48 protein-coding genes, 1 other RNA gene and 1 pseudogene (2 of these 50 cut by a window edge) are annotated in these 57,671 nt (G+C 34.1%); 25 read left to right on the top strand and 25 right to left on the bottom strand.

Features of this window, described 5'->3' with window-relative positions:
* Nucleotides 1–1,372 carry the 3' portion of a thioredoxin family protein gene (locus tag PUH65_RS03695; RefSeq protein ID WP_305520308.1) on the top strand. Its footprint begins 698 nt before the window's first position, so 1,372 of the gene's 2,070 nt are visible here — the last part of the coding sequence; its start codon lies off the left edge, out of view; it ends in the stop codon at nt 1,370–1,372.
* Nucleotides 1,373–1,542: 170 nt separating this feature from the next.
* Here the strand turns inward: PUH65_RS03695 and PUH65_RS03690 are convergent, their stop codons facing one another.
* The 3 genes from PUH65_RS03690 to PUH65_RS03680 all read right to left on the bottom strand — a co-directional run bounded on the left by PUH65_RS03690 (nt 1,543) and on the right by PUH65_RS03680 (nt 3,749).
* The gene (locus tag PUH65_RS03690) at nt 1,543–2,268 is read right to left on the bottom strand and encodes an AAA family ATPase (RefSeq protein ID WP_305520309.1); all 726 of its coding nucleotides are present in this window, start codon (nt 2,266–2,268) and stop codon (nt 1,543–1,545) included.
* Between the two features lie 334 nt (nt 2,269–2,602).
* Nucleotides 2,603–3,109: a hypothetical protein gene (locus PUH65_RS03685; protein ID WP_305552539.1), complete on the bottom strand. Its 507-nt coding sequence runs from the start codon at nt 3,107–3,109 to the stop codon at nt 2,603–2,605.
* 112 nt (nt 3,110–3,221) lie between these two features.
* Nucleotides 3,222–3,749 (bottom strand): hypothetical protein, encoded by a 528-nt coding sequence (locus PUH65_RS03680; RefSeq protein ID WP_305520311.1) that lies wholly within the window; start codon nt 3,747–3,749, stop codon nt 3,222–3,224.
* Between the two features lie 186 nt (nt 3,750–3,935).
* Here PUH65_RS03680 and PUH65_RS03675 point away from each other — a divergent pair, with 186 nt between their 5' ends.
* Both PUH65_RS03675 and PUH65_RS03670 read left to right on the top strand, forming a co-directional pair.
* Nucleotides 3,936–4,157, top strand: a complete 222-nt coding sequence (locus tag PUH65_RS03675; RefSeq protein WP_305520312.1) for a PspC family transcriptional regulator — start codon at nt 3,936–3,938, stop codon at nt 4,155–4,157.
* A gap of 98 nt (nt 4,158–4,255) precedes the next feature.
* Nucleotides 4,256–4,768, top strand: coding sequence for a GNAT family N-acetyltransferase (locus PUH65_RS03670; RefSeq protein ID WP_305520313.1), 513 nt, complete (start codon nt 4,256–4,258; stop codon nt 4,766–4,768).
* A 32-nt stretch (nt 4,769–4,800) separates the two neighbouring features.
* Here PUH65_RS03670 and PUH65_RS03665 read toward each other — a convergent pair whose 3' ends face one another.
* The 3 genes from PUH65_RS03665 to PUH65_RS03655 form a co-directional block, all read right to left on the bottom strand.
* Nucleotides 4,801–5,532, bottom strand: a complete 732-nt coding sequence (locus PUH65_RS03665; protein WP_305520314.1) for an SIMPL domain-containing protein — start codon at nt 5,530–5,532, stop codon at nt 4,801–4,803.
* A 162-nt stretch (nt 5,533–5,694) separates the two neighbouring features.
* Entirely contained in the window at nt 5,695–6,456 is a 762-nt protein-coding gene (locus PUH65_RS03660; RefSeq protein WP_305520315.1) for a carboxypeptidase-like regulatory domain-containing protein, read from the bottom strand.
* Nucleotides 6,456–7,277, bottom strand: a complete 822-nt coding sequence (locus PUH65_RS03655) for a hypothetical protein (protein WP_305520316.1) — start codon at nt 7,275–7,277, stop codon at nt 6,456–6,458. The genes PUH65_RS03660 and PUH65_RS03655 overlap by 1 nt, the downstream gene beginning before the upstream one ends.
* Nucleotides 7,278–7,618: 341 nt before the next feature.
* Between PUH65_RS03655 and ssrA the strand changes: the two genes are divergently transcribed.
* Nucleotides 7,619–8,017: a transfer-messenger RNA gene (ssrA, locus tag PUH65_RS03650) on the top strand.
* Between the two features lie 680 nt (nt 8,018–8,697).
* On the opposite strand, the gene pckA is transcribed toward ssrA, so the two are convergent.
* The 14 genes from pckA to rimP form a co-directional block, all read right to left on the bottom strand.
* Nucleotides 8,698–10,302: a phosphoenolpyruvate carboxykinase (ATP) gene (gene pckA, locus PUH65_RS03645; RefSeq protein ID WP_305520317.1), complete on the bottom strand. Its 1,605-nt coding sequence runs from the start codon at nt 10,300–10,302 to the stop codon at nt 8,698–8,700.
* 128 nt (nt 10,303–10,430) lie between these two features.
* The gene (locus PUH65_RS03640) at nt 10,431–11,327 is read right to left on the bottom strand and encodes a GYDIA family GHMP kinase (RefSeq protein WP_305520318.1); all 897 of its coding nucleotides are present in this window, start codon (nt 11,325–11,327) and stop codon (nt 10,431–10,433) included.
* A gap of 12 nt (nt 11,328–11,339) precedes the next feature.
* A complete protein-coding gene (gene fabD, locus PUH65_RS03635; RefSeq protein WP_305520319.1) occupies nt 11,340–12,218 on the bottom strand; it encodes an ACP S-malonyltransferase in 879 nt (292 codons plus the stop codon).
* A 52-nt stretch (nt 12,219–12,270) separates the two neighbouring features.
* Complete coding sequence (locus PUH65_RS03630; RefSeq protein WP_305520320.1) at nt 12,271–14,202, bottom strand: LysM peptidoglycan-binding domain-containing protein; 1,932 nt, start codon at nt 14,200–14,202, stop codon at nt 12,271–12,273.
* A 37-nt stretch (nt 14,203–14,239) separates the two neighbouring features.
* The gene (gene bshC / locus PUH65_RS03625) at nt 14,240–15,826 is read right to left on the bottom strand and encodes a bacillithiol biosynthesis cysteine-adding enzyme BshC (protein WP_305520321.1); all 1,587 of its coding nucleotides are present in this window, start codon (nt 15,824–15,826) and stop codon (nt 14,240–14,242) included.
* Between the two features lie 109 nt (nt 15,827–15,935).
* Nucleotides 15,936–17,864, bottom strand: a complete 1,929-nt coding sequence (locus tag PUH65_RS03620; protein ID WP_305520322.1) for a putative porin — start codon at nt 17,862–17,864, stop codon at nt 15,936–15,938.
* Between the two features lie 97 nt (nt 17,865–17,961).
* The gene (locus PUH65_RS03615) at nt 17,962–19,518 is read right to left on the bottom strand and encodes a RagB/SusD family nutrient uptake outer membrane protein (RefSeq protein WP_305520323.1); all 1,557 of its coding nucleotides are present in this window, start codon (nt 19,516–19,518) and stop codon (nt 17,962–17,964) included.
* A 17-nt stretch (nt 19,519–19,535) separates the two neighbouring features.
* Nucleotides 19,536–22,508, bottom strand: coding sequence for a SusC/RagA family TonB-linked outer membrane protein (locus PUH65_RS03610; protein WP_305520324.1), 2,973 nt, complete (start codon nt 22,506–22,508; stop codon nt 19,536–19,538).
* Nucleotides 22,509–22,846: 338 nt separating this feature from the next.
* The gene (locus PUH65_RS03605; protein WP_305520325.1) at nt 22,847–23,218 is read right to left on the bottom strand and encodes a hypothetical protein; all 372 of its coding nucleotides are present in this window, start codon (nt 23,216–23,218) and stop codon (nt 22,847–22,849) included.
* Nucleotides 23,219–23,376: 158 nt separating this feature from the next.
* Entirely contained in the window at nt 23,377–24,564 is a 1,188-nt protein-coding gene (locus PUH65_RS03600; RefSeq protein ID WP_305520326.1) for a RagB/SusD family nutrient uptake outer membrane protein, read from the bottom strand.
* 10 nt (nt 24,565–24,574) lie between these two features.
* Complete coding sequence (locus tag PUH65_RS03595; RefSeq protein WP_305520327.1) at nt 24,575–27,445, bottom strand: SusC/RagA family TonB-linked outer membrane protein; 2,871 nt, start codon at nt 27,443–27,445, stop codon at nt 24,575–24,577.
* A gap of 1,086 nt (nt 27,446–28,531) precedes the next feature.
* Nucleotides 28,532–31,417, bottom strand: coding sequence for a translation initiation factor IF-2 (gene infB, locus PUH65_RS03590; RefSeq protein WP_305520328.1), 2,886 nt, complete (start codon nt 31,415–31,417; stop codon nt 28,532–28,534).
* Nucleotides 31,418–31,492: 75 nt separating this feature from the next.
* The gene (nusA, locus tag PUH65_RS03585; RefSeq protein WP_305520329.1) at nt 31,493–32,740 is read right to left on the bottom strand and encodes a transcription termination factor NusA; all 1,248 of its coding nucleotides are present in this window, start codon (nt 32,738–32,740) and stop codon (nt 31,493–31,495) included.
* A gap of 108 nt (nt 32,741–32,848) precedes the next feature.
* On the bottom strand, nt 32,849–33,316 hold the full coding sequence (rimP, locus tag PUH65_RS03580) for a ribosome assembly cofactor RimP (protein WP_305520330.1): 468 nt from the start codon (nt 33,314–33,316) through the stop codon (nt 32,849–32,851).
* 187 nt (nt 33,317–33,503) lie between these two features.
* Here rimP and PUH65_RS03575 point away from each other — a divergent pair, with 187 nt between their 5' ends.
* The 10 genes from PUH65_RS03575 (at nt 33,504) to PUH65_RS03530 (ending at nt 43,665) form a co-directional block, all read left to right on the top strand.
* The gene (locus tag PUH65_RS03575; protein ID WP_305520331.1) at nt 33,504–34,814 is read left to right on the top strand and encodes a UDP-glucose/GDP-mannose dehydrogenase family protein; all 1,311 of its coding nucleotides are present in this window, start codon (nt 33,504–33,506) and stop codon (nt 34,812–34,814) included.
* 31 nt (nt 34,815–34,845) lie between these two features.
* Entirely contained in the window at nt 34,846–35,823 is a 978-nt protein-coding gene (locus PUH65_RS03570; protein ID WP_305520332.1) for a hypothetical protein, read from the top strand.
* Nucleotides 35,824–35,857: 34 nt separating this feature from the next.
* Nucleotides 35,858–36,706, top strand: coding sequence for an ABC transporter permease (locus tag PUH65_RS03565; RefSeq protein WP_305520333.1), 849 nt, complete (start codon nt 35,858–35,860; stop codon nt 36,704–36,706).
* Nucleotides 36,707–36,775: 69 nt separating this feature from the next.
* A complete protein-coding gene (locus PUH65_RS03560) occupies nt 36,776–38,008 on the top strand; it encodes a polysaccharide ABC transporter ATP-binding protein (protein WP_305520334.1) in 1,233 nt (410 codons plus the stop codon).
* Nucleotides 38,005–38,847, top strand: a complete 843-nt coding sequence (locus tag PUH65_RS03555; RefSeq protein WP_305520335.1) for an FkbM family methyltransferase — start codon at nt 38,005–38,007, stop codon at nt 38,845–38,847. Before PUH65_RS03560 ends, PUH65_RS03555 begins: the two co-directional genes overlap by 4 nt.
* 56 nt (nt 38,848–38,903) lie before the next feature.
* Nucleotides 38,904–39,770, top strand: coding sequence for a glycosyltransferase (locus tag PUH65_RS03550; RefSeq protein WP_305520336.1), 867 nt, complete (start codon nt 38,904–38,906; stop codon nt 39,768–39,770).
* Nucleotides 39,767–40,675 (top strand): glycosyltransferase family A protein, encoded by a 909-nt coding sequence (locus tag PUH65_RS03545; RefSeq protein ID WP_305520337.1) that lies wholly within the window; start codon nt 39,767–39,769, stop codon nt 40,673–40,675. Before PUH65_RS03550 ends, PUH65_RS03545 begins: the two co-directional genes overlap by 4 nt.
* Nucleotides 40,676–40,708: 33 nt before the next feature.
* Nucleotides 40,709–41,587: a hypothetical protein gene (locus tag PUH65_RS03540; RefSeq protein WP_305520338.1), complete on the top strand. Its 879-nt coding sequence runs from the start codon at nt 40,709–40,711 to the stop codon at nt 41,585–41,587.
* A 15-nt stretch (nt 41,588–41,602) separates the two neighbouring features.
* On the top strand, nt 41,603–42,487 hold the full coding sequence (locus PUH65_RS03535; protein WP_305520339.1) for a glycosyltransferase: 885 nt from the start codon (nt 41,603–41,605) through the stop codon (nt 42,485–42,487).
* Between the two features lie 26 nt (nt 42,488–42,513).
* On the top strand, nt 42,514–43,665 hold the full coding sequence (locus tag PUH65_RS03530) for a glycosyltransferase family 4 protein (RefSeq protein WP_305520340.1): 1,152 nt from the start codon (nt 42,514–42,516) through the stop codon (nt 43,663–43,665).
* Here PUH65_RS03530 and PUH65_RS03525 read toward each other — a convergent pair.
* Entirely contained in the window at nt 43,655–44,506 is an 852-nt protein-coding gene (locus PUH65_RS03525) for a glycosyltransferase family A protein (RefSeq protein ID WP_305520341.1), read from the bottom strand. The genes PUH65_RS03530 and PUH65_RS03525 overlap by 11 nt on opposite strands.
* A 114-nt stretch (nt 44,507–44,620) precedes the next feature.
* Here PUH65_RS03525 and PUH65_RS03520 point away from each other — a divergent pair, with 114 nt between their 5' ends.
* Complete coding sequence (locus tag PUH65_RS03520; RefSeq protein ID WP_305520342.1) at nt 44,621–45,739, top strand: glycosyltransferase; 1,119 nt, start codon at nt 44,621–44,623, stop codon at nt 45,737–45,739.
* A 17-nt stretch (nt 45,740–45,756) separates the two neighbouring features.
* Nucleotides 45,757–46,782, top strand: coding sequence for a glycosyltransferase family 2 protein (locus PUH65_RS03515; protein WP_305520343.1), 1,026 nt, complete (start codon nt 45,757–45,759; stop codon nt 46,780–46,782).
* Here PUH65_RS03515 and PUH65_RS03510 read toward each other — a convergent pair whose 3' ends face one another.
* Entirely contained in the window at nt 46,783–47,778 is a 996-nt protein-coding gene (locus tag PUH65_RS03510) for a glycosyltransferase (protein ID WP_305520344.1), read from the bottom strand.
* A 75-nt stretch (nt 47,779–47,853) separates the two neighbouring features.
* Here PUH65_RS03510 and PUH65_RS03505 point away from each other — a divergent pair, with 75 nt between their 5' ends.
* From PUH65_RS03505 to PUH65_RS03495, 3 genes are read left to right on the top strand one after another with little or no spacing between them, the layout of a single operon-like run.
* Complete coding sequence (locus tag PUH65_RS03505) at nt 47,854–48,420, top strand: DapH/DapD/GlmU-related protein (RefSeq protein WP_305520345.1); 567 nt, start codon at nt 47,854–47,856, stop codon at nt 48,418–48,420.
* A gap of 39 nt (nt 48,421–48,459) precedes the next feature.
* A complete protein-coding gene (locus tag PUH65_RS03500) occupies nt 48,460–49,401 on the top strand; it encodes a glycosyltransferase (protein ID WP_305532462.1) in 942 nt (313 codons plus the stop codon).
* A 35-nt stretch (nt 49,402–49,436) separates the two neighbouring features.
* Nucleotides 49,437–50,597 carry a glycosyltransferase gene (locus PUH65_RS03495; protein ID WP_305520347.1) on the top strand — a complete coding sequence of 387 codons (1,161 nt, stop codon included), beginning with the start codon at nt 49,437–49,439 and terminating at the stop codon, nt 50,595–50,597.
* Nucleotides 50,598–50,681: 84 nt separating this feature from the next.
* Here PUH65_RS03495 and PUH65_RS03490 read toward each other — a convergent pair whose 3' ends face one another.
* Nucleotides 50,682–51,512 (bottom strand): carbohydrate deacetylase, encoded by an 831-nt coding sequence (locus PUH65_RS03490; protein WP_305520348.1) that lies wholly within the window; start codon nt 51,510–51,512, stop codon nt 50,682–50,684.
* Nucleotides 51,513–51,849: 337 nt separating this feature from the next.
* On the opposite strand from PUH65_RS03490, the pseudogene PUH65_RS03485 reads away from it, so the two are divergent.
* The 4 genes and pseudogenes from PUH65_RS03485 to PUH65_RS03470 all read left to right on the top strand — a co-directional run.
* Nucleotides 51,850–52,016: pseudogene (locus PUH65_RS03485) on the top strand (DapH/DapD/GlmU-related protein); the annotation flags it as partial.
* A 1-nt stretch (nt 52,017) separates the two neighbouring features.
* Nucleotides 52,018–52,854 carry a glycosyltransferase gene (locus tag PUH65_RS03480; RefSeq protein ID WP_305520349.1) on the top strand — a complete coding sequence of 279 codons (837 nt, stop codon included), beginning with the start codon at nt 52,018–52,020 and terminating at the stop codon, nt 52,852–52,854.
* Nucleotide 52,855: 1 nt separating this feature from the next.
* A complete protein-coding gene (locus tag PUH65_RS03475) occupies nt 52,856–54,025 on the top strand; it encodes a glycosyltransferase (protein ID WP_305520350.1) in 1,170 nt (389 codons plus the stop codon).
* Nucleotides 54,022–54,582, top strand: a complete 561-nt coding sequence (locus PUH65_RS03470) for a DapH/DapD/GlmU-related protein (RefSeq protein ID WP_305520351.1) — start codon at nt 54,022–54,024, stop codon at nt 54,580–54,582. The genes PUH65_RS03475 and PUH65_RS03470 overlap by 4 nt, the downstream gene beginning before the upstream one ends.
* A 47-nt stretch (nt 54,583–54,629) precedes the next feature.
* Here PUH65_RS03470 and PUH65_RS03465 read toward each other — a convergent pair whose 3' ends face one another.
* The gene (locus tag PUH65_RS03465) at nt 54,630–54,932 is read right to left on the bottom strand and encodes a DUF4298 domain-containing protein (RefSeq protein WP_305520352.1); all 303 of its coding nucleotides are present in this window, start codon (nt 54,930–54,932) and stop codon (nt 54,630–54,632) included.
* Between the two features lie 80 nt (nt 54,933–55,012).
* Between PUH65_RS03465 and PUH65_RS03460 the strand changes: the two genes are divergently transcribed.
* Complete coding sequence (locus PUH65_RS03460; protein WP_305520353.1) at nt 55,013–56,170, top strand: glycosyltransferase; 1,158 nt, start codon at nt 55,013–55,015, stop codon at nt 56,168–56,170.
* A gap of 19 nt (nt 56,171–56,189) precedes the next feature.
* Nucleotides 56,190–56,744, top strand: a complete 555-nt coding sequence (locus tag PUH65_RS03455) for a serine acetyltransferase (RefSeq protein WP_305520354.1) — start codon at nt 56,190–56,192, stop codon at nt 56,742–56,744.
* On the opposite strand, the gene PUH65_RS03450 is transcribed toward PUH65_RS03455, so the two are convergent.
* Nucleotides 56,741–57,671, bottom strand: the 3' portion of a protein-coding gene (locus tag PUH65_RS03450) for a Pnap_2097 family protein (protein ID WP_305520355.1). Its footprint extends 170 nt past the window's final position; only the last 931 of its 1,101 coding nucleotides appear in the window; its start codon lies beyond the right edge, outside the window; it ends in the stop codon at nt 56,741–56,743. The two genes, PUH65_RS03455 and PUH65_RS03450, sit on opposite strands and share 4 nt — an antisense overlap.

Here is a 57,671-nt window from a genome sequence, read left to right as displayed (position 1 = left end):
TTTCGGTGGCTTAATCGCTTTGCTCACGCCATGCGTTTTCCCGATGATTCCGTTAACGGTTTCCTTTTTTACCAAAGGAGCAAAAGACAAAGCAAAAGGAAAAAGAGACGCTTTTATTTATGGCTTCTTTATTTTACTCATCTTCGTATTACTAAGTGTTCCTTTTCATATTATTGATGGAATTGCAGGAAACATTTTCAATCAAATTTCAACATCAGTTTGGTTGAATGTTACGTTCTTTATCATTTTTATATTTTTCGCTGGAAGTTTCTTCGGATACTACGATATTACTTTGCCGAGTTCAATCGCCAACAAATCTTCAAAAGCAGAAGATGCCGGTGGAATTATCGGAATTTTCTTTATGGCTTTAACATTGGTCATTGTTTCATTCTCCTGTACCGGACCAATCCTGGGAAGTTTATTAGGAAGTGCAGTTACAGGTTCTTCAAACGTTCCAATGTTATTGACTTATGCTTTGGCTGGATTTGGATTCTCTTGGGCAATCGTTTTCGGATTACTGGCTTTTTTTCCTCAAGCATTGCAAAGTCTACCAAAATCAGGTGGTTGGATGAATACCGTGAAAGTGGTCTTAGGATTTGTTGAATTAGGTTTGGCTTTAAAATTCTTATCAAAAGCAGATTTAGTTTCAAAAACATTCTTCCTAAAAAGAGAATTATTTATTGTAATCTGGATTCTTATTTCTATTGGATTAGTCCTTTATTTATTCGGAAAAATCAGATTTCCACACGATGATAAGAATGCTAAAATTTCAATAACCAGAAAAATTATTGGTGTTTTAGGAATTGGTTTTGTAATTTATTTAATTCAAGGTTTATTCCCAGCAGAAAGACCGAGACTTCAACATTTGAGTGGAATTCTTCCTCCGATTAATGTGAGCTATTTGCATAAAGAAGGTGATGGAATTCTTGGAATGCATCCCGAACATGATTATTTCAAAGCACTTGAAATTGCGAAGAAAGAAAACAAACCAATATTGGTTGACTTCACCGGTTACGGTTGTGAAAACTGTCGTAAAATGGAAGAATTCGTTTGGAGCGAACCCGATATTTTGCCAACGCTTCAGAACGAAGTTATTCTTGTGTCTTTATATGTTGATGACAAAGAAGCGTTGCCTGAAAACGAGCAAACCTCCATTGATATGGGGAACGGCCAGAAGAAAAAAATTAAAACGATTGGTGACAAATGGAGTTTATTCCAACAAATTAACTTTAATAATAATTCGCAACCGCATTATGTTTTGATTTCCCCAGATGGAAAAGTAATTAATACTCCCGTTTCCGGTTATATGCCGAAAGAGGATTTCAAAGCGTTCTTGGATTGTGGAATTGCGTTTTTCAAGAAAGGAAAATAAATTTCAGACTAATAGATAATAGAAAAAAGATTATAGACTTTTGAATTTTGATAAAAAAATAACCGGCAGTGATTGTCGGTTATTTTTTTATTAAACCATTAAGGTTAGAAAGATTTTATTATAGCGTTACATGAAATAAACCTCTGGTAAATCTCATGATTGAATTTTTTCTAACTTGATTTGAGATTTTTCTCTTCTCGTTCTAATTTCCCGATGAGTGCAGATTTGATTTTGGTAAATGCATAATCTTTGGCTTCGGCAAAAGAGATGTTATAATTTCGTTCGAAATTCTGCATATCTGTCGGAAATGGTTTTAAAATTTTATCGTAATAAGTATCTAAAACTTCTGCATTGGGCATTTCGAAATTGATGCGCAATTGAAAACGCCGCAATAAAGCAAGGTCGATAATTTCTGCATGATTGGTTGCTGCGATCAGTAAAGCGTTTGCAGGATAATAATCGATGAGTTGAATAATCGTGTTGACCAATCTTCGCATTTCGCCAACATCTTTGTCATCACTTCCTCTTTCTTTTCCGATCTGGTCGAATTCATCGAGGAAAAGAACGGCTTTTTCACGGGCTGCTTTATCGAAAACTTGTTTAATGTTTTGGGAAGTTTCACCAATTCTGGAACAAACGATATTGCTTAAGTTTAGAATTAAAATAGGTTTCCCAAGTGCATTTGCGATCGCTTTCGCAGTCGTCGTTTTTCCGCAACCGGAATTTCCCTGCAAGAGAATTTTATTATTGACTGGCAACCCGTATTTAGTTAATTCTTCAACATATCTGTATTCTTTGATGAGTTGCTGAATATTTTGGAGATTGTATTTATTCAGAAAAACATCTTCTAAAGAAACTACTTCTTTGTCATTGATAATAAGGTCGAATACATTCATGAGTAGAAATTTCTAAGTACAAATTTAGCGAAGAATTTTGAGATCGGGTTGCGGTGGGAAATCATAAATATTATGCGCACGGATTGCACAGATTTGCACAGATGAATGCTTTCTTAATGTTCTGTGAAAAAATCCGTGGAAATCTGTGTTCAAAAAAAATAACCAACAATAAATGCTGGTTATTTTCAAAAGTATATATGAATGTTATTCTAGCCCGGATGGAAGTGGAAATCCTTTTTTTGGCTCGTTGTAAAACGAGTTAAAAAAGATTGCAACGGACAGCCGGACTGAAATTGCTAAGAAGCGAAAATTTTGTTGCTTCTAAAAAAATAAATTAATTCGTAATTGGAAGGCTGCTAAATCCGATTGAAGTTTTCACAGATATATCGGAAGTTGGAGATTGTTTCAGCAAGTAAACCAATCTTTGCTGTACGCTACCCGCTTTCATCATCTTGTCTAAAACCTGGTTGGAGTTGATATCTAAAGCGAGTGAATTCCCAACATTGTCTGGAATATCTTCTCTGGAAGCGACCAAAACTTCATTGCTGCCGTTATTCGAAAGATAGACTTTTACTGATTTGAAAAGTCCAACACTGGTATTTGAATTCACAGAAATCGTGGCATTTGAAACGCGAATATCTTTAACATTTGCCCCAGAACCTGTGAGTTGATTAATACTTTGAGCGGCAGAAACATTGGATAAAATGGTATTCGCAGGCGACCCTGAAGTTACCAAAACCGTAGCGTTATAAGGAAAAGTATTTTGTAAAATCGAAGAAACCGTGGAACAACTTGCAAGAGTCGCCGTAGCAACGATTGCGGATAAAAACATATTTTTCATAATAATAGTAATTTATATTAATTGTTTCTATTCAGAAATTGTACCAATTGTTTTTTTACCTCATCCTAACTTTTTTCAAATAGAAAATATTTTCTTAAAAATGATCTTACTGTTATTCTAAGGTTACAGTAAATTTTCCTATTACGTCACTCGAAGCCATATTGCTTTTACCGATGAGGAGCCATATTTCGCCGTTTTGATTAATATCGTACTTGATATCTCGTCCGAAAGGTCCGTCGTAATCACCGTTCGCCAATTTAATTTGATTGAAACGGATATTCATTTTCGGATTTTCTGAAGTGATTTTTCCGACGATGTTATTTCTATTAAAGTTTTTAATTTTTACAACCATTTGCTGGTCGGAGTTGGTAAATTCATCAGCTATTGTGATGGGAATCATGTCCGAATCAATTGTTTCAATGATACTGTTTGCTTCTACAACTCTGTCTTTTTTAAAAGATTTTTTTAACGCGTTGTCTTCATCAATTGAAACATTTCCGTTCGCAGCAGAGTCTATTTTATTAATAACGGTTCCATCTGAAACAATGGCTGAATCATTCTTTAATGTATTTTCGGATACCACTTCTTTTTGGGTGCAAGACATTAATAATAATGGAAGGATTGCAAGTAATTTTTTCATTTTAAATATGTTTTATTTTGTGAAAGTTTTCAGCCAGGTTTTTAATCTATTATTAAAAGCCAAAATTATTCCGTAAAATAAATCCTGAAAGTCAACTACGAATGCAATGGTTCACTTATAAATAATCAACTTGCATTTTTTAAAAGGAAGTTTCGTACCTTTGAATTTATAATAAACGTTCTAGAAATGCTGGATAACCTAAGACATAAAATGGAAAAACAATGGTTTGGAGTGCTCACAAGAATGGGTGCCAAATTGGGTATTCCGGTTTCTAAACTGCGGGTGTTTTTCATTTACTCTACTTTTGCGACGGCGGGGGTTTTCTTTCTTATTTATTTAGGATTGGCTTTTACGCTGTGGATTAAAGACATGTTTATCACGAGACGACCCAGCGTTTTTGACTTATAATATTGATGATGTAATCTCCCCCGTTTAATCGGCAAATTGTTTCACAATATATCAGCATTCCTCCATTACGATTGGATTAAAAAATATAAAGAATTACTATGATTTGGTTTGAAGAATTACAAACGCGCAAAAAACTTTCCAGAATTTATGCTGCTTACGAAACAACCTTTCCGGAAGATGAACGACGCGATGAAGTTCAATTTTTAGCCTTACTCGAAAATCCTGACAGTTTTATTTTCGCTGTGAAAAATGATGAAACCCACGTTGGCTACGTCATTCTTTGGAAATTAAAACACTGTTATTATCTGGAACATTTTGAAGTTTTTGAAGAATTTCGGAACTTAAAATTAGGTTCAAAGATTTTAGCAGAAGTAAAAGACAAATTTGGAAACCTCGTTTTAGAATCCGAACCGAGTCATTTAGATGAAATGGCAGAACGAAGAATTAATTTCTATTTAAGAAATGGCTTCTCGATTATTTCCGAAGATTATATTCAACCAAGTTATGGTCCCGGGAAAAGTTCGATGAATTTATTTATTCTCAGCAATTTTGCGGTTGATGATGTGAAAGAGATTGAGATGGAATTACACTCTAAAGTTTATCAATTTTAAAAACTTCGATGGAGATTTAAGGAAGTAACTTTTTAATTCACCTCATACTCCAACTTAATCGTAATACTCGCTTCTTTGTCTTTGGAAGAAGTATTAAACGTTCCGCCGTAGGAATATTCTTCCGTAGAATTGGGAGCGGTAATTTGAGTAACTCCCATGGTTGCTTTTTTTAAGTTGCCGAGTTTCGCACCCGCATTTTCAGCGATTTTCTCAGCGCGTTGTTTGGCATCTTTTGTTGCATCAGCAATCATTTGATGTTTCACGTCGGCGAGTTTGGTGTAGAAATAATTTGGTGGTGAAGAGGTAAATTCAATTCCGAGATTAATAATTTCTGTAATATTTCGGGAAAGATTTTCAACTTTTGCGACCTCTTTGCTGTCGATAGAAACCGTTTGAGAAAGTTGATAACCAGCAAAAGTCTGAGTGCTTCGTCCGTTCTCATCGGTTCCGTAATTGAATTGTTTCTGAATATCTACGGCCGAAAAAACCATTTGATCTTTCGGAATTCCTTTTGAAACTAAATAATTCTCAATTACTTTTTTATCGTTCGCCAATTCGTCATACGCAGTTTTAAGTTCAAAACTATTCCGCGAGAAATTTCCACTCCAGGCAATTAAATCTGAGGTAAATTTATTAGATCCCAAACCAGTCACTGAAATTGTATTTTCGGATTTATTTCTATTTTTAATGGCGCTTCCTAAAAAGGCAAGTCCAATAATAAAACCGGCGGAAGCAATGGCGATAGCGATTATATTTTTGTTCATTTGTTTGTATTTTTTATTTGTTTTAGGCTAAATTATTTATCAGGATTAAAGATAGTAATAAATTATTTTCTTGAACCACAAAAGAGATCAAAGTAAAATGCTTGAAAAAAGGATCTCAAAACAATCAAAAACAGATACAGATTTAGAAACTGTAGAACTATTTTAACGATTGAGATATTCCGGAAGCGTATCTTCTAAAATAAAAAGTACTTTCGAGCGATTTTGACTTTTAATATATTTATTAATCTCGGGTTTTATTCCCAGTGAAAACTGGAGAAATTCAGAAATTTTCTCTTTAGGAATTTCCATTTTAATAAAATACTCTTCACCAACTTTACCTTTTATCCAAAGGATATTATCTTGAAGATCATCATAGCGATATTGCGCTTTCTTTCTTCTTGCATCACCACTGATTAAATTATAAATGGCTTGAGGTTTAAGACTTAAACCTAACAATGCTACCAAAACATCATTTTTAAAATCAGATGGCGTTTCTCTTGGCTTTTCTGGTGGTTCCGGAACACCAACCTCTCTTTGAAGATTTGCTACCTTATCGAACTTTGCTAAATTTCTGGAATCTTTATTTAAGTCGCCAGTTAATCGAACGGCAGGGACTTTTACTTCTTCAATTTCTTGGACAGTGCGAAAAATAGTGATTGAAAAAGGAGTATAAACTTCTTGGGAAGTCAACAATTTAGAACTTCTTTCAAAACCTTGGCGGACGAAACGCAATTCATCTTTTGCATTTGCATCAATAGAAAATTCCCCATTGAGGTTCGTGTAGGATTTTTCTTCGGTTTTCATATTAAAAACCAAAACTGCAGGAATTGGATTTTGATCTTCATCGGTTACTGTTCCAGAAACTTTCTGAGAAAATAACGAGGTATAAAAAGAGAGGACGAGTAATAAAAGTATTCGAACCATTAAGAGCCGACTTTGTGAGTTTTAAGATAATCAACCAAAGCAATTTTGAGTTCAGATTCAATGACTGCTCTATTAAAGTTTTTATGATACTTCTTTGAAAGTGAATTTACCTGATCGACATACGCCAGAAAAATATCAAAATCATATTCTGACAAACCATAATTTTTGAAATAATCGAGATCTATGACGTCTTTTACACGACGATAAAAATCTTCGACCTCAGCATAATTTAGAGGCGTAGGATTATTCTTCTTACCAGCAATTGCGCCCGCCAGAAATCCTAAAACTCCGCCATTTCCACCACTACCAACACTCAGAAGAGAGATTTGTCCGTCTCCTGGTTTTCTCTGTGCAAACATCGACGGAATTGTATTTTGAGGAATCACTTCATTTAAAGGGCCACGCATATATTGGCTCATTTCGTTATTTAGTTTCAGCTTCCTCTCTGAGGTTTTGAAATAGTCAAGGTCTTTTTTTAAATCTCCGGTTGGATTAAAAGCGATGGTTATTTCTTCTATTTCGAAAGGTAATTTACTAAGAATTAGATTTAAGGGTTGGGTGAAATTTTCCTCTTTGATTTTTAAGGTCAACCTTTCGAAACCCGTTTTTACAATACGCAGTTCATCTGATGGGATCGCAGAAATAATAAAGTCTCCTGAAGTATCGGTTATTACAATTTCTTCAGTACGAGAATTATAAATATAAGTTTGAGAAATATTGTTCTGAACTTCGTTTTTCACATTCCCGATAATGTATTTTTTCTGTGAAAACAGAAATGAAACTGAAAAAAGAAAAAGGGCAAATAATAGTTTTGTTTTCATTCAGGTTATTTCAGTAAATATAATTCGATATTTAACCGCTTTGGTGTTTTAGATTTTTAGGAAGAGGAACTTTAACCTGCTTTAACGGGTTTTATGATTTTTTTAGAAAATCGAGATTTGTTTTTTGTTAAAATTTCTACCTAATAATATTGACTATGCTGTTTTTTAATCGCAAAGACACAAATATTCATAAGAGGTTCGATGCTAAAATTACGGATGTAAAAACGTTTCACTTTGCGAAAGGCGCGAGTAGAAACATTGACCAGGTTGAGTATAGAATTAGAAAATGATTTTAATTATAGCACTATTTTTGCTTATCTTTGCAGTCTTACAAAAACATTGGGGTTGACTGGTTTCGACAGCAAGATCGATGGGTAAGTAAGCATGCAGAGAACCGTAGCGCGATCTCTTTAATCCCTTGCTGCAAACTTTTAACTGGCAACCAAGAGTTCGCTCTTGCAGCTTAATCTGAATAAAGTAGGATTCAAGCGTTCTCCCGAAGATAGTAAGGAGGCAAGATGTCTCGCAAATGCTCCGTTCTGCGGCGTTTGATTCTGAGGCATAGCAATGCAGAAATAAGTCCCGAAAGACTTCGGTTCGGGATCGAAAACCAAAGAAGTTAAGTTGTAAATTGGGTGTCTGTGCTCTGTTTATAGTCGAAAATTAATCGCAGAATAAGCATGTAGAAATCTTATGTATTGCTTGTTTGGACGAGGGTTCGAATCCCTCCAACTCCACGAAGCATGAAATTAGGCACTTTTAATTAAGTGCCTTTTTTTGTTTTTTCAGCAGAAAGTCGTTCTTTTTTAAAATAAATTTGAATCATTTAAAAATATTTCAAGGATGGGAACAAAAAATATTTCAGCAAATACTACAAAGGAGAAACACAACATCCTCCAACCCTATCATGAAGTGGAGCATTTTTCTGGAATTACGAAAAATCATTCTATACGACTAATCCAAACCCATCGAAAGAAGAATTCGATGAATGGTTGGAGGATTTGTTGTGTAATTATTTGCCTTACAAAATGATGAGTGCACCTCTGTAAGATGATGAGCAATTAATTAAGCAATGGAAAATGGAATACAAAAACTCTTAAGCAAATTAAAATCAGAAAAAAAATAAGGTGAAATCTCAACCTATATTAATTGGAAAAGAAAGCGTCTGGGAACACATTGGGAACAAATTTAAAAATCACAATTCCTATATATACATGTCAGTTCTCTCATATTTAATATTATCTGAAACATAACGAACATTCGTAAATTTTAAAACAGAATTAAACTTATAATCAAGGAGTTAATAAATGCTGTCGAACTCCTTTGTATTAACATATCTAATTTCAATTCTTAATTGAAAAAATAAAAAAAAATTCCCTCAGCAAAAACTGAGGGAATCTATATTTAAAAACTACAATTCTTACAATTGTGGTCCCGCAGCAACTAATCTTTTAGCTTCGTCGTTATCGCAATACTGTTCGAAGTTTTTGATGTAACGCGCTGCTAAATCTCTTGCTTTAACTTCCCATTCAGAAGCACTTGCATAAGTTGATCTAGGATCTAGGATTCCTTCTGAAACATTTGGTAATGCAGTAGGAATCTCTAAGTTCATAACAGGAATTGTTGTTTTCTCTGCTTTGTCAATAGAACCATCAATAATTGCATCGATGATTGCACGCGTATCTTTCAAAGAAATTCTTTTTCCTGTTCCGTTCCAACCGGTGTTTACCAAATAAGCTTTTGCGCCGTGCTCTTGCATTTTTCCGATTAAGGTTTTAGAATACATCGTTGGGTGCAAAGTTAAAAATGCTTCACCGAATGCTGGAGAGAAAGATGGTTCTGGCTCCGTAATTCCTCTTTCAGTTCCGGCTAATTTTGAGGTATAACCGCAAAGGAAATGGTATTGTGCCTGATCTTCATTAAGAATAGAAACTGGGGGCAATACTCCAAAAGCATCTGCCGATAAATAAACAATCTTTTTAGCATGTCCTGCTTTAGATGGCAATACAATTTTACTGATATGATAAATTGGATAAGAAACTCTAGTGTTTTCTGTAATTGAATTATTGGTATAATCTGCTTCACCGTATTCGTTTACCACCACATTTTCTAATAAAGAATCTCTTCTGATTGCTTTGAAAATATCTGGTTCCTTTTCTTCTGAAAGGTCAATAACTTTAGCATAACAACCACCTTCAAAATTGAAAACTCCGTTATTATCCCAACCGTGCTCATCATCACCAATTAAGTATCTTTTTGGATCTGCAGAAAGCGTAGTTTTACCAGTTCCTGAAAGACCGAAGAATAATGCAACATCTCCATCTTCACCTACGTTAGCTGAACAGTGCATTGAAGCCATCCCTTTTAATGGAAGGTAATAGTTCATCATTGCGAACATTCCTTTCTTCATTTCGCCACCATACCAAGTTCCACCAATAATCTGCATTTTCTGAGTTAAATTAAACATCACGAAATTTTCGGAGTTTAATCCTTGCTCTTTCCAGTTTTGATTGGTAGTTTTAGAACCATTCATTACGATGAAATCGGGCTCCCCAAAACTTTCTAATTCAAAATTAGAAGGACGGATAAACATATTCGTAACAAAATGCGCTTGCCAAGCAACCTCCATAATGAAACGAACTTTAAGTCTTGTATCAGGATTGGTACCGCAAAAAGCGTCAACCACATATATTTTTTTTGAAGAAGATAATTGTTTTAAAACCAACTGCTTACAACTTTCAAAAACCTCAGGTGTAGTTGGTAAATTTACTTTACCATCCCAGTGAATAGTATCTTTGGTCACATCATCTTTTACAATGAAACGGTCTTTCGGAGAACGACCTGTAAATTCACCAGTTTTTACAGCTACAGCGCCAGAAACAGTTACTGCTCCTTTTTCGAAACCTGTATTTTTGCTAGACATTTCCGCAACAAACAATTCCTCGTAGGTTGGATTATAAGATACTTCTTCATACCCAGTGATGCCCAGATTATGTAGTTGCTGAATGATTTTAATGTTCTTCATAACGTCTTTTTATTTCTGATTTTTTATTAAAAAACAAATTTACTGATTAATTGTATTCAAGAAGATTTAAAAATAGTGATATTCATCAGAATCTGCAAGATTTTAAAAATCCATTAAAAAACTGATTTTCAGCAAATTAAATCTTCATAGGAGAAAACAGTCGGAAAACCAAGTCCCTGAAAATAGTCCTCAAAACCATAAAATCTAGAACTCATTACAAAATCACCACCCCAAGCGCCGAGACTTTTAACAAAACTCGGGCAGTTTTCGAAATATTTTTCTTTAATCGGTTTAATTCCTAGAAAACAACTTAATTTTTTTTCGTGAAGAATCATTAAATCAGAAAATTCTTCTAAAGTCCCTGCTTCCAAAACATGTTGTGTCAGTTGTGAAAACTCTTCGATTAATTCCGGCGATTTTTCTTTAGACCGATAGAGACTAATCCCTTCCCGACTATTTTGTTTTTGATTAAGATGAATGAAAATGAACTCCTTTTTAAAATCAGGATTAAAGTCTATTTTCTGAATCAATCTTTCTGGTCGATTTGCATAAAGAATTGCTGACTTTTGCTGAGCCACCGCGACATCATAACCACTTCCACCCAAACAGGTTTCATTGAGTTCAAAGGCATCAATCTGCGACCATTGCGCCAGATTATTCATTAAAGTAGAACTGCTTCCTAAGCCAAAATTCGCCGGAAACTGTAAATTAGTGATGATAGAATAAGAAGAATCATCTTTCAACCGAATGCTCGAAAGTTCTTTTACTTTCATCAAAACCTTTAATATAAACTCAGCAGAATCTGGGATATTGGTCGTTAAAACGTTCCCGTTTTTATAATCGATGCTTGCATTTAACCAAGGTTTGCCCTGATGAAGCGCAGTCCAGTTAACCAAAGATTTGCCGTCTGGAGTTTCATCAACAAAAAACTCTTGCCCCCATTTTGTAGGTACGGCAAGAGCCAAAGCGCCATCCAGGACGACATATTCCGAGGTGAGCAATAATTTTCCAGGGGAAAAAATCATACTCGCTATTTTTTAAAGGGCAGACGAAACACCTACCGTATTATTAATTTTTTTGATCAATCCTTGCAAAGTTTTTCCTGGCCCCACTTCTACAAAAGAAGTTGCCCCTTTTAGAATCATATTCTGGATAGTTTGCGTCCATTTTACCGGTCCAGTTAATTGTGCAATCAGATTGAGTTTAATTTCTTCAGGATCAGTAACCGCAGTGGTTGTGATATTCTGATAAACTGGCATTGTCGGTTTATAAAACTTGGTATTGTTAATAGCCGCTGCTAATTTCTCTTGTGCTGGCATCATCAATGGAGAATGAAAAGCTCCATTTACAGGAAGCATTAAAGCACGTTTCGCACCCGCTTTTTTCATATTTAAACAAGCCAATTCTACCGCTGCAGTTTCACCAGAAATCACCAATTGTCCAGGACAGTTGTAATTTGCAGGAACCACGATGCCAGGAGTTTCTTCACAAATTCTTTCTACTACCTCATCGGCTAAACCGAGAATTGCTGCCATTGAACTTGGGTTCGCGTTACATGCATCCTGCATTGCTTTTGCCCGCGTAGAAACCAACTTTAAGCCGTCTTCAAAACTTAATACGCCATTAGCAACCAAAGCAGAAAACTCTCCTAAAGAATGCCCGGCAACCATTTGAGGCGCAACTCCATTCAATGCTGTTTTAAGGGCTGCAACAGAATAAATAAATATAGCTGGTTGCGTAACTTCGGTTTTTTTCAAGTCTTCATCGGTGCCTGTAAACATGACCGACAAAATATCGAAGCCTAAAATCTTATTAGCAGAATCCATCAAATCTTTGACGTCTTTTCGGGATTCGTATAATTCTTTTCCCATCCCGACATATTGTGAACCTTGCCCAGGAAATACAAGTGCTTTCATATAATTATTTACGATAAATTAAAAAATCACATTTAAAATTGATGTGTTTTTATTAGTTTGGAATTAAACGAACTACGCGGTAACCTTTGTTGACGTATGCTCCAGTTTTTGTTTTTTCAAATTCAAATTTAGTAGCCAACTGCGTTTGCACCTTATTCATTTGTTTAAAGATCTCTCCTTTTTTATTCTCACGGCTCAACATATCGTTAACTACATCGAAACCGATGACGGCATATTTTGAAGGTGCTTTACAATATTTCTTTTTGTAATCTGCCAATATTTCTTTTTCAAATGTACCTTCTGTATCGATTTTTCGATCCATTAAATACACCAAATTGCTTTGACTTAATTCATCCTGTTTCTTTTCAAAAATCGGAGAATAGTACAAACTAAAAGATTTTACGCCAGCAACATTCTTAGAAAGCGCAATCATTCTATTGGCAAATGCATCTCCAGCCTCATCGCTGTTATTTGCAAGAATTGCAATAACAGGTGCCGGATTGCCCGTCATCATGTTTTGATCGGGTTGAATATCAGACGCTGATTTCACCAAAATAACATTTGGATTTTTCAGGGCTTTTTTCAAATTGGATTCTAAATATTTTGCCATAGATTCGTCTGCATCAGAAACAACATAAATTTTCTGATCAGAAAAAACATCTTTCACTTCTTTTACAATTCGATCGGCATAAATATAATCATTGGTTTCGATAATGATTAAATTCTGGTAAGCCAGCAAATCTTCTGAATTAGCAAAAGGCGCAACTACAGGGATTTTGCTGTTTTTCACATAATTTAAAACTTCTAGAACACTGGTTTTAAAAAAGGGTCCAATAATCAAGTCAGTATTATCTTGATTGATTTGAGTTAGAGAATTTTTAAAACTTTTTTCGTTTCCAGCATCGATTACTTTGATATCAAGTTTTTGACCTTGTTTTGTATTTCTCTCAATTGCCAGTTTTGCGCCAGAAAGGAAATCGAGAGATAAACTTCTGTATTTAGAATCACCACTGTCAAAACCAAAAGGCAACATTAAAACTACGTTTAATGCGTCACCCGATTTTTTCACATAAGCAGAATCCAATTTTTTAATTTTTAAAACCATTCCTGATTTTAAACCTTGAGATAAGTTGGGATTTAATGAAAGTAAGTCGTCTAAAGTAATTCCAAATTTATTCAACAGTCCGAAAACCGTATCACCATCTTGCACAGTATAAGTTACGTAATCATCTGAAACCGACGTGGTAGAATAAGTTGATGGAATTGTATTTTGCGAAACCGCAGTTGCTTTGGACTCAGATTGAACTTGTTGCGTAGTTCCTTTAACTACAATAACATCACCTGCTTGCAAACCTTTTGCTTCTAAACCTGGATTGAGTGCAAACAATTCTTTTTGATTCAGGTTAAATTTACGGGAAAGTTTAAAGTAATTATCCTTTGGCTGTACCGTATAAGAATTTTCGTCTACTGCAACTGTTTCTACAGCCTTGATTGGTTCTGGTTGGGGGACAGGTTTTGCTGTTTCGGTTGTCGCAACAACTTCCTGCTGAGCATCACCAAATTTCTGAATATTAGTTAAAGGCAAAGTCACTTCGTCACCAATCTTCATATGAGAATCCAAATCTGGATTCAACTTGCGAAGGTCGGTCTCAGAAATTTGATATTGCTTGGTGATACCATAAATTGTTTGTTTAGGTTTTAGAATAATCTTGCCTAATTTACTCGTAGATGCAGTAGATTTTGCTTCAGTTTTCACTGGAGTAGCAGCAGAATTATTGCCCGTTTTATTAATCAATAAAACCTCGCCGATCGTTACTTTTCCGTCTTTTGAATTTGGATTTAATTTCACCAAATCATCAACGGTCATGCCGTATCTTTTTGCGATATTATACGGGTTATCGCCCTTTTCCACCGTATGGGTTTTTTGGGCAGATAAACCTGCAATTGCTGTTAGACCAGCTGTGATAAGAAACTTTTTGATCATCTTTAAGATAAATATTTACAAAAATACTGCTTTAAAATTAAATAGTAAAAATTATTAATTCGGAATTTTCAACTTCTAAGTCTTGGTAACAACTATGAAGCCACTCTTGGCCGAGGTCTGCGTAAAATACAGAGAAGTTGTAATTTCTTTCCTGCCAGGTATTTCCGGGATGAATCTTTTGAAATAAATTTTCTAAACGTTCCAGTTTTTCACTCTGCTTTATTTTCTCGGCACGAAGCAATCTTTTTTTCATTCGGTCGAAGGATTTCAACTGTCGGGTTTGTTCTCCTTTTACTAAATTACCAAAGGTTTTCTCCGTTAATTCTGCTTTTGTTTTTAAATGGTTGAATTGCTCTTTTAATTGAGTTTCCTGTTGATTTAACAAAGGCAGGATTTCATTATTTTCCAGTAAAATATCATTCGTAACAACGGCGAAGTTTTTGAAAAAGTCATTAATTTCTAAACCTAAATTCTTCGTTTTAGAAACCGTTTTTTCAGAAATCATCAACATCGAATTTCTTGGAATCAAAATCGGTAAAGGAAGATCGAGTTTTTCAAAATAATTCTTGAGTTCAAGCCAATACATGATTTCGGCATTTCCGCCGATATAAGTGATATTGGGTAAAATCGTTTCCTGATAAACTGGACGCATTAAAGCATTCGGACTAAATCTTTCGGGATGATTTTCTAATTCGGCTAAAATTTCTTCTTCGCTAAAAGATTTCTCTGTATCAACGATAACGAATTTATTATCTTCAAAGGCAATTCGATCTCGCGTTTCTGAAAGGTAAAATAAATTAATCTCTCGTGGATTCACCTGAACTTTTCCGTATTTCTCAGTTAAGAAATCAACGGTTTCTTTAGTTGTTTCAAATAAATTTTGATTCAGTAATTCATCTTTGAATACCGTTTTCATTTCCGTTTTCAATTTCGCTTCATCACCATCGATAACGATTAATCCGTAATCAGAAAAAAGTTCATGAACGATTATTCGGGTTGCTTGGGAAAGCGTATTTCCTTTTTTGTACGCGCGCTTTAATAATAAGATCAATTCAGTTCCGAAAACAGAATCTTTAAATTCTTCTTCAAACTGAGAAATGAAAAAATCATCTTCCATTTTTATTCTTCCTACTGCGCCACCATATTTTGCTTTGGTTTCGTAGTAATGATTTTCGGTTTTGAAATGATTGATCTCTTCAAAATCATGATCTTCAGAAGCCAACCAAAATAAAGGAACAAAATTCTTAGTTGGAAATTTTTGATTTAAAAACTCAGCCAATTTAATGGTCTGTAAAATTTTATAAATAAAGAAAACAGGTCCGGTAAAAAGGTTTAACTGATGTCCAGTCGTTACGGTGAAAGTGTTTTCTAATTCTAAATTTTTAAGATTAAATTGCTGCTTTTCGGATTGCGGGAAATCTGAATATTGATTTTGCAAAACTTCACAAAGCACTTTTCTTTTCTCGGAAGAAAAAGATTTTTCTTTTTGCAGAAACTGCTTTTCAATATTTTCTAAGTTAAAAAACTGGGATTCGAAACCCGGAATTTTTTGAGTCAGAAAATCTTTGATGAGCAAAGGAATGCTTTCAATTTCTAAAAAAGGGATATTGGTTAGTTTTTTCAAAATAATCTGATTTTTATAGTGCTTTTTAGGGCGCAAAGGCGTTTCACTTCGCAAAGGTCAAAAAAAAGAATTGATTGTGATTGATTTTTAATTCACATTCGAAACTTGTTTAACTAAAAAGATACCAAACAATTCCTAAGTTCAAACGAAAATCATACAGCGGATAATATGGTGCAGTAAAGGATTTATTCTTCATAAAGGTCGTGTTTAAATGTTGTGCTTCGATGAAGAAAAACATTCTTTTCACTTTCAAATTAAAATAAACATCAGCGATTGGTTGTCCGCCGATTGAGTATGAATTTTCATTTGGTAAAATAAATTCGTTTAACACTGGGAAGAATTCACGGGAGGCAAACTTTGAAAAGTAATACACTTTAATTCCGGTTTGAATTTCGGCTGCGTTTTTAAAGGCTTTTGTTTGATAAAAAAGATTGGCTCTTCCCACAAAATTAGGCATTGGCAGAAGATCTTTGTTTCCGATGGCAGATTGGAAAAGCACTTTTGGATTAAGATGAAATTTACCATAAGAGAACGTTGCTTCGCCACCGATCTGTGAAATATTCACCGAAGAAGAACTCTGTTGTGGAAGTGCTTTAGAATCCAAATAAGTGTAATTATCTATTCTGAAATAATTTGCAAATACACTACTTTTAAACCATTTTAAATTAACGTCTCCGCCAATTTCTGTAATAGTTTGGTTTTTAGCATCTGCGAAGTAATAATTAAAGTCTTTATAAATGGAAGGATTAATCAGTAAATTAAAACTCGGTGAAGCCGACTGGAAATTCACTTTTCCATTCACAAAATAATCCTTAATCGGTTCGAATCGCACTAAGTTTTGAGAACGGACAAAACTGCCGAATTCTTTTCCGCTGGAGAATTCTAAGTTAGAATTTAATTCTACTTTATCCCAAAGTTTAACCAGCAGATTTCCGACCGCACCAATTCTGTTTTCAGAAAGTTCTTGGGGGAAATTTAAAGCAGTTGGAAAAGGTGTCCCAACTCCTAACTTGATTAATTGATGGCGAACTCCCGCATCTAATTTGAAATTTTCTTTATCAAAAAGAATACTTACGGTATTGCTTAAATTCTTAGAATATTTTTTTGAAGATTCTGGATAGTCATACAATTCTAAAGGATCCTTAAAATAGTATTGTTCGGCGGAAGACTGATTATAAAAATATTTATTTCCCTGATGGAAAATTGTGTGTCGAATTTTAAAAGGAAATTTTTCAGAGGCGAACGGTTTAAATTCCTGAGAGAAATAATACCGTCTGTAGGAGAACTGAGAATTAGAATTATTTAAATTAACGAGCAAATTTTCCCGATTGTTAAAGTCAGAATTTCCATTCAGAAATAAATTAACATCGGCGATGCCACCGTTTTCCTGATTGTTGACATTATCATGAAGAAAATGCGCAAAGACTTCATATTTACCGCTTTTAGAAAGATAATGGCCAGAAAAAAGCACTTCATTATTTGATGCCAAAGAATTGAGATAATGACCTTGGGAACGAAGGCCGGTATATTCTACTGCGATGTTGAATTCTTTACCAATATTTTGGGTATAAGTCGATTGCAAAACGGCTCCATTTCGCGCTGAATTATGATAGATGAAAGCCGTTGTTGGAGTTTTCACATCGTAATATTTAACATCCTTAATTCCTCTAATAAAATAAGATTTATTGGTTGGAAGCAGAGATAAATTTTGTTCGGTATCCACTTCAAAAACCAAGGGATTAAATCCCGAACCTACATTGGCAAATTGAATTTTCCCAAAATTATCACGGTTATTATATTGAGAAAATATAAAAGTTTTATCGTGTGTAAATGCGGTATCAAAGATTTTCTTTTCAGAAAACTGGGTTCTGTAGGTATAATCGTAAATGGTTGGTTTAAAAACTTTCAGGGAATCTTTGAAACCGGAATCAATCACTAAAGTATCCCCTGGTTTTACACGGTTAGAGTCAGTTTTGTTGACAATCTGTGCATTAAGGTTATAACTGAAAAGAAATATGCAGAAAAGGATGAATCTCATTCTATTTGTTTGGTGTACAAATGTAAGAAATATGATGAAATAAAAAAGGGCTGTAATTTTGATGATTACAGCCCTTTGATTATTACCTAAAGAAATTTTAGTTATACCCTGGGTATTGTTTTAAGTTCACATTGTAATTTAAAGCACTTTGGCTAATTGGCATTACAAACAATTTATCGTTTGCTGGAACATTACAGTTCATTACGCAATTAGAGTTCTTAATAAGTGGTAAATTATTACGTTTAATATCAAAAAACCGTTGACCTTCACCGTAGAACTCTTTCGCTCTTTCGGTAAGAATATCATTTAACAAATTGGTCCCCGTATAAGTTGAACCTCCTCTAGATAAGGCAAAGGCATTAAGTTCGGCAAGAGCTGTAGCGGTTTGTCCTACAAGGAATAATGCTTCAATTCTGTTCAATTGTGCTTCTGCAAATCTTAGAATCTTAATGTTTCTTACGAAGTTTCCATCACTGGTCAATCTCGGATATTTATTAGTCCACGCTCCTGCAGGATTATCTGTTGCAGGTAGTGTTAATGTAGACATTAAACCTGCCGGTAGAACAGCGGTAGGAACTCCTGGCAGAGTTGTAGCCGAGGTTACTGTAGTTTTGGTATTTCCTCTTCTAACATCTGGAGACAAACTTTGTGGCGTTCCATTTGGTAAAGTTGGTAAATCGGTATGTGGGAAACTGTCGAAGAAATTTTTCGTAAACAAAAGTGCACGTCGATCTCCACTTACTCTGTTATAAAGTGTGGGTAAAGCTAAGTTAGCTCCAATTTCAGTAACAAGATTTGAACTTGAATTTAAATCGAGTTCCCAAATAGTTTCCGGTTGATTTTCAGAATTAATTTCTGGGGTTCCTGCGAAATAGTCCGCATATTTTGACATTGCAATTGGCGCAAATTTATCTGTAGGATTATTCACAATGTCAGAAGCATACTGTAATGCCAACTGTGCATCACCAGGCGCTCTTCTTGTAAGATAAACTCTTGAGAGCAATAATTTTGCGGCAGTCTTGCTCATTAAAACTTTACTTGAAGGTGCAGCATCAGCATTTTGTAAACCTTCGTTTAAGTCTTTAATTATCTGAGTGAAAACTTCGGTAACAGTTGCTCTTGCGGGTTGAATAGAAGCGTCATAATCTGATAAGACCAAAGGAACTCCGTATTCCTGATTAATCCCAGAAGTTGGTGCAGGTGAAAAATAATTAACTAAAGTAAAATAGGCAAAAGCTCTTAAAATTTTAGCTTCTCCTTTCATACGGGATACATTCGCATTATCTGCTACCTGCTTATTATTAATCACCATATTGCAATTCATAATTGCATCGTACATCGTACCATAAACCCCACCCGTATTATTATTGAGCGCATTGTAATTCATGTTCGAAGTTAAAACATACGCTTTTGCACTTGTTACATAAACATTATCTGATAAGACATCGGCTAATGCCATGGCATCTGTCCCCAAGCCACGCACTGAACCCATAGTAAGATACCCTGCGTTTAGAAATTTTTGAAGTTTATCTTCTGTATTTATTTCCTGGATATCATCTTGACTTGGTGGATACAAATCTAATTCTCTCTCACTGCAAGAATTGCTACTTGCCAGAACCAATAAAGACGATATTAATATAAAATATTTTTTCATTTTATTTTTTTTATCAATTAAAAACCAATTTGAACACCCATAGACATTGTTTTCAACACCGGAGAAGCATACCAATATCTCCCTTTTCCTAACCAAGACCAAGCGTTAGAATTGGATTCTGGATCATAGTCTAAATCTTTGTCAAATACATAAGTTAAAAGGTTAGTTCCTCTTAAATAGATGGTTAAGTTATTTAGACCTGTAGTTTCTTTGAATGCGTTACCGAATGAATAAGCTATTCTCATTTCTTTCAAACGGATATGATCTCCTTTATTGATAAATCTGGAAGATTCTAATCTAGAAGTACTTGGATTCCCAATAATTGCTTTTGGATTTGAGGCCCCAAAATTTTCTGCTCCTGGTGCATCCGTCCAACTGTCATACAATGCGTCATTAATTTGATTACGTCCTGGGAACGCTCCATCGTGTATAGTATAAGAGTGAACTCCATTTTGAACATAGAAATCAAACTGCCCTGAAAGCATAAAGCTCAACGACAAGTTTTTGTATTTAAATTCATTGGTAATCCCTACGTTATAAACAGGGAACGCACTTTTCCCCATCCATGCTGGGCTTGCGTCCTCTCTTTTATTCGTAACATCTGTTTTATCGCCATTGGTATAGAACAATGCGTCTCCCGCTTTGATCCCTTTTGTAGCATCATCTGCCTGTGCGATTCCTGCCCATAACACAGCATAATATTCTCCAAAAATATGACCTGGTGCTAAGGCTGCAAATGCATTATTTTCATCATCGGTATCTTCACCAAAGGTTTTCAAATCCAGGTTGTACTTCGTAAGTATCGTTTTAGAGTATGCTCCATTTGCATTTACGGTCCATCTGAAGTTATCAGTTTGGATGGGTGTCGCATCAATGGTTAACTCAAAACCTTTATTATCAATGGTACCAATATTGTCATAAAAAGATTTCGGTCCGCCAGATTCTACAGCAGGGAAGCTTTCATCAATTGCTTTATCCGTAATTTTATGGTAATATGCGGTTGTAAATTTCAGGCGATCATTAAAAAAGCCAATGTCTGCACCGATGTCTAAATGTTTCGCTTCTTCCCAAGTTAATGCTGGATTCCCTGGATTGGTAATGCCACCATAACCACCATTTCCTCCCCAACCACCAGTATTGGCGTTATAACCTACTAATGCATAAGCATTATATTGTAAACCCCACTGATCTGCATAAGGAATGTTTCCTAAGATCCCATAACTGGATCTTAAAAGTAGGGTGGAGAATAAACTTGGAGCAAAAGTTTCATTCTTAATATTCCAAGATCCACCAACGGACCAGAAATTACCGAATTTTTCTGTACCTAAAGTTGAGTTACCATCTCTTCTAAGTTGTCCGGAAAGGGTATATTTATTATCAAGGGTATAATTTAATCTTCCGAAATAACCAATTTGTGTCCACACAAAATCATCGCCATAACTAAGAATCGTTCCTTCTTTCGCAAACTGGAAATAAGGTCTGATATCAGTCATATAATAGGAATAGTTCGTAAGATTATTATATTTATGGTTTTGATATTCCATACCTCCAAGAATTTCTACATTATGTCTGTCTGCAAATACATTTCTATAAGCAACACTATTCGACCAGTTCCAGTCCCAAAGATTGGTTCTTGCGTCTTGTAGCATTCCATAATCATCTGCTTCAAGTTGGTCGGTATAGATTGGGTGTCCTTTACCAATGGCTTGCAACTCTCTCATCGTTTGGTATTGGGTACCAAATAATGAACTGAAGGTTACATTTTTCATGAACTCATAATCCATATTAACTGACGCTAAAAATGTATTAATGGTAGAAGTCTGGTTGGCATTTGCCAAGATAGAAGCAGGGTTAAATCCTGTCGTCATATCAGAATTTTCACCCCACCCCTCCTGATTGAAGGTTCCATCGGGATTATACACAGAACGCAATGGCGACAGCATAATAGAATTGGTAACGGGGTTTGCAGAAGCTCTACCACCCATATAGGTATTTCTCTTAACATTCGAGAAGTTGGAATTTAAACCAAACTTCAATTTGTCAGACGCTTTGTGATCTACCGCAGCATTTACACTTAATCGGTCAAATTTTGAAGATTTAACCAAAGGTTCATTTTGGTAATACGAGCCACCAATTCTATAGGAAGTATTTTCACCGCCTCCAGAGGTTCCGAAGTTATACGTATTCACTATTGATGAAGATCTGTTAACAACTTTAGTCCAGTCGGTATATTGACGGGTATATTTAATACTCTCATTATCCGGAATATAGGTGTTTAAATAATATTGGGTAGCATCTGCTAAACCGTTAAAAGTTTTCCCCAATTCATTTTGGCTATTCCACATCAAGATTCCACCATATTTGATGTACTCGTCACCATTCATCAGTTCGAGTTTGTCATAGGCCCGCCCTTGAACTCCAGTTTCCGTAGAGAATTCAAATCTTGTCTTTTGATTAAACTTTCCCTTTTTTGTTTTAACGAGGATTACACCGTTTGCACCTCTGGAACCGTATAATGCAGTTGACGATGCATCTTTTAAGACGGTTACTGATTCAATAGAGTTGGGATCGATTACCGCTAATGGATTCCACGACTCCATCATTTGCGCATTATCTGCACCTTTACCAATCACAATACCATCAATAACATAAAGCGGGTTTGGTGTTCCGATTAGAGAACTCACCCCTCTTACAATGACCATATTAGAAGATCCTGGATCACCACTCGCTGAGGAGAAGTTAAGTCCTGCAACTCTACCATTCAGTACTTCATCGACTGTAGAGAAAGGAGTTGATTCAAAATTGGTTTTCCCAACCACGCTGTAGGAACCTACTTTTTGCGCTGGGTCCAACTTTACACCTCCAACAAGAACTACCTCTTCAATTTCCTTTACTTTAGTAGTAGTATCTTTTTTTGCTTTTTGAGCCATTAGCGTATGTCCAGCGAAGAACAGCACACCAACAGTTAACACTCGTAATTTTACATTCATATTAACACACTTTAATATTTTAATGAGGCAAATATGTTAATATTTTTTAACAAATGCAAATTTTATTTCAAAATTGACAATGAATATTTTCATTCCTTATCGAAATTGCTACAAAAACATCAAATTTTTCTAAAAATGGCAATTTAAGACTTTTTAAGAACACACCAAACCCAAGAATGGTGATAACTTTATATATTCATTTTAAATATTGAGGGGATTGTAGAGTATTGTAATCTTCCACTCATTTTGTAAAAACACTATTATGTTTTGTATTTTTTTGATGTTTTTAAAAAGGAAAAAACCTAAAGAATTCTGTCATAAATATCCTGGTAAACCTGTTAATCAAAAAGTTTGAGGTAGGTTTCCAACGCTGAATGAAGCCAAGTTTGCACACTTCTGTCATTTTGCATCATCCAAAACCCAGGATTCGTTGGAGTCTGCAAGCAGAAGCCACTCTGCGCGAATCTACCATCTGAAGTTTTAATCACCTTATGATTTACAAAGTTTGCGCGCCTACAATTTTTACATTGTGAAAGTTGCTTCTGCAACTCCCTCATTTTCAAAAGATACTGTAGATCTATTACTCTTCCTATTGTAAAAGTGGGCTGACTTATTTCGTGATTCGGGCAAATCGTAATCACCATCTTTGCCAGGTTATATTTATATACAATTCTGATAATGAAATCTTCCGAAAATTTACTGTTTTTCATATTCTTCCCACAGTTAAAAACTAAATTTTAAATGCGCCGGTTTTTGGGACAAGATTATAACTTGGCTTTATTTATCTATTTAATTTCAAAAAAAAATCAGAATAGAAAAAATTCTATTCTGATTAATATTCATAACCGACGGTGAAGTCAATTATATTTTAGTTGTGCAAAAGATCATTAGCGTCAACTGCTCCTTGTGGGAAAGGCAATTTATACTTTTCTCCTTTAAGTTTTAAATCTGACCATCTTACCCATTCGAAAGACAACTCAAGTCTTCTTTCATCGTCTAAAGACAAGCTAGATTTACGGAAACTTTGCAATTCTGCTAATCTCCCTGTATTTCCTGCTTCTGCAGAAATTAAATACATTTCAGGAATTCTAGAGATCAATAAATCGGAATCATCATTAGGACTGTATTTATTAGAAAACACAAAACCACCTGTTGTTGGAGCTTCTGCAATATCAAACAAAACGTTTCTAGTGTCAGTTGGTGTTAATAATGCTAACAAACTATCAGCTGCAGCAAAACAGTTCCATGTTTTTGCATCATAACTCATAATCCAGCCCCAACTTCCGTTTTCTTCAGCTTTATTACCAGCAAATTTCAAAATAACTTCTGAAGAATTAGCTTTTGGATTGGCAGCAATTTTAAATTTCCCACCTTTGATTAGTTCTTCAGCTTCGGCACCTGCTCCAGCGATATCTCCTTTCATTCTTAAAACTCTGGCCAAAAGAGCTTGTGCGGCTTCTTTTGTTGGAGTTAACTGTACTACATTAGCATTTGCGGTAGCGAAAGGCTCGATACTCATTTTCGCAGCTTTTAAATCAGCGATGATGAAATCAAGAACTTGCGCGCCGGTATTTGCAGCAATAGGACCTGGTACCGTTTTTTCATCTACTAATGGTACTCCTTCGTACAAATCATAAAGCCTAAGATAAGTAAGAGCTCTTACAAACTTCGCCTTCCCAATTTGGGATGCAGAGGCAGATGGTACTTTGATGATGGTATTGGCTCTTGCAATAGCAGTATAGAAATCTTTATAATAATAAGATAATAAGATGTCTCCGGGTGGAACTACGTGCTCAGATAAATACTGAAGCTGAACAAACTGAAATTTTACAGGTTTATAGTTATCACCCATTACTTCAGAAGCCATAATATTAAAATAAGGGTAGTTACTTGGCTTCATAACTTTGTTATAGGCACCTGTCAACAACTTATCTACATCACTTGTTGAAAGTGTCGTATTAGCGTCCAAAGACGCTACCGACTCCGCATCTAATGCTCTGTTGCAAGAGGTAGTAAATAAACCTATTGCAAGCAATAATATACTAATTTTTTTCATTTTATTTTAATTAGAAGTTAATATTCATTCCTAAACTGTACACCTTCACATTTGGAATACCGTTAGAATCTACTCCAGATGAAATCTTAGTGGTATCTGCAGTTGATTGGTTAGGATTTATAGTTTGATCTACATAATACGTTTCTGGGTCAACTCCCGAGTATTTTGTAAAAGTAAATGGATTTCTAACTTGTGCATACACTCTCATTGACTTAATAAAACCTAATTGTTCTTTAGAAAAGTTTACTCCCAGGGTAATATCAGTAATTCTCAAATAATCTGCGTCTTCTAAAAATCTTGATGATCTTTCGTTATTCCAAGCAGAAATTGCACTTGCATGATGAGGTCTTGGCACATTGGTATTCATGTTATCTGGTGTCCAATAATTCATTTGCTCTCCAATCATATTTTCTGAAAAGGACGGAGCACCAATAGCAGCACCTCCTACTTGCTTTTCTTTATACATTGCATAGATCTTTTTACCGATAGAATATTGTGCGTTAGCAGACAAATCTACCATACCGTAAGAAATTCTTGTGCTAAGACCACCATACATTGGTGCAATCCCACCTCCGAAAACTTTTTTGTCATTGCTATCGATCTTACCATCACCATTGATGTCATTATAGATCATATCACCAGCTTGTACAACTTTCGTTACTTTACCGTTTTTATCTTTGTATTCATATCGCTCTTTTGCAACTCCTAATGCTTCAATAAGATAGAATGAGCCTAAAGATTCGCCTTCCTTAACAATTGAAGCGAACCCAGTGGTAAATTGTCCTGTTTTAGTTCCAATTGTTTCTACAACATTTTTATTATATGAAAAGTTAGCTCCGAAATCCCAGTTAAGTTTATCGCTTTTGATAATTTTGGTATCTAATGATACCTCAATTCCTTTATTGTTAATTGAACCAATGTTGGTCAACATATTAAGGAAACCTGTTTCTTGATTTACAGGAAGTCTATATAATAAATCATTCGTTGTTTTATCATAAAGGTCAACTGTTAAATTAACTCTTTTGTTAAACATTGATAAATCCATTCCAACATCCATAGATTCTCCTTTTTCCCATTTTCTTGTAGGATCAAAAAGATCAGTAACCGCTAAACCTGGATTTTGGTTATGGTTTTGGCCTGCGCTAATTAAGTTCAACCCTGCAGAGAAAGGAATACCAGTTTGGTTACCCGTAAATCCATAAGATGCTCTAAACTTAAGTTCGTTAATCACAGGTACATTGAAGAATGATTCGTTCGACGCAGTCCAGCCGATTGAAGCAGCAGGGAAATTCCCCCATCTGTTATCTTCGGTAAATTTCGAAGAACCGTCATATCTTGTAGATAACATTAAGTTATATTTGTTATCCCAACTGAATTGCGCTCTACCGAAGAACGACGCCAATGACATTTCGTTCATGTAAGATCTACCATCATTAATTGTAGCCGCAGATACTAACCACTTCAAATCATTTGACGGGAAATTTTCTCCTTTTACAAATGAATCTTCGTATTGCCAGTTCTGAAATGATTGTCCTGCAATAATATTAACACTTAATTTTCCATCAGCAAATTTTTTATCATATGTTGCTGTGTTTTCAATTAAATAATCTCTATTATTTTTAGTAGAATAATAACCATAGCCATAAGGCTTACCATTAAGTTCTCCTCTTCTTGTATTCGGTGCATCAAATTGGTTAAATCTATTCAACCCTAAATTTCCACTGATAGAGGTCTTTAGTGTAATGTCCTTAATGGGGTTATAAATTGCAAAAAAGTTTGCACCAATTCTTTGCCACTTATCCGTTTCCTCTCTTTCAAATGAGTGTAAAGGATTATTACTGCTCATCGCTCTGTTTACGGAACCGTCTGCAGCGTAAGCTACCTTATTAGGAGCCGCTTTTATTGCGTTGCTGTAAGGTTGGTAAGTATTATTATCATCTGCAATAGGAACGGAGTTAGACTGAGAATAGTAAGAATTGATGCCGATTTTAAATTTATCAGACATTTTTTGTTCTATATTCAACCTCACTCTTGATACTTGAAATTCATCTTTGTTGATGATACCTTCCTGCGTAACATGTGCAAGTGATAAATAAACTTTAGAATTTTCATTACCAGCTGTAAAACCGATTTGGTTATTTGTAACCGCTCCAGTTCTAAGAACGTAATCCATCCAGTTGGTATTTATTCCGTTACCAACCATAGGATTTTTGATCGCTTGATCTCCAGGAGTTCCCGCAGCAGGAGCAGTAAGTACACCTTTTGCGATATCATTCATGTAGTTCTGCCTTGCAGCATCATGTACCTGTTTGTACTGGTCACCATTTAATAAGTCAGGTCTTTTAATAATTTCCTGAATACCATAAGAACTGTTGAAAGTTACAGTGGGCTTGCTATTGTATTTACCAGATTTAGTCTCTACAAGAACAACTCCGTTAGAAGCACGTGATCCATAAATTGCACTGGAAGCAGCATCTTTCAAAATTTGCATGCTTACAATATCTTCTGAAGATAAATTACCCAAACTTTCCTGAGGAACTCCATCAATAATATATAAAGGACTGTTGGAAGCACTTAATGATCCATTTCCTCTAATACTAATTTTTGTACTGTTACCAGATCTACCTCCGGTACTTGCTACCTGAACACCCGAAGCCTTACCTTGTAAAGCTAGTTCCACAGAAGAAACTGGTTGCTCTTGCAAAACGCTACTTTTCACCGTTGCAATTGCACCTGTAACATCTGTCTTTTTTTGCACACCATAACCAACAAGTACTACCTCATCAATATTTTGTGTTTTTAGCGTATCTTTTTGCGCCATTACCGCTTGGCCTGTAAAAAACAGAACACCCGCAGTCAAAACTCTTAATTTAACATTCATATTAACACTTTTTTAATATTTAAGATGCAAATATGTTAATTAAAATTAATATAACCAAATTTAAAATTTTTAATTTCAGCAAAAAGACATTTAGCAAAATTATGCATTACTCATATATATTTATAAAATGAAGCGATTTAAATCATATAGCAAACAAAATAAAATATTTTCTACACCTTATTGAATAAAAAACGATTAGAATCCTAATATATATATAAAAGAATATTTTTGGAATAATCTTAAAACTTTAACTAATTATTATGGAATAAAGAGAAAAAATATTATTTTTCTAAAAAAAATACTATTCAAATTATACCGTTAAAATCATTCGGGTTGGATTAATCATGTATATCTTTAATCGTTACCTTAAATAAAACTGATTCAAATATTTACTTTTGGAGAAAATTAAGTGCCTTCAAGTCTAAGATATATAAACCCTTCTCCTTAAAGTTCTAATGTTCTACTTGTAAAAAACTCAGATGAAATCATTAAACTGAAGTGCATACCCCTAAATAAGATGGACTTCAAGCCTTCTCCAAATGATCGAAAAGTCTCTTAGATTCTGCATTTCTATTGTCTTTTGCCGAAACTGATGCTTCGATTAAGCATATTTCTGCACTTTCTTAAAAGCCAAACGCAATAAAATCAATCCTTTACATATCACTCCCTTACAATCTGCTGAAAAGAACTTCTGAGAAATGTTAAGACTTTTTTCCAGATTGAAGGCACGTTCAATTCAGTAAAATTTCATATTGAATCAATTACGTGCGTTATTACAGAAGTTTTAGAAAATTTAATATTAAATTTTACATCAGCAATTTTAGGAACTGCACGAGTTTACCAAGAGTTACAGGATGTTGACTATACATCATTAAATAACCTATTTTTTTACCTACAAAACAGCACCTAAAAAAAAACATTTAACATAAAATTTAGCTAAAATATTTAGAAACATTTTTTATCAAAATTAACAACATATTTATTTTATATAATCTTTAATTAAAAAAATTATTTAGAATGATTATATATTAGTAATCAAAAAAAAAACCTGCTATAAATAGCAGGTTTTAAATTATACTGAAAAAATTATTTCAACTTTTTCTTCACCGAAATCTCTTCGTAGACTTCTAAGATGTCTCCAACTTCAATATCATTATATCCTTTGATATTCAGTCCACATTCATACCCTTTGGTAACTTCTTTTGCATCGTCTTTGAAACGTTTCAAACTTTCCAGTTCTCCATCAAACTTCACAATACCATCACGCAACAATCTGATTTTTGAGTTTCTTGTTACTTTTCCGGTAAGAACCATACATCCTGCAATTGATCCTACTTTCGAAATTTTGAACACTTCACGGATTTCTACGTTACCGATTACCTGTTCTTTAATTTCTGGTGAAAGCATTCCTTCCATCGCTTCTTTAACCTCATCAATCGCTTTATAGATAATTGAGTAAGTTCTGATTTCGATTTCTTCTTTATCAGCTAATTCTTTCGCATTAACACCTGCTCTCACGTTGAATCCAATCATAATCGCATCTGATGCTGCTGCTAATAATACGTCTGATTCAGTTATCTGACCAACACCTTGGTAAATAATCTTCACGCTGATTTCTTCGGTAGATAAACTTTGAAGTTGATCAGAGAGTGCTTCAACAGAACCATCCACATCTCCCTTAAGGATAATATTTAATTCTTTAAAGTCTCCTAAAGCAATACGCCTTCCTAATTCATCTAGCGTTACGTGTTTCTTAGTTCTAACGGATTGTTCACGTTGTAACTGCTCTCTTTTGGTTGCAATTGTTTTCGCTTCTCTTTCGTCTTTAAATACTCTGAATCGATCTCCGGCAGTTGGTGCGCCATCTAATCCCAGTACAGTTACTGGCATTGATGGTCCTGCTTCTTCTAGTGGTTTCCCTCTTTCATCAAGCAATGCTTTTACTTTACCATGGTTCTTTCCAGCTAGAATATAATCTCCAACTTTAAGGGTTCCTGCCTGTACAAGAATGGTTGAGATATAACCTCTACCTTTATCTAAAGAGGCTTCGATTACCACTCCACTTGCACTCTTATTAGGATTAGCTTTCAATTCTAATAATTCAGCTTGTAGTAAAACCTTTTCAAGTAGCGCATCCATATTATTACCAAACTTAGCAGATACTTCTTGCGACTGTACATTACCACCCCATTCTTCTACCAACACATTCATTGCAGAAAGTTGTTGCCGAATATTGTCTGGGTTAGAGTTTGGTTTATCTACTTTATTGATCGCAATAATCATTGGAACTCCCGCAGCTTGTGCGTGAGAAATTGCTTCTTTGGTTTGTGGCATCACATCATCATCAGCAGCGATTACGATAATTGCTATATCGGTAATTTGCGCCCCTCTGGCTCTCATCGCAGTAAATGCCTCGTGACCTGGCGTATCTAAGAATGTAATTCTCTGACCGTTTTCCAATTTCACGTTATAGGCACCAATATGCTGTGTAATTCCACCAGATTCACCAGCGATTACATTTGTTTTTCTAACATAATCCAGCAATGATGTTTTACCATGATCCACGTGTCCCATTACGGTAACAATTGGCGCTCTGGATACTAAATCTTCAGCAGTATCGGTATCTTCTTCTAATGCAGATTCTTCTACATCAGCATCAGAGAATTCAATAGTATAACCGAATTCATCAGCAACAAGCAATAAAGTATCTGCTTCTAAACGCTGATTCATGGTTACCATAACTCCTAGAGAGAAACAAGCAGAAATTACTTCGGTTGGACTTACATTCATTAATGATGCTAGTTCGCCTACTGTAATAAACTCAGTTATTTTAAGAGTTCTGTCCGCAGCGTCGATTTCATCTTGACGCTCGTCTTGTTCTCTTCTGTAAACTCTTTTCTCTTTTCTATATTTGGCTCCTTTATTTTTCCCTGCCTTACTGGTCAGTTTTTCTAAAGTTTCCTTAATTTGATTTTTAACTTGCTCGTCAGTCAATTCAACTGGCATGACAGGACCTCTTCTTGCAGGACCTCTGTTACCACCACCTTGATAACCACCACCAGGTCGGTTTCCACCACCACCTTGACCAGGAGGACGGTTGCCACCTTGACCAGGCGGACGATTGCCTTGACCTTGCCCAGGAGGGCGATTACCTTGAGCACCTTGTTGAGTTGCGCCTCCCGAAGGATTTGGCTTCTCAATACGTTTTCTTTTTTTCTTAGCCGCTGCTGAATTTGCAGAAGGCTTAGGTTTATTAAATTGAGATAAATCAACGGTTTGTTTCAGAATCTTTACTCCTTCTAATTTTTTATATACCGTTTCTATTTTATCTGACTCTGGCGCTGCAACTTCTTCTTTCGGCGCTTCTGCGACTGGCGCAGGAGTTTCTACCGGAGCAGGTGCAACTGGAGTTTCCTGTATTTTTTCTACAGGTGCTTTTTCCACGACTGCTTTTTCAGCAGGTGCTTTTTCTACAGAAGTCTCTGCTTTTTTAGGTTGATCTTTTTTGGCAGATCTAGGCTTATTGCCTTCAATTTTCGATAGATCGATTTTATCCAAAACCTTAAATTCCTGCTTTTCAGGTGCTACCGCTTCGATAACTTTAGGTTTAACTTCTTCAGCAGGTGGGGCAGGTTGCTCCACTTTCGCTTCAGGTTTTTTCGGATTTAAATCTATTTTACCTAAAATTCTAGTTTCAGGTTGCGGACTTGCCTTGGCTCTTATCACCTCAGGTTTAGAAGGCTCGATTTCCAGTTTTTCTTCCGGAACTTTAGCAATCACCACCTCATGAGAAGCCTTTCTTTGTTCCCCGTCTTTGCGGAACTCAGCTTCTAATGCAGAATATGCCGATTCTTCCAATTGAGCGTTCGGGTTACTTTCCACTTCGATTCCTTTGGCATGTAGAAATTCTACGAGCCGTGTCATCGAAATATTAAATTCCTTAACCGCTTTATTTAATCTAATTTTTGGCATGTATACTTTATACTTTTATTTTAATTTTTGGCAAAGTTAACCTATTTTAACTTTAGATACATTATTTAGAGTTTTTTAGTCCTCTAACTCTTCCTTCAGGATCCGTTTTACCTCCTGAATCGTTTCTTCTTCTAAGTCGGTTAATCCAACGAGCGCATCTGTTTCTTTATCCAATACACTCTTCGCTGTGTTTAATCCCACTTTTCTGAACTCGTCGATGATCCATTGTTCGATATCGCCTTCTTCACTTCCAGCGAATTCTCTTAATTCAACATCATCATCTTCATTTGCTTCTCTGTAAACATCAATATCATAACCAGTTAACCATGATGCTAATCGGATATTCTGACCTTGTTTACCAATCACTCTAGAAATCTCTTCAACCGGCGTATAAACCAAAGCATAGTTGGTTTCTGGGTTGATTTCAATTTTATTAATGGTAATATTTCCCAAAGCTCTTTTTACTAAAATCTCTGGATTATTCGACCATTGAATCACATCGATATTTTCGTTTTTCAATTCTCTCACCACGCCGTGGATTCTAGAACCTTTTACTCCAACACACGCTCCAACCGGATCAATTCTGTCGTCATAAGCATCAACAGCGATTTTTGCTTTTTCACCTGGAATACGAACTACTTTTTTCAAAATAATCGTTCCATCCTGAATTTCAGGAATTTCTAACTCCAGTAATTTTTCCAAAAACTTCGGCGCCGTTCTGGAAACGATGATTTGGGGTTTTGCTCCTTTAAAATCAACACTTTCTACAATCGTACGAATATTTTCTCCTTTCTTGAAGAAATCAGAAGGGATTTGATTTTCTTTTGGCAAGATGAATTCATTATCTTCATCATCTAACAGAATTACGTGTTTGTGACGAATATGGTGAACTTCACCTAGAACGATTTCACCAATTTTATCTCTAAACTGATCGTATAGAACCGCATTATTATGTTCCTGAAGTTTGGTTGCTAAAATTTGTTTCAGCGTTAAGATACTTCTTCTTCCTAATTCTTCAATCGGAATTTCCACAGAAAAATCATCACCAATTTCAAAAGTGGGATCTATTTTTTTTGCTTCCGAAATTTCAATTTCCAAATCATCATCTTCAGACATATCGTCTTCAACAATTTCCTTATTCAAAAAAATCTGAAAATCTCCTTTATCAGGATTTACAATGACGTCAAAATGATCATCAGAATCAAATCTTTTTCTTAGTAAAGTTTTCAATGAGTCTTCGATAATCGCCATCAGGTCAATCTTGCTGATGTTTTTATCTTCTTTGAAATCGCCAAATGCTTCAATCAATGCTAAACCGTCCATTTATATATGTTTTGTTTTAGGTTTGAAATATAAAGTTTTTTACGCCTTAAATTTAATTCATTTTATCATAAAAGAGTGCCTAATTATTTAATTATCACTCTTTTGTTTTTAGAACTTTATTGCAACGAGTGCTTTTTTTATGTCGGAATAAGGGATGTCTCGCTCTTCAACTACATCTACTTTTCCTTTTCCTATTTCCTTTGGTTTCCGGTATTTTAGTATTAAAGTAATTTTATCATCTTCTACTTTTACCAATTCTCCTTCAATTTCTGAAGAGTCATTCATAACCAACTCCAGAGATCTGCCAATATTCTTACGGTATTGTCTTGGCGTATTAAGTGGCTCGCTTAAACCAGCACTCATTACTTCCATAGAGAAATCGTGTTCGTCACGATCCATATTAAACTCGATCGCACGACTCGCATCTAAACAATCTTGAAGCGTAACTCCATTATCACCATCAAGAATTACTCTTATATGATCAGATGCAGAAAATTTAATATCAATCAAAAAAAGATCTTCTCTTTCCGCTAAAAAATCGTTTAATAGTTGTTCTACCTGCGCTCTAATTTCCATAATTTCTAAAATACTCTTACGAAAAAAGGCATTCTTCCGAAGGCCTTTTCATTATTATTTCCGTAAATCCGATGCAAATATACACATTTTTAATAAATTGACAAAATAATTGCATTTTATTGAAGGAGCAATAAACAGTGCGCAATCGATAAATTCTTATATTTGCCCAAATTTAAAAACTCAAATTGTGAATATTACAATCGTTGGAACAGGCTATGTTGGTTTGGTAACCGGTACTACTTTAGCAGAGTTAGGCAACACGGTTTATTGTGTTGATATTGATGCCAAAAAAGTAGAACGCATGAAAGAGGGAGTTGTTCCTATTTATGAGCCAGGTCTCGAAGAAATGTTTCTCCGAAATATTCAGGCACACCGATTATTTTTCACCACTGATATTAAAGAAGCACTTGAAAAAAGCGAAGTTATTTATCTCGCTTTGCCTACGCCGCCAGGTGAAGATGGTTCTGCCGACTTGTCTTACGTTCTCTCCGTTGCCAATCAAATTGGCGAAATGATTACCGAATACAAAGTTATTGTTAATAAATCAACTGTTCCGGTTGGCACCGCTGATAAAGTTCGCGAAACCATTGGGGCAAAAACAAAAATTCCTTTCGATGTAGTTTCTAATCCCGAATTTTTACGGGAAGGTTTCGCAGTTGAAGATTCTATGAACCCAGCGCGAGTGATTGTGGGAAGTGAATCTGAGAAAGCCAAAGAAATAATGGCGCAAATTTATCAGCCATTTACCAATACTGGAATTCCTATTATTTTTATGGATGAGAAATCTTCAGAATTAACAAAATATGCAGCCAATTCTTTTCTTGCCGTAAAGATTACCTTTATGAATGAAATCGCAAACTATTGCGAAAAAGTAGGTGCAGATGTAGATAAAGTTCGTTTAGGAATGGGAAGTGACGATAGAATTGGACATCGTTTTCTATTCCCAGGAATCGGTTATGGCGGAAGTTGTTTCCCTAAAGATGTGAAAGCTTTAATCAGATCCGGCAAGCAGGAAGGATTTAATTTCCAGATTTTAGAAGCCACCGAAGAAGTGAACCAAACTCAAAAAATCATTCTCATTTCTGAAATTGAAAAATATTTTAAAGGAGATTTAAAAGATAGAAAAATTGCAATTTGGGGCTTGGCCTTTAAAGCAAATACTGATGATGTTAGAGAAGCATCCTCTTTAGATAATATCAAAATCCTTTTAGAAAAAGGAGCAAAAATTACGGCATTCGATACCATCGCAGAAGAAAATGTAAGACAGATTTTAGGAGATCAAATTTCCTATGCAAAAGATATGTACTCTACTTTAGAAGACGCAGACTGTTTGCTAATCGCCACCGAATGGAGTGAATTTAAAAATCCTAATTTTGAATTGATGGCGCAGAAAATGAAAAACAAAGCCATCTTCGACGGCAGAAATATGTTTGCCCTTGAACAAGTTGAAGACAAAGGTTTTTTCTACAAATCGATTGGTAGAAAAACTTTAAACTAATTATTTAGAAACATTATGTAAACCGCCCAATTTGAAATTAAATCTACTTTCAAAAATAATTTTCGCAATACTATTGGCATTTACAGTCAATAGCTTTGTGTATTTCGGGTTTGCTAATATTTACTCTTCTACCATTATTAATTACGAGAATTTCCAGGAGCAGTTTTATTCTGGAATTTACCAATATCGAATTTTAAGCAGTTACTTTTTCGTTTGGGTCTATGATTTTTTATCATTTTTAAATATTGATTATCAGGTTTTCAAATTAAAATTTATCAATCCCGATTCAGAACCCCAGATGTATTTATCGTTTTATATTTTAAATACTTTCTTCATGGTTCTCTCGTCAATAATGCTAGTTTTAATTACAGACTCAAAAAACTTTATTGCGACCAATTCAGAAAAATTATTAATCGTTGCCATCTCTTTATTTTGCATTGCGTTATCAACATTTGTAATTGTTCCATATGATGTTTCGAGTTATTTTTTCATATTGGTATTTTTCTATTTTCTTCTTCAATATTTAGAAAAACAATCAATTTTAATACTCGTTCTTTTAAACACAATTATCATTATTTCTACCTTTAATAGAGAATCTTCAGCCTTATCACTTTCACTGGCTGCAACTTTATTATATTCAAAATTTGGATTAAAAAAGGAAACGATAATGCCAATTGTTGTTTTGGGATTATCTTTCTTAGTAGTCTATTTAGGGCTTAGATTAATAAGCGAAAACTTCACGACAAATGACGGCAACTTATTATTACAAAACTTTACCCAACCGAAAAATCTTTTAGGACTTTTATTTTGGTTGATATTCTTTAGTTTTACGTTGATGTTGGCAAAAGATAAAAAAACACTTAATCACATTCTGTTATTCCATGTGCTATCACTTCCTTATCTATTCTTATGTATTTACACGGGGATTTTATATGAAATCCGTTTGTATATTCCGCTCTTGCTGACTTCACTTTTATTGAGCAAAACGGAATTTTTAAGAATTGATTAATTTAACTTAATTTTACATAAATTTATTCACACAAATGAGCGAACCTCAACAACAATGGACAGAAACCATCGAGTCTAAACACTCTCTTTTTGATCTTAAATTAAAAGAAGTCTGGCGCTACAAGGATTTGGTTTATATGTTTGTAAAACGGGATTTTGTTTCTGGTTTTAAGCAAACTATTTTAGGTCCACTTTGGTTCTTCATCAATCCTATTTTCACCACCATTGTTTTTGTATTTGTATTCGGAAACATTGCAAAATTATCTACAGATGGAATTCCACAGGTTTTATTTTATCTTGCAGGAATAACGCTTTGGAACTACTTCTCCTCTTGCTTAACAGGAACATCTAATATATTTACAGCCAACGCCTCTATTTTCGGTAAAGTTTATTTTCCTCGGTTGGTCATGCCAATAACAATTGTTATTTCGAACCTCATGAAATTTGGCGTTCAGTTTATGCTGTTCTTCGCAGTCTGGATTTTTTACTTTTCAAAAGGTCAAATTCAACCCAACATCTGGATTTTGGCTACCCCTTTTTTAATTGTATTAATGGCTATTTTTGCTTTAGGAGTTGGGATGATTTTCTCAGCATTAACGACTAAATACCGTGATTTGCAAATGCTTCTAACTTTCGGCGTGAGTTTAATGATGTATGCGACACCAGTAATCTACCCGGTTTCGTCCATCACTGGAGTATGGAAAAAACTGGCTTATTATAATCCACTTACCGGAATTTTCGAATGTTTTAAATATGGCTGGATGGGTCAGGGAGAATTTACCGTAGAAATGCTGCTCATCAGTACCGGGATTATTATTGCGCTTTTAATTATAGGAACGGTAACCTTTAACAAGGTCGAGAAAAGTTTTATGGATACGGTTTAAATTATGAGCAATGGGTAATGAGTATGACCGTTCAAAAACACAGAAGAAAAAAATATTAAATAAAAGAAAATGCTTGCATTAAAGGCAGAAAATATATCAAAACAATACCGACTCGGACAAGTTGGGACAGGTACACTTTCGCATGATCTGAATCGCTTCTGGCATCAAGTCCGGGGGAAAGAAGATCCTTATTTAAAAATCGGAGAAGCCAATGATCGCGCCTCAAAAGGCGAAAGTGAATATGTTTGGTCCTTGCGCGATATTAATTTTGAAATTGAGCAGGGCGATGCCGTGGGAATCATTGGTAGAAATGGCGCTGGTAAATCAACATTGTTAAAGTTACTGAGCAAAGTTACCAAACCAACCACCGGAAAAATTTACACCAATGGCCGAATTGCTTCCTTATTAGAAGTAGGCACTGGTTTCCACCCCGAAATGACCGGTCGAGAAAACATCTACTTAAACGGAGCTATTCTCGGAATGACCCGAAAAGAAATCAACTGCAAATTTGATGAAATTGTTGACTTCTCCGGCGTCGAAAGGTATATTGATACGCCGGTAAAAAGATACTCTTCCGGAATGTATGTTCGTTTAGCATTTGCTGTTGCCGCACATTTGGAATCTGAAATTCTGATTGTTGATGAAGTTCTTGCCGTTGGAGATGCTGAGTTTCAGAAAAAATGTTTGGGAAAAATGGGCGACGTGAGTAAGGGAGAAGGAAGGACGGTTTTGTTTGTGAGTCATGACCTTAATGCGGTGTCACAACTTTGCAATACCGGAATTCTTCTTCATCAAGGTCTTGTAGAATATACAGGTAAAATTAGAGAAACTGTTTCCACTTATCTTAATGCTGATAACGATGAAGTTATTTATTTTAACAATAAAGATACTTCAGGAAAAAAAATGTTTATCAAACAAATTGAGGTTGTAAAAAACGATGGTACAGTTTCAAAGGAATATTCCTATGACGAACCTATCAATTTTAAATTTAACATCTGCATGAATGAAACTCCGCCGAACTGTAGTTTTTTCGTCACCATACTGGATTCCAGAAAAAGAAGAGTTTTCTCCTGTGAGCGGCAATCTGTCAATGACTTGATGACTCTAACAATAGATCCTCGATCTCTGGTGAGAGGAAAATATTCCATACACGCTTTCATTAATCAACCAAAAGTTGCTCAGCTTGATGTAGCGGAAGATGTATGTAAATTTATAGTAACTGATTCCGCCTCCTACCTTTCAAAACATGGTGAATATGATTATGGCTCTGTTTTCGGACGATATAAATGGAATGAAAAATGATTAATAAATTAAAAAAATTACACCAACTTTATAAGCAAGAGCGGTATAAAGAAAATGTTCAGTTTCTACAAAACCCCAAAACAGGTCTGTCACCAGCTGATAAAGAACGAGCATTGCACTATCCCGATTTTACAGACGGAGAAGTAAATTTCTTTGGAAAGCCTTTCCGTTTTTCTCACGGCTCCTCATTTATTCATTCCGTGGATGAATTGTTTGAAGAAGAAGTCTACAGATTTAAATCCGACATTGACAATCCTTATATTATAGACTGCGGAGCAAATATTGGATTGAGCATAATGTACTTTAAAAAACTTTTCCCAAAATCAAAAATATTAGCATTTGAACCTGACGAAAAAATTTTCAATATTTTAAAAGAAAACATATTCACCCGCAATACATTTAATGATATCACCATAAAAAAAGAGGCGGTTTGGATAGATGACACCGAACTTTCTTTCTTTTCAGAAGGTGCTTTAGCAGGATCTTCAGTGGTTGATTTTGGCAAAAAAAACAATGTTATAAAAGTGCAGGCAATCAATTTAAAAAAATATCTGCTAGAACCAGTCGACTTTCTTAAAATAGACATCGAAGGGGCTGAAAACACGGTCATATTTGACATCGCCAATCATTTGGGGAACGTTAAAAATCTCTTTTTAGAATATCACGGATTATTAAATGAGCCACAAAATCTAGGCGAGATATTAACTCTTTTAAAAAAACAAGGGTTTGAATATTATATAAGAGTAGCAGGAAATACACTGAAATTTCCGTTTTGCAATGAAACACCATCAAACTTTAATCAACAGTTAAATATATTTTGCTATCGGAAAATTTATTAGTCTAAGTTTTTACTAGAATAATTTATATTCCTAGTATAAAACATAATTGAAAATTTATGGAAAAACTAGTCTCTATCTGCATTCCAACTTACAACGGCGAAAAATATTTGCAGGAAGCCTTAGATTCTGTAAAAGCACAGACTTACAAAAATATTGAAGTCATTGTTTCTGATAACCAATCTAAAGATAAAACATTAGAAATCTGCGAACAATTTAAATCTGAAGTAGATTTTCCGGTTTTCATACATTCCCACACGCAATCTGGTATTGGAGAAAATTGGAACAATACAATTGAAAAATCTAACGGTGATTACATTAAGTTTTTATTTCAAGATGATATTTTAGAAAAAAATTGTGTAGAAGTGATGATGCAATATTTAGCACAGTATAATTTGCAGGCTGTAGTAAGCAAAAGAAACATTATTAATGCAGAATCGCAATTGGTTACAGAAGGCTCTTGGTTTAATGACTTTAATGATTTACAGAAACCAGCAGGAATTCCTACCGATGAGTTTTATATATTTTCAAAAAAGAATTTGAAAAACTTAAATTATGACAGATATTTAGTTAATAATATTGTTGGGGAGCCTTGTGTAAGTTTATTTACAAAAAATGTTTTTAAAAAAGTAGGACGTTTTGATTCGAATTTAAAACAAGCTTTAGATTATGTTTATTGGTTGAGGGTTTTGGCTAAATACGACATTGGCATTATTCCAGAAAAAATAGTTAAGTTCCGGTATCATTCAGAACAAACTTCCAATCAAAATTATTTAAATAATTTAAATGAAGAACAATTTATTTCAAAAATTCTTCACAACGATTTATTATTCTACATTGGTTCCAAAAATATAAAAAATCATCTAAAACAAAGATATCCTCTACTTAAGAGATTAGTTGCACTTAGATATCGAATATTTCCATGAGTGATTTTGCCATCATAATTCCTTTCTACAAAATAGATTTTTTTGAAGAAACCTTAAAATCTGTTGTAACTCAAACCAACAGAAATTTCACTTTATATATCGGCAATGACGCAAGTCCTGATGATCCCTTACCACTTATTGAAAAATATTTCAAAGAAGGAGACTATCATTATTTTGATTATAAAGAAAATTTAGGCGGTAAAAACCTCGCTTTGCAGTGGGAAAGAATTTTAGAAAATATAACGGAAGATTGGTTTCAAATATTAGGAGACGATGATTTAATTTCTAATAATTTTGTAGAGGAATTTTACAAAAACCTTCATTTAGCAGATTCACATCACTCCAATGTTATAAAAATCAGCCAGTGCTTCATTAATGAGACTAGCGAAACGACAAATGAATTCACAAATTATGCAAAAATATCTTCCTCGAAATTAATCTGGCGAAGTAAATATTTAGAGAAACACAGAAGCAGCTTGTCCGAACATATTTTCAGAACAAAAACGTATCACAAATATAAATTTAAACCTTTTCCGCTTGCTTGGTATTCTGATGATTTGGCCGTCCTTGAATTTAGCGAAGGCAAAGGAATTATCTTTATAAACGAAGCAAAGGTTTATGTACGGATGTCTTCACTTAACATCTCTTCATTAACCAATAATGACGCAGAAAAGAAAAAGGCAAAACACGAATATCTAGAAATTATTTTAAACAAGTATTCCTATTTACTAAAAAAAGAAGAACTTATTAAGGAATTTGACGATTACCTTTATCTAACATGGAAAAATAAATATCCCACCAAATTAAATTTTTCACGAATTTACCTCAAAACGAAACATTGGTATACAATCCTTAAAATTCCTTATCAAAAATATCTCTTAAATAAAAACGCAAGAATAAAATAATTCTAATCCTGCAAAACTTTTTTCATTAATAAAATGACTTACCCTTTTCAAAGAAACTATATCAATTTTATAAAATCTCTCAAAAAAATTTGGTGGAAATTAGAGGCGCATTATGAAAACATTAAAGCAAAAAAGCAATATAACAAACTCCTTCAAAACGATTCTTTAATCATCTCACAAAGAGAAAACATAAAGTCTATTCCCGTTCTCATTATTAACTTTAACCAACTTTTTTATCTGGAACAGCTCATCAATTTTTTAATCGAAAGAAAATTTGAGAACATCATTATTCTGGATAACAAATCTACCTATCCTCCACTTTTAGATTATTATAAAAAAATCGAAGATAAAATAAAAATTGAATATTTGGTTCAAAATTATGGCCATCAGGTTTTATTTAAAGTACCGCATTTATTAGAAAAATATGGCAAAGGTTATTATTTCCTTACCGATTCTGATATCGTTCCCAATAATAATCTCCCAGATAATTTTGCTGATGAAATGATGAAAAAATTAGATCAATATTTTTCTAAAGTCACCAAAATAGGTTTTGCGTTGCGAATTGATAATATTCCCGACCATTTCAAACTAAAAGAAAAAGTGCTGACTTGGGAAAAACTATTTTGGCAAAATCAAGTTGAACCAAACGGATACCTTACCACAATCGATACTACTTTTGCGCTTTATAAACCACAGTACGGACTGCAATTTACCAACATCGATTTTTTAAAAGGACTTCGCATAGCCGGTGATTACAGCGCAACACACGGAGGATGGTATCTTAACACAGAACATTTATCGGAAGAAAATAAATTCTATTTTGCAACGGTCAACAAATCAGCCTCTTGGGCCTTAGACAAGGAGGGGAAATCTTTCGCAGGCTACGAAAAAAAAGAAAATAGGAATTTTTAAACACCTTATTAATTCATGACTAAAATCTCAATCATCATCCTTACTTATAACCATGAAAAATTCATCTCCCAAAATCTGGAAGGTGTTTTTTCGCAAGTCGTAGATGCTGATGTGGAACTTATTATTTGTGATGACCATTCGCAAGACCAAACAGATTCAGTTATAAAAAATATCATTCAAAATACACCTTCTAATTTTGAAGTGAAATATGTGAGACAGCCCAAAAACATTGGAGCAACTCCCAATTTCTATTCTGCCTTAAAAATGGTAACCGGATCTTTTGTGGCATTCTGTGAAGGCGATGATTACTGGACAGATCCCAATAAACTGCAAACACAAATTGATTTCTTAATAAATAATCCAGATTACAGTCTATGTTTTCATACTGCAGTTAATATTTCTGATGATGTAAAAATTAATGAAACCTTATTTTCGAAAGTTGAAGACCGCGAATATTCAGCGGTAGAAATCTATAAACACTGGATCGTACATACGGCAACAGTGATGATGCGTGCAGAAGTTTTAAAATCTGAAGCCAAAAAAGCTACTTTACATGAACCTGATTTACAATACTTCGACACTGTTTTGTTTTTAGCCGCTTCGACCTTAGGAAAACTTCATGGCATCCCAAAGAAAATGTCAGCGTACAGAAGACATCAAGCGGGACTTTCTGCCGGCAAGATCAATTTCAAACGTGACTTACAACATAATAAACTGGATGAAACTATCGGCAAATACTACGGCGGAGAAATTAAAAAACTATCCAACTGGCTGATTTTCTCCCGTTCCAAAATTAATTTTAATATTTTAATGAAAGGAAACAGGTTTTTTGCTGCTTTAAAATTTCTACCTTGGCTGCTGCGAAACCGGATCTTCATTTATTCCTGGATGAAAAAATAACTTACCTATTTTCTATTGCGCTAAAAATGACAAAAAAAACTAAAATCGCATTTCTTTGTAGTGGCCCACCAACCGATAAGAAAATTTGGTCGGGAACTATTTTTAAGATGTTCCAAGCTTTTTTGGCACAAGGTTTTGAGGTGGAGTGGATTCCTGTAAACAGATTCACCAATTTAGAATCCCGCTTTTTTTTAACCATTGAAAATCTTCACAGAAAAATATTTAACCGAGGATTCAACCCAAATCATTTTTTAGCAAAAGCTTTTTCAGCTTCCCGAAAACTTCAAAGAAATCTAAAATCTTCCGATGCAGATGTTATTTTTGCGCCAACAACGATTACAGATATTGCTTTTTTAAAAACAAACAAACCTATTCTTTATCTCAATGATGCCACCTTTCGTCAGCTCTTAAATTATTATGACGGAATGAGTGGATTTGGATGGCTTTCAAAAAAAACCACGATATTCATTGAAAGACTAGCGCTTCAAAAATCTGACGCACTAGTTTTCTCCTCTAATTGGGCAGCGAAGCATGCCATCGATTTTTATAAAACCCCAAAGGAAAAAGTAAAAGTCATTAAATTTGGATCAAATTCTATTGCGCCAGAAGAAATCGTAGAAAAAGATTATAGTAGCGAAATTACATTTCTCTTTCTAGGAGTGGAATGGGAACGAAAGGGAGGACAAATCGCCTTGGACACTATCAAGATTTTACGCGAAAGAAATTATCCTGTAAAACTTCAAGTCGTGGGATGTATTCCACCTGTTACAGCTGCGGATGAAATGAATGTAATTCCTTTTTTAAATAAAAACAATCCTGCAGAAGCGCAACAGATTTTTGATTTTTTACAGCACTCTCATTTTATGTTTATGCCAACACGAGCGGATTGCACTCCGATTTCTTTTTGTGAAGCTGCGAGTTACGGATTACCCGTGATTTCTACCAATACTGGTGGGGTTGAAGCCATAGTAGAATCTGAGAAAACAGGTTTCCTTTTACCTTTAGATGCAAATGCAGAGCAATATGCTGATAAAATAGAAGTCCTGCTCCGCAATCCGAATCAAATAAAAAAGCTTTCTTTGAATGCCAGAAAAAAATATGAAGAAGAGTTGAATTGGGATTTTTGGGGTGAAGAAATACAAAAAGTTATTACTAACCTCTTAAAAACTAAACTTTAAGTTTTTGTAGAATTCGATATTTAAAATAAAATAAATTCAATAAAAGCGGAAAGTTAAAAAAAACCGTGATTTTCGGCTGATTAGTTTTTAAAGCAATATCCCAATAGTTTTTGGTAAGCGTTTCTTTCTCTTCTTTAGATTTTGCAACCAGAAGTTTCGTTTTAAAAGAAAGCATCGCATATTTCGGATTATCGAGCAATCGCTGATATAAATTCTGACTCAAACCATCTTCCAGGTATTCGCCAAAAGCTAAAATATGATCGGTGAAAAGAATCTTATAATTTTTAATAATGGGAATAAGCTGGACGCTCTCCTGGCAGAATTTTTCCTTTTCAAAAATAGGAAAAGGAAATTTTCGAATCACCTGCATTTTAAAAACATAAATCATTTCGCCGGCAAAACCCCATTGATAACTATTGTATTCGGTCCATTTCTTAATTTCACTGCTCCTGCTTGTATGACTCATTTCTTCAGGCGCATGAATAAAAGCAAAGCCCCCAAATTCTTTATTATCTGTTTCCAGAGTTAATTCTTGGCAAACTTCCAAACAATCTTTTCGGAGAAAGTCATCGCTGTCCACAGGCAGATACCATTTTCCCAGCGCGTTATTTACTGCAGTATTAATGGCAATATGCTTTCCTTGATTTTTCTGTTTAATATATCGAATAGGGAAATCAGTTCTGTCAATAAAATGAGAAACTAACTCTTTGGTATCATCCGTTGAACCATCATCAATAATTAGCCACTCAAAATTACGAACAGTTTGGCTGCATAAACTTTGAAAAAGGCGAGTAAGTAAATGACTTCGATTATAAGTGGGAGTAAAAACCGTAAACAGCATCTTTATTTTAAAATTATGCCTAAAAATACATAAAAATTTCATGACCCATTATAATTAAGCTCTTTAAAACACCATTATCTCTAAAAATTGTAACTTCCCAGATAATTTGCATTAATGAAGAAAAAAATACTGTTTGAGGTTGATTTTAAAGATTGGGCATTCTATTTCATGGTCAAATCATGGTCATTGAAGTTATCAGATGAGTACGATTGTTATTATGTTTGCAATGAAGTTTATCGGATAAAAGAACTCCAGAAAATGAGTTGGCTCAACATTTTTGTATTAAATGCTATTTCACAAATTCGATTCACTTTTTATCAATTATTTTTTAAGCAGAATAAGAAAGTTCAGTTCATTCATTCCTCTGGAAACTATTCTTTCCCAAAATTCACTAAAGCTTTTGTAACCCCTTTTAATGATGAATCAAAACAAGTTGAAATTCTAAAATTTGATTACCTCATTTCGATGGCTTATTTTTTTCAGTACAGCTCCGAAATCCCATTTAAAGGTCGCAGAAACTTGGTCGGTATTTTTAATGACTGTTTTCCCCATCTTGGCCCGGAATACGACATCAAAACCAAAACCGATGTTAATTCTCTTTCGCGAGCAGCGTTTTTTGAGAAATATTTAAAACATTATGATTTTCTTTTACTTGCTAATAATAATCTCATTAATGCCTACAAGGATTATACGGAAAACATTGAATTTGCACTTGGAATTTATAAAGAAGAATTTTTTGGAAGAACAAAACTTAAAAGTGAGATGTTTACTTTAGGCTGGACAGGAAATCCACATCGGGAGGTAAAAGGTTTTTTTGAAGTTATTGAACCAGCAGTACAAAAAGTTCTCGAAACCGGCAGAAAAATTCGGTTAAAAACCTCCTTCAATGCATCCTACGAAGAAATGATCGAATTTTACAATGATGTAGATCTTGCCGTAATTGCATCAAGTGGTGATGGAGCTCCTACGATGTTTTGTGAAGCGAGTCTTTCTGATATCCCATCGGTATCTACTTTTATAGGATTGCCATCGATGGTTATTCAAGACGGAGTTAATGGGCTTTTCATCAATCGAGATATCGACGAGATGGCGAATGCAATTATTTTTCTTCACGACAATCGTGATATTTTGGAAGGCTTTTCGAAAAGAATAAAAAAGGATTATTTGGATATGATGAGTAACGAAAAGAATATTGGAAAAATCAGAAACGTCTTAAAAAAACTTGAGCACTAATCCTTTCTATTTTTATAATGATGCAAAACCACACCAACCCAACCGTAACAATTATCACCACCTTTTACAATTCAGTTTCTCTGGGCGATTTTGTCCGTAAAGCGATGGATTCCCTTCTCAATCAATCTTATAAAAACATTGAATTCATCTGTGTAAATGATGGTTCTAAAGATGATACGCTCAATCAACTTTTAGCCTATCAGAAAAAAGACGACCGAATTCAGATTATTAATAAAAAAAATGAGGGAACGGCACAATATGCAAAAGCTGCAGGACAAGATGCTGCAACCGGCGAATATATAATGCTTTTTGATCATGACGATTCTATTTCTTCCGACGCAGTAGAAAAAGCGGTTCAGGAATTTACAAAAAATCCAGAATTGGATATGGTTGGATTGATTGTGAAAACAATATTCAGCGATGGTAAAATAAAAAACATTTACGCTTTGGATGAACTATTAGAAAATATCGACGAATATAGATCTCACTGGATTACAGGTTCTGACGCACTTCAAAAAACAATTGGCCGATATGATATTCATTTTCGTGGTTTTTACCGCAAAGACCTCTTTAAGAAAGTTTCGTTTCGATTTACAGAGCGACTGCTAAATGCAGACGAAATTGTAGAACGGCAACTTTTGCAATATGCTCACAAAATAGGAACTTGCAACGGAATTTACACGCATTATATTTTTCTAAACTCTTCTGCGAAATCTTTTAACTTAAAAAAAATAGACATCGTAGCCACAGATCTCTACATGAGAGATTTTGCCAAAAAACTCCACTTATATGAAAGTAGGAAAGCGATTTTTGAAAGCGTTGCTTATAAAAACTTTATTGATGCTGTCAAAGTCCATCACTATTTTAAACCAATACTTTCAGCGGAGCAAAATGAATTTTATAACAATAGACTAAAAAGCGCTTACCACGGTTTAGATAAAAAAACAGTCTTAGAAACCTACAGAGGTTTTGCAAAAGTTTACAATCAAATTCTACTTTCTAATTTTTCTTTACTCCGTCAATTTTATAAAATTAAAAAGTAATTACCGGTAATACATATATTTAAAAAGTCGGATTGCGATAGAAGTCGGAAGTTCAAGTTTCAGTGCTTTTTTCTTTGTTTCGAAACTATAATTTGATCTGAAATAATCTCGAAATCTTAAATTAGGATATTTCTTGTAAAGATTAAAACTATAAATCCACTCCGATTCTTTTTTCTTTGCTTTCCAGTTCATAATCAAGGTCATGGTTTTGTAATTGATCATATGCGTTCGGATCAAAGCGCTGGTTTCTTCCTGATTTTCAGATTTCAAAGCAGCATCAAAATGGCTAACGATCGTACCCCAGTTATCAAAATGTCTTTTATCCCGATTATGAATTACTGATTTTTGATGTAGAAAATAGGTGTAAGTAATGCCTTTATGGATAGCGATTTTATTTAACTTCAAAATCAAATGAAAAGTCCATAATTCATCTTGCGCAAATAAACCGGGTATAAAATAAATCTTGTTAATTCGAATAAAATCAACTAAAAACAATTTGTTTACCGCATACGTCACTAAGTCTCCATTCGCAAAATCTTTCAATATTTCATCTTTTCCTGTAATAACTTCCTTTTCGGACTGAATTTTAATACAAATGGATTTTTCGCCAGTTTCCAATTGCTCACATTCCAGTTGAGAAATCGTCATTTCCGCACCTGTTTTTTCAGCAATCTCAACTAAGCTCGAAATACAATCGGGTGTAATCGTGTCATCACTATCCAGAAAAAAAAGATACTTTCCCTCTGCGGTATCAATCCCTTTATTTCGAACCACCGATAAACCGGAATTTTTTTCTAAATGATAAATTTTCCAGTTTTTCAGATCATTATTTTTGATGAAGTTCTCGGCAATCTCAACACTATTATCCGGCGTTTGATCATTGATTAATGTTACTTCGATATTGGAATAAGTTTGTGCTCTTACAGATTCTAAACACGCATTAAGAAAATCTTCACATTTGTAGAGCGGAATCGAAATAGTAACTAAAGGCTGCATGGATTTATTTTCCCCAAAAATACCTAATAATATTTAAATTATTACCTTTGGTTCATTAGAAAAAGCGAAACACAAATGATTGATCTTCTTTCAAGAATAGCGGTAAAATACCATTACGCATTAAAACATTTACTTGTGCATACTCAAAGGAAATTATTCTTCAGAAATACTAAAAGTAAGATTCACGATTCTTTTAAATTAGGCGGGGACAATGTTTTAGATATATCTCCAGAAGCTATTTTCGAAATCGCTGAAAACGTAACTTTAAATAGCAATAATTTTATCACCGTTAAAAAAAATGCTCGTTTAAAAATCGGTAAAGAAACTTATATTACCAGAGCTACAATTTCGTGTTTGGGTGAAATAGAAATTGGAGAAAATTGTATTTTAGGAGAAGGAATGAAATTATTTGATCATAATCATCAATACACCACAAATCCATTTTCAGTTTCAAAAACAGATTTCAATATCGGTAAAATAAAGATTGGCAATAATGTTTGGACTGGAGCAAATGTTACTATTTTAAAAGGGGTAACCATTGGTGATAATTGTATTATTGGAACGGGCGTTTTAGTTTATAAAGACGTCCCTGATAATAGTTTAGTGACATTGAAACAGGAACTTCAGATAAAACAATTGTAATTTTCTATGATGAATAATTCCCCCATATTATCTGTTATAATGTCCGTCTACAATGGAGAGAAATATCTTCATGAAGCGATGGATTCTATTTTAAATCAAACCTTTAAAGACTTTGAATTCATCATCATAGAAGACGCTTCAACAGATCGCACTTTAGAAATTATAGAAAAATATAGAACTCAAGATTCACGAATTGTACTCATTACAAAAAAAGAGAACAAAGGCCCTAAAGGATTTATAGAAAATCTTAACCTGGGTTTAAATGCAGCAAAAGGCCAATTTATCGCTCGCATGGATGCCGATGACATCTCTGATTTGAACCGATTCGAAAAGCAAGTGGACTTTCTTCAAAAAAGTGAAAACATTTTCATGGTTGGAAGTGATCTCCAACTAATTGATCAAGATGGATTAAACACCAATCTATTACCTGCATACCATACCGATGAAGACATTCAAAAGAATATGTTCAAAAATATTTCGATGTACCACCCTGTAATTTTATTTCGAAATAATAAAAAAATATCTTATCGCGAGAAAATGCTCTATTGTGAAGATTATGACCTCTATTTCAGATTGATGATAGAAGGTTATAAATTTGCAAACATTCAAGAACCTCTTTTAAAATACAGGATTTTAGAAGATTCAATATCGAGAAAAGACAGCAAAATGATCCGATGGTTATTTGTTGAAAAAGCGCGGTCTTTTTTCATAGAACAGAAAGAAAAAGGAGAAGATTCTTATGAAAATTTTGATCCTGAAAATTATTTAAATATACTAAAACCCAATTACAACAATACTGTTTCCGACCTCTTATTTGCTGCAAAAACGGCATTAAAATACCAGAATCATACTGATTTAAAAAGTATCTTAACCAAAACCAACGCAAATTTTCCTAATGAAAAAAAATTCCAAATATATAATTGGTATTTAAAAATTCCAAAATCAATGCTCCCCTACTTTACGAAAATTCTTTATAAATAAAAATCGAGCACAATTTTAGAAACCAAACATAAACGATGTCAACTAAAAAAATAAAAATACTCTTCCGCCACCGCTCTATGGAAATGGGCGGCGTAGAAAAAGTACTGCTCAGTTTACTGAACAATCTTAATCGTGATTTATTTGAAATAACTGTGCTTTTAAGTATTGATCAGGGAGAATTGAAAAATGAAATTCCTTCTCATGTAAGGAAAGTTTTTTTAGCAAAAGGAAAAGAAAGCTTTTCTAAAAATAAATTTATCCAAAAATTTCAACTTCTATTAAGAAGAATAAAACTGGAAAAATTGAGAAGAAATCCAAAACTCATCGATAGCAATTATCTGAAAAATTCTTATGATATTGAAATCGGAATGACTTACAATGATTTTGAACCTATTTTAAATTCCAGTAATAAATATTCAAAAAAAATAGGTTGGTTTCATTCCGAAATTAATCATCCGAAATTGCAGGTTTTGGTACCAAAGATTTTAGAGCATTTCCCACAGTTTGACCATATGGTTTATTGTTCAGAGAAAATTAAGGAAATGATGCACAACGATTATCCGAATCTTAATTACCCAAAAGAAAGCGTAATTATCAACGCCATTCCACTTCAGGAAATTAAAAAGAAAGCTGCAGAAAAAATAACTGATTTGCCAAAAAGCCCTGTTTTTGTTTCCGTTGGAAGATTACATACCCGAAAAGGCTATCACAAATTGATGGAAGTTCATGCTCAACTTTTAAAGGACGGTTTTGAACATTCTGTAATGATTATTGGGGATGGAGAAGAACTTCCGAATCTTTTAGCACAACAAAAAAAATTGTGCATTGAACAAACATTTATTTTAGCTGGGAACAAAATGAATCCTTATGCCTACATTAAAAACGCAGATTTTTTCATTATGCCTTCTGAATCGGAAGCTTGGCCTTTAGTTATCGCGGAAGCCCTTATTTTACAAAAACCGATTATTGCCACTGAAGTTGGAGATGTTGGATTAATGATTAAACATAAAAAAACCGGCTACCTCATCGGTTATAAAACACAAGAAATATATGATGCAATGAAAGAGTTTCTGATTAATAAATCTTTAATTTCTGATTTAAAAGAAAACCTCAGAGAAATCGAAAATGAATTTGACAATCAAAAAATATTCAATGAGATTGAAGAAATAATTCTTATTTTAACAAAAACGATATAATTTGTGTTTTTCCTGATAGTGCGTACACAGATAAAGTAGTGGTTTTTAAATTAGTTGCACTGTGTTTTACTATATACCACAAAATTATATCAAATCACAATTTTTAAAGTTTTCAAATCTCTTATCAAAGCACAGGCCATATTCAGATTTTCGATGTCCATCTTTTAAAAATGTTGCGAACCGTTCATTTAAACTTTCAAAATATTCCGCTGAATCAATGCTTAAGATTCCAGGATGAACCATCACCTCTACAACACTATAATTCTTACTCTTCTGCAAAAAAGCAAATAAATTTGTAGAATTAATTTCACACGTATTTAACATGGAATAAAATCCTATTTCCCTGGAATTTTCATTAAATAAAGAAAGAAATTTCAGCAAGAATAATTTAATAACATTGGCGAAAGAGGCTGTTCGGCCATTGAATTGATAACTTTCAAAGATGTTCTCATTAATTTCACGCACCCGCAGAATATTATGCTTATTCGCTAATTTCCGTACAATTTTATTGATGGATGGAATAATATGTACATGCTCATGACCATCTATATGAGAAATATTTATACCCGCATTCTTAATTTTTAAAATCTGAAGTTCAATTTCTTGTTCCAAATGTTGTAAAACTTTTTTAGTTTTTCTTCTAAACAGTAAGGTGATAAACGTATTTTTAAGTTCACCTTTGATTGACAATAAATTTTGAGAAAAAAGCGGAGAAGCGCAGGTGAGATTTACATGAACACCAACTTTTAAACTTGGACAATTTGGAATAACCTCGGAAATTGCGTGGTCAAAATACTTAGTGTTTGCCATTAGACTTGCATGACTTAAATATCCGTCTCTATTTGCATTTAAAATCGCTTCATTCACCCCAAGAGAAAAACCAAGATCGTCGGCGTTAAGAATTATTTTTTTCACCATTTATGAAGAGTTACGGATGATTTTTTATTAAAGTTAAACACTCATTATCAATAACTAACGTGTTGGAAGGTCAATTAATTTTTGAGTTCTGTAAAAATGCATCTAAATTATTTTAAATCCAATAAACCACGAAACTATTTTAGTTAGTGTCTGACGCTTCCAAAAAATAAAAACTTCTAATTTTAAAATTACATTTGTACAAAAAAACAAAGTATATTTGCTATGACAGCAAAACCAACAGATGAATTTACTCTACAGGATCATTTTGAAAATCCATAGGATTTTTACGGAACTGCGCGATAAAGCCTATATCGAAATCTGCAAATCCCGTGGTTTAAAAGTCGGTAAAAACTGTTGGCTCGCGGCAGTAATGTTGTTGTATTAAAAAGAGTAACTATTGGTGATAATGTTATCATTGGTGCGGGCTGCGTAATCTACAAGAATATTCCCGCAAATTCAACTGTAATCAATCACCAGAATTTGGACATCAAAACAAATTAAGATGAAGTTTTCTGTTCTCATTGCACATTACAATAATGCGAAATATTTTAAGGAATGTTACCAATCTTTATTGGAACAAACCTATAAAAATTGGGAAGCAATTATTTTAGATGATGCTTCTGAGGAAGTAGAAAAGAATTTAGTAAAGCAAATAATTGAAGGAGATATTCGTTTTAAATATTATGAAAACGCTAAAAACAAAGGTGTTGGATTCACCAAAAGCAAACTCATTGAATTGGCGACAGGCGATATTGTGGGTTATGTAGATCCTGACGACACGATTTTACCTACTGCAATTGAAAAAAGCATTGCTGCTTTTCAAAACGATAAAAAAGCAGTTCTTACTTACTCGCGTTTTATCTCTTGTGATGAAAATTTAAAACCGATTTCTGCTTTTAAATCTGCTCAACAAGTTCAAAATAACGATCCCTATTTCTTTAACATTCCTGTACAAATTGCGCATTTCGTCTGCTTTAAAAAAGAGGTTTATCTCACCACAGAAAAGATGAACACGGAATTAAAAATTTCCGAAGATCAGGATTTATATTTAAAATTATACGAGAAAGGGAAAGTGGTTTTCATTAATGAAACCAATTATTTATACCGAACTCACAGTGGTGGAATTTCGCAAAACGACCATAAAAAAGAGTCTTACGAATATTGGGCAAAAGTAATTTGGGATGCCATGCAAAGAAGAAAACTCAAAACAATTAATGGAAAAAAAATCCCGACTGAATATACTTCTTCAAACGAAATTTTCGATTTATTACAGTATCAAAATTCTATTCCTTATCGAATTAAAAAGAAGTTGAAAATTCTATTTCAATCCCTATTTTAGAATGACTGCTTCTCCTAAAAAAATAAAAATCTTATTTCGCCACCGTTCCATGGAAATGGGCGGCGTAGAAAAAGTGATGTTAAGTCTTCTCAATAACATGGATCAGAATAAATTTGAAATGACCATTCTTTTAAATTTGAATCAGGGAGAATTGAGAAATGAATTTCCGGCACATGTTAGAAAAGTATATTTGACGGATGGTAAAGAAGATTTTTCTAAAAATATTTTGCTTCAAAAATTTCAACTTTTAAAAAGAAAAAATAAACTGGAAAAATTCAGAAAGAATCCGAAAATCATTGACAATGAGTACTTAAAAGAAGAATACGACATCGAAATCGCGATGACTTATAACGATTTCGAGTCGGTTTTAAATTCTTCCAATAAAAAATCAAAAAAAATCGGTTGGTTTCATTCTGAAATTAATGTTCCGAAATTGCAACCTTTAGTACCGGCAATCTTAAAGCATTTTCCGCAATTTGATTACATGATTTATTGTTCAGAAAAAATTCAGAACTTGCTGCATCAAGTGTATCCAAATCTTCAGTATCCAAAAGAAAGTGTGATTATTAATGCCATTCCGATTGAGGAAATCAAAAAGAAAGCCGAAGAAAAAATAACTGATTTACCTCAATCTCCCGTCTTTGTTTCTGTAGGTAGATTGCATACCAGAAAAGGATATCATAAGTTGATGGACGCTCACGCACAACTATTGAAAGAAGGTTTTGAACATTCCGTTGTTATCATTGGCGATGGTGAAGAATTAACAAATCTTTTGGGTCAACAGAAAAAACTGGGCGTTGATAAAACGCATCAATTTATTGGCAACAAAATGAATCCATATCCTTATATTAAAAATGCTGATTTTTTCATCATGCCGTCTGAATCCGAAGCCTGGCCATTGGTCATTGCAGAAGCATTAATTCTACAAAAACCAATCATTGCAACCAAAGTTGGTGATGTAGAAATGATGATTAAAGACGGAAAAACAGGCTATCTAATTGATTATACAACCGAAGAAATTTACAATGCAATGAGGGCGTTCATCACCAATGAAAAATTGATTTCAGAGTTAAAGGATAATTTGAAAACTATAGAAGACGATTTTGATAATCAAAAAATATTTTCTGCTATTGAAGAAATTATTTTAAATTTATACAAAGGTAACGCATGATTTATTTATACCGAATTATTTTAAAATTACACACTACTTACGAACGTTTTATACAGCACATTTATCTTCAAATTTGTCTGGCTAAAGGTTTGAAAGTAGGGAAAAATGTTCGCTTTGTAGAAGTTCCACAATTTGGGACAGAACCGTTTTTAATTGAAATTGGAGACGAAACTACCTTTTCAAATAACGTGCGGTTTGTAAATCATGATGGCGGACAAAACGCCCTGCACTTTCTGGAGAAATATAAAGATGTCAGAACTTTCGGTCGTATAAAAATCGGGAAACAATGTCTCATTGGAGCCGATACCATTATAATGCCCGGCGTTGAAATGCAGGACAATTGCATTTTGGGCGCAGGATCTATTTTGACAACCTCAACCAGAAAAGGGTCTGTTTATGCTGGAGTTCCTGCAAAATTCATCTGTACGATTGAAGAATACGGAGATAAATTACTGGCCAACAACGTAGTATATCCTCGTGAATTAGAAAAGGTTCGAAATAACTTAGATGATTATATTAAAGAAAATCTTCCTCATATTTACAAACCTGTAAAGTAATTTGCTAAAAAAGAATATGAAAATAAGGCCGATAAATTCTTAAAAGATTATTCCACACCTGCGACACCCAATTTGATCATTTTTATTAAAAGATCTTTTCTATTCCCATAAGTGTCGAAAACGGCATCCTCACTTAAAACACCACGTGGTAGATCTTGCGGAATAATTTTCAACCGGTCGTCTTCCAGGTCTTCTCCCCTTTCTTCACTGTTATAATAATTCATCAATTCGTTAAAATCTTGTTGATTCTGCTCCCACTTTTCGAGTAATTTTTCCATTTCTGAAATCAGGTCGTCGGTGCGGTTCAGAATATTTTCCATTTTGGTAATATTTTCAATACGTTTTTCCATTTTATATAATTTTAAAATTAAATATACGGATTACTTTTCTTAACTGACCCGCTTTATTATCTTTGTAGAAACACAATCCTTTGAAAAAGAAAATCCTCATCAGAATCGGTTCTTTGCGCCATGGCGGTGCAGAAAAAGTTTTGGTGACTTTTTTGAAAAACTTACCGGAAGACAAATGTGAAATCGATCTTTTATTGAATTTATATTCAGGGAAATATTTACCGGAAGTTCCGAATTGGATCAACGTTTTGTATTTGAATAAAGGGGAAATGATTACGACCAATCGTTTGCAAGATATTCCTGTAAAAGCCTTTCGCGTGATTTATCAGAAGATGTTAAAGATGTTTCCTTCTCTTCTTTATCAATTTATTTTAAAGGGTAAAAAGTACGATATCGAATTTGCGGCGATTCACGGTTTTCGCGACGAAATATTAAATTCCCCTTTAAAATCATCTAAAAAATTGATTTGGATTCATAATGATTTAAAGAAAACAGAACTATATCATTACACTGATGATGAAATCCGCAAGTTTTTTGGCTTTGATAAAATCATGGTGATTTCAGAAAAAATTCAGCAGGATTTTGAAATTTTAGCGAGAACTGAAAAGGAGAAAAATAAGATTGTTCGAATTTATAATCCTTTGGACACGGAAGAAATTTTGAAAAAGTCGGAACTCGAAAATCAAACCTCGAAACCCGAAACTCAAAACCCGCAACCAACTTTCGTTTCTGTTGGAACGGTTTTTCCCCAGAAAGGATTCGATCGATTATTGCGAGTTCACAAACGACTTTTTGAGGAAGGTTTCAAACACAGAATCCAAATTCTCGGTGATGGCTATGATTTTGAAAACATTAAAAAATTACAAAAAGATTTAGGCGTTTCTGAAACATCGACGCTTTTTGGATTCACCGATAATCCTTATCCCTTTATTAAAAATGCAGATATTTATATTTTAAGTTCCAGATATGAAGGTTTTCCGACCGTTTTATTTGAAGCAATTACGTTGAAAAAGAAAATTATTGCAACCGATGTTTCGGGTGTTCGGGAAATGTTAGCAGATGGAAAACTCGGATTAATCGTAGAAAATTCTGAAGACGGAATTTATGAAGGAATGAAAAAAGCACTTAAAAACCCTGATCGTTTTCAGCAATACGAAGAACATTTAAAAGATTACGAAATGCCTTTTAATCTGGAAAATTCAGTAAATTCAATCATTAAAATTTTAGACGAATTATAAATCATTTATCTTTGCCTCTATGTCTGAAAACTCTATTATTCAAAAAGATTTTTACCGCGAAAGTGGCGTGATGCTTTCAAAGTTTGAAATATTTAAAAAATGTTTCAATCCGAATTTGCATTTTATTTATCTTTTTAGAACGACTCAAAAACATCCGAAAAATACGATGTTAGGAAAATTCTGGCGTTTGATTTTGCGGCATTATCAAATTAAATATGGTTTTCAAATCTATCCCGAAACCCAGATTGGTGAAGGATTATATCTCGGACATTGGGGTTTGCTTGCCATTAATCCAAAAGTAATTATCGGTAAAAACTGCAATATTGCTCAAGGCGTAAGTATCGCCCAAGCCAATCGTGGCAAATATATTGGAACTCCCGTTATTGGTGATGAAGTCTGGATCGGACCAAATGCTGTAATTGTTGGCGGAATTACCATCGGAAATAATGTACTGATTGCGCCAAATGTTTATCTGGCAGAAGATGTTCCCGACAATTCTTTGGTCATTGGAAATCCTTGCAGAATTTTTAATATTCATAATGCTACTGAGGGTTACATTAACAATAAAGTTTAAAAAGTTCTTCTCTGTTTGATCGTAAAGATTCTGGCCATCATCATTCCATCTGATTTTCGGATGAGCGTGCTGCATAATTTCACTCTGTTTTCTGATAAGTTTTCTACGGAATTCAAAACATAAATTATTTTGTCGCGGGAATCACAGTTTGCATAATACATCACGTCTCGAAATAGCGTGAAATAATTTTCTTCCCACTTCAACTGTTCCTGGGAATTAAAGAATTGCAATTCACAGAAATCATTAATAATTGGATAAGACGCGAAATACAAAAGCCCAACGCCATTCAAATCATAATACGGATTTAAGGAATATTCAAACGTATATAATTGCTCGTCAGAGACATGGAAAATATAATCTTTGTAGAAAAAAGTTTTTAATTCATTCTTTTTGATCAACCGATACTCATTCCCAAAAACAGGAAATTGTGAATGTTGTTTGATTTCACAATCCTCTATTGTTGGTTGACTTTTCGCTAAACTTTTATTATCGCCAGTAGATTTCCGGACCGAAAAACTGGTCATCATATCGATTTTGATATTGTTATCGACGGACTGAAAATTAGTGTCGCTAAAAAACATTCCCATTCCAAAACGGGAAAGTTCGGCTTTAAATTCGAAAGGATTATTTTCTTTAAAATCGCTTAGATTTCCATTTCCGTCAATTCTAATTCTTACAAATGTGGCGTAAAGTCGGTTGCCTACATCATCTTTTAATTCAGAAGAAGAAGTTCCTAAACCTTCGCAAAGTAAATCCCAATGTAAACTTCCCGCTTCTTTAAATAGCCAGTTTTCCGAAAGTCCCTCCAAACACAATTGCGGCATATTGATAAAATTATGTTTTACATTGATGGGTTCTGTACTTGTTCTAACCGAGGTTTTCGCAGTTGTAAATCCTTCTCCATCACTGTAATTTAAAATATCTTGA

This window comes from Kaistella sp. SH40-3 (assembly GCF_030686865.1).
GTDB lineage: Bacteria > Bacteroidota > Bacteroidia > Flavobacteriales > Weeksellaceae > Kaistella.
This window is presented reverse-complemented; position numbering and strand designations above follow the sequence as displayed.

Excerpts from the sequence above, each read along its gene's own strand:
- PUH65_RS03690 (WP_305520309.1), bottom strand. The coding sequence starts at position 2,268 with ATGAATGTATTCGACCTTATTATCAATGACAAAGAAGTAGTTTCTTTA.
- PUH65_RS03685 (WP_305552539.1), bottom strand. The coding sequence starts at position 3,109 with ATGAAAAATATGTTTTTATCCGCAATCGTTGCTACGGCGACTCTTGCA.
- PUH65_RS03680 (WP_305520311.1), bottom strand. The coding sequence starts at position 3,749 with ATGAAAAAATTACTTGCAATCCTTCCATTATTATTAATGTCTTGCACC.
- PUH65_RS03675 (WP_305520312.1), top strand. The coding sequence starts at position 3,936 with ATGCTGGATAACCTAAGACATAAAATGGAAAAACAATGGTTTGGAGTG.
- PUH65_RS03670 (WP_305520313.1), top strand. The coding sequence starts at position 4,256 with ATGATTTGGTTTGAAGAATTACAAACGCGCAAAAAACTTTCCAGAATT.
- PUH65_RS03665 (WP_305520314.1), bottom strand. The coding sequence starts at position 5,532 with ATGAACAAAAATATAATCGCTATCGCCATTGCTTCCGCCGGTTTTATT.
- PUH65_RS03660 (WP_305520315.1), bottom strand. The coding sequence starts at position 6,456 with ATGGTTCGAATACTTTTATTACTCGTCCTCTCTTTTTATACCTCGTTA.
- PUH65_RS03655 (WP_305520316.1), bottom strand. The coding sequence starts at position 7,277 with ATGAAAACAAAACTATTATTTGCCCTTTTTCTTTTTTCAGTTTCATTT.
- pckA (WP_305520317.1), bottom strand. The coding sequence starts at position 10,302 with ATGAAGAACATTAAAATCATTCAGCAACTACATAATCTGGGCATCACT.
- PUH65_RS03640 (WP_305520318.1), bottom strand. The coding sequence starts at position 11,327 with ATGATTTTTTCCCCTGGAAAATTATTGCTCACCTCGGAATATGTCGTC.
- fabD (WP_305520319.1), bottom strand. The coding sequence starts at position 12,218 with ATGAAAGCACTTGTATTTCCTGGGCAAGGTTCACAATATGTCGGGATG.
- PUH65_RS03630 (WP_305520320.1), bottom strand. The coding sequence starts at position 14,202 with ATGATCAAAAAGTTTCTTATCACAGCTGGTCTAACAGCAATTGCAGGT.
- PUH65_RS03620 (WP_305520322.1), bottom strand. The coding sequence starts at position 17,864 with ATGAGATTCATCCTTTTCTGCATATTTCTTTTCAGTTATAACCTTAAT.
- PUH65_RS03615 (WP_305520323.1), bottom strand. The coding sequence starts at position 19,518 with ATGAAAAAATATTTTATATTAATATCGTCTTTATTGGTTCTGGCAAGT.
- PUH65_RS03610 (WP_305520324.1), bottom strand. The coding sequence starts at position 22,508 with ATGAATGTAAAATTACGAGTGTTAACTGTTGGTGTGCTGTTCTTCGCT.
- PUH65_RS03605 (WP_305520325.1), bottom strand. The coding sequence starts at position 23,218 with ATGAAAAACAGTAAATTTTCGGAAGATTTCATTATCAGAATTGTATAT.
- PUH65_RS03600 (WP_305520326.1), bottom strand. The coding sequence starts at position 24,564 with ATGAAAAAAATTAGTATATTATTGCTTGCAATAGGTTTATTTACTACC.
- PUH65_RS03595 (WP_305520327.1), bottom strand. The coding sequence starts at position 27,445 with ATGAATGTTAAATTAAGAGTTTTGACTGCGGGTGTTCTGTTTTTTACA.
- infB (WP_305520328.1), bottom strand. The coding sequence starts at position 31,417 with ATGCCAAAAATTAGATTAAATAAAGCGGTTAAGGAATTTAATATTTCG.
- nusA (WP_305520329.1), bottom strand. The coding sequence starts at position 32,740 with ATGGACGGTTTAGCATTGATTGAAGCATTTGGCGATTTCAAAGAAGAT.
- rimP (WP_305520330.1), bottom strand. The coding sequence starts at position 33,316 with ATGGAAATTAGAGCGCAGGTAGAACAACTATTAAACGATTTTTTAGCG.
- PUH65_RS03565 (WP_305520333.1), top strand. The coding sequence starts at position 35,858 with ATGAGCGAACCTCAACAACAATGGACAGAAACCATCGAGTCTAAACAC.
- PUH65_RS03560 (WP_305520334.1), top strand. The coding sequence starts at position 36,776 with ATGCTTGCATTAAAGGCAGAAAATATATCAAAACAATACCGACTCGGA.
- PUH65_RS03555 (WP_305520335.1), top strand. The coding sequence starts at position 38,005 with ATGATTAATAAATTAAAAAAATTACACCAACTTTATAAGCAAGAGCGG.
- PUH65_RS03550 (WP_305520336.1), top strand. The coding sequence starts at position 38,904 with ATGGAAAAACTAGTCTCTATCTGCATTCCAACTTACAACGGCGAAAAA.
- PUH65_RS03545 (WP_305520337.1), top strand. The coding sequence starts at position 39,767 with ATGAGTGATTTTGCCATCATAATTCCTTTCTACAAAATAGATTTTTTT.
- PUH65_RS03540 (WP_305520338.1), top strand. The coding sequence starts at position 40,709 with ATGACTTACCCTTTTCAAAGAAACTATATCAATTTTATAAAATCTCTC.
- PUH65_RS03535 (WP_305520339.1), top strand. The coding sequence starts at position 41,603 with ATGACTAAAATCTCAATCATCATCCTTACTTATAACCATGAAAAATTC.
- PUH65_RS03530 (WP_305520340.1), top strand. The coding sequence starts at position 42,514 with ATGACAAAAAAAACTAAAATCGCATTTCTTTGTAGTGGCCCACCAACC.
- PUH65_RS03525 (WP_305520341.1), bottom strand. The coding sequence starts at position 44,506 with ATGCTGTTTACGGTTTTTACTCCCACTTATAATCGAAGTCATTTACTT.
- PUH65_RS03520 (WP_305520342.1), top strand. The coding sequence starts at position 44,621 with ATGAAGAAAAAAATACTGTTTGAGGTTGATTTTAAAGATTGGGCATTC.
- PUH65_RS03515 (WP_305520343.1), top strand. The coding sequence starts at position 45,757 with ATGATGCAAAACCACACCAACCCAACCGTAACAATTATCACCACCTTT.
- PUH65_RS03510 (WP_305520344.1), bottom strand. The coding sequence starts at position 47,778 with ATGCAGCCTTTAGTTACTATTTCGATTCCGCTCTACAAATGTGAAGAT.
- PUH65_RS03505 (WP_305520345.1), top strand. The coding sequence starts at position 47,854 with ATGATTGATCTTCTTTCAAGAATAGCGGTAAAATACCATTACGCATTA.
- PUH65_RS03500 (WP_305532462.1), top strand. The coding sequence starts at position 48,460 with ATGTCCGTCTACAATGGAGAGAAATATCTTCATGAAGCGATGGATTCT.
- PUH65_RS03495 (WP_305520347.1), top strand. The coding sequence starts at position 49,437 with ATGTCAACTAAAAAAATAAAAATACTCTTCCGCCACCGCTCTATGGAA.
- PUH65_RS03480 (WP_305520349.1), top strand. The coding sequence starts at position 52,018 with ATGAAGTTTTCTGTTCTCATTGCACATTACAATAATGCGAAATATTTT.
- PUH65_RS03475 (WP_305520350.1), top strand. The coding sequence starts at position 52,856 with ATGACTGCTTCTCCTAAAAAAATAAAAATCTTATTTCGCCACCGTTCC.
- PUH65_RS03470 (WP_305520351.1), top strand. The coding sequence starts at position 54,022 with ATGATTTATTTATACCGAATTATTTTAAAATTACACACTACTTACGAA.
- PUH65_RS03465 (WP_305520352.1), bottom strand. The coding sequence starts at position 54,932 with ATGGAAAAACGTATTGAAAATATTACCAAAATGGAAAATATTCTGAAC.
- PUH65_RS03455 (WP_305520354.1), top strand. The coding sequence starts at position 56,190 with ATGTCTGAAAACTCTATTATTCAAAAAGATTTTTACCGCGAAAGTGGC.